The following is a 57671-nucleotide window of genomic DNA, read 5'->3' on the forward strand; positions in this document are numbered from 1 at the left end:
ATTGCAGAATATGAATTCATCATCGGTGCAGCAAAAAATCTCAATACAAGTGGAAAAATAGGTGATGAAGCCATTTTAAATTTAAGAAAAGCTTTAGGCACTTTGGCTTTAAAATACGCACTTAAAGATGCGATTATTGTGGCAACTGCGGCATTTAGAAAGGCGAGTAATGCTCAAAAAATTTTCGAGGATTTAAGAGAGGAATTTGGAGCTAGTTTTAAAATCATTGATGCAAAAACTGAAGCTAAACTTAGCGTATTAGGGATGAAAAGAGGACTTTTGAATTTGGGATTAAAACAGGAATTTGCTTATTGTGATTTAGGAGGAGCTTCTTGTGAGCTGTCTTTTAGGGATAGTTTTAAAAGTTTTGATTTTGGAATCATTACTTTTTATGAAAAAAATCAAAAAAATTTTAATCAAAAATCGCAACTTAAAACGATTGATGTAAAAAAACATTCTGCATTCATTCGAAAAATAAAAGATAAAAAGCTTAAAATTCATTTTTTAATCCAAGATAAAAGGCTTTGTGCCTTAGCTTTTAAGGCTTTTGAAGAACTTAGAGAGATTAAACAAGAGCTTTTGAGGCTAAAAACGCGAAGAATCGTCTTAAATTCAGGAGTTCCTACAAGTATATGTGCATTAAAACTAGGATTAAATTATGAAAATTATGATTTTACAAAGATTAATGGAAAAAAACTTTGTGCTAATGATTTTTTAAAATTTGGCATAAAACTTTGGAATATGAGTGAAAATGAGGCAAGAAAATTCGTAGGAAATTCACGCAAAAATTATATAGTAGCGGGTTGTTTTTTGCTCTATGCTTTATTTGAAAAGCAAGAACTTATCGTCATTGATGAGGGTTTAAGAGAGGGAGTTTGCCTTGCAAAACTTAAAAATATAGAATTTTAGATTTTTTGAAATTCAAAAAAATGAAATTTATCATCAAAGCCAAAAAACAATCTTTTTGCTTGTGAAAGAAAATTCTCATAGCTCTGTATATTTTTGTTTTTTGTGTGATTTAACACCTCTTCAAAATCAAATTTACTCAAAGCTTGACTTTGTTTTTCAAAGGCTAAAAGTTTGAAATTATAATCCTTAATGAGCTTTAATAAATGCGTAAAATTGACATTATAGGTCAAATCACTCTTGCCAAAAAATTTTTTCAAATCGAGTTTAAAAGGGTCAAAAACCTCGTGTTTTTGATAAATTCTTAAACTCAATTTATCAGGCTTTAAAACTCCATAATCAAATCCACTCAAAACAAAGCTCTTACAAGCTTTATCAAGCTGTTTAAAAAAAAGATTTAACTCTTGGCTTAATTCTCCTATTTTAAGTCCTAATTCTTCGCATTCTTTTTGAATTTTCTCATCACTTGGTGCAAAATAAAGTTTAAAATCATCATCGACAAAAGCCATAGTTTTTCCGTTGATTAACTCACAAGAAAAGCTGTCAAATAGCTCATTACAGAAGATATAAGCATTGCTAAATTCACAATCTTGCAAAGAATTTTTATGGATCAATTCACAATCTTGTAAGGTTTTTCTCTGCAAAGCCCTTAATTTTTCGTAAGGTTCGATAATAAAAAATTCAAGGTCTTTAAAAATTTCAGGTCTAAATTCCATCAAAGCACTTAAAAAATCCCTGCTCAAATAGCCTTCATTGGCTCCTATTTCAATAACTTGTAAGGGCGGGGTTAAAATCTTTTTATCAATCAAAGTTAAAAAATGTTTTGCCAACAAAGTTCCAAACAAATTCCCTACGCTTACAGCGGTAAAAAAATCTCCTTTTTTTCCGATTAAGGCAATGTTTTGATAATAATTTTCCACCCAAAGCCTAAAAAATTCACTCAATTTCATTGAAAAAGACGATTGAATTTAGCGATAAAATCCAAAGGATCAACTTGATTTTTTGCTGCAAAAATTCCAAAATGCAAATGAGGTCCGCTCACTCTGCCCGTAGCCCCGCTAAGCCCTATAACATCACCTTTTTTAACCTTTTGTCCAATTTTAACCTTAATGTGTGAAAGATGATAATATTGCGAGTAAATGCCATATCCATGATCAATGACAACTGAATTTCCAGCATAATAACGTTCCTTTGCAATCCTAACCACGCCTGAATTTGAAGCCCTAACAGGAGTTCCTACTGCAGCTCTAAAATCTGTCCCGCTGTGATAGCTTGCAACTTTTTCATTAAATACTCGAGCCTTGCCAAAAGCACTTGTGATAAAACTATCCATAGGAATTTTAAAAACTCCATCAAACAAAACTTCTCTTGTTACGCTAGAATACACAGCATTGGCTTCTTTAAGCTCTTGTTCTATCCTACTTTGAACGGATTTTGGTGGAAAGAGTTTTTTAGGCTCAACTTGCAATTTTTCGCTTTTATAATCTCCTTCTAAGCTATCAATCATGAAAATTTCACTTCTATCCTTATAAACTGCGGTGATTTGAGTGATTTTTGGAGGATTTTTGTAAGGAAGAGTAAAAAGGGCGACAATTTTATCTTTGTTCTTAGGATGCGTGAAAAAACTAAGCTTTTTATCCTTAGTTTTAACCTCAATAAGATCTTTTTTATCAAGCTCCAAAAAAAGACTTTGCCCCCTAATCAATCCTATTCTTTCATCTGCAAAAGCGAAGAATATAAGAAAAAATAAGATAAAAATTCTCATAGACTAAGCTCCTTAATATCTGCAATGTTTAAAAATTCCTCATAAATGCTAAAAATGAGAGCTTGGCGGTTTTTTCTAAGTTCTTCATCTTCTACATTAATCATCACTTTATCAAAAAATTCATCAATAAAAGGCTTTAAAGCAAATAAATTTTGTAATCTTTCTTTAAGGTTTTGAGTGTTTAAACTCTTTTTAAATTCTTCATAAAGCTTATTTTCAGCAGCATTTTTAAAAAGAGTTGGAGAGATTTTAAAATTTGGATTCACAGCGATATTCGCTAATCTTTTAAAAGTGCTCAAATTTTCATTAAAATTTTCTTTTTGACTCAGCTCTATCAAAGCTTTAATGGCTGTGTCAATATGGATTAAATCTGCATTTTTTGAACTCAAAACAGCCTTGATAAAAGAAGCATTCGCCTCATAAAAAGTATAAAGCCTTTCAAAGATAAAATCTTTTAAAATTTGCAAATCAAAATTTTTATATTGAGATTTTAGTTTTTGAAATAAAAGATCTAAATCAAAATTTTTGCCTAAATTTAAAACGATTTTTATCATTCCACTTGCCGCTCTTCTTAAAGCATAAGGATCCTTCGTGCCACTTGGAATTTTACCTAAGCTAAAAAGTGCTAAGAGTGTATCAAGCTTGTTTGCAAGTGCGACTATGCTAGAAAATTCCGTACTTGGCAGGGGCGAGGATTCAGAATTTGGCAAATACTGTTCTTTAATTGCAAGACAAATTTCATAACTCAATCCCATTTTTTGAGCATAATAAGAACCCATAATGCCTTGTAAATTTGTAAATTCATAAACCATTTGAGTGCTTAAATCCGCCTTTGCATAAGTGATAGCTTTGCAAAGTGCGTCTTTTTTTTCATTTTGATACAATTGGCATAAAATCATAGCAATGAATTTTTCCCTCTCGCTTTTATCTTTAAGTGTGCCAAGCCCTTCTAAATATGTGATTTTAGAAAGATTTTCAGGATTTAAACCTGTTTCTAAGTCATTTTTATAAAAAAACATCGCATCGCTAAGTCTGGCTCTTAAAACCCTTTCATTACCATAAATGATTTTAGAATAATCCTCACACACTGCATTGCTAACAACGATGAAATGATTGTCTAAGCCCTTTGAATTAAAAAGTGCAAAATAACGTTGATTCTCTCTCATTGAAGTGATGATAACCTCGCTTGGAATTTCAAGATAATCTTTCTTAAAACTGCCAAGTAAAGCATTAGGATATTCAGTGATAGCTATAACTTCGGCTAAAAGCTCTTCATCTTTGGCAATACTTAAATTTTCCTTAGCTTCGATTAATTTAAATTCATTTAAGATTTTTGTTTTTCTTGTTTCGGGATCAAGTATAACAAAATTTTCTTCTAAAAGTTTAAAATAATCCTTAATGCTTTTAAATTCCTTTAAATCATAACTTACGCTTCTGTGTACAAAAGTTTTTTTAGCACTTTTTACCCCATAAAGCTCAAATTCTACAAGTTCATCATCTAAAACACAGACGCAAGAGCGTATAGCACGAATGAATTCAAAAAAATTTGCTCCCCAACGCATACTTTTACCAAAATTAAGACTTTTTAAGAAATTTTCTATGATTAGACCTAAAATTTCACAACTTTTTTTACCTTCAAGTTCTTTTTGATGATATAAGACTTCTTGACCTTTGGTTTCTTTAAAGCTTAATTCTTCTTCACTAATCCCTGCTTTTCGCAAAAAACTCATACCTGCAGCAGTCAGTTTGCCGTCTTTATAGGCTATATTTTTAGGTGCTCCTATAAATTCGCTTAGAGTTTTGCTTTGCTCTTTAGGGAAGGTTTCACTCCAAAAAACAAGGCGTCTGGGGGTATAATAAAACTTGAATTCGCTCTGCAAACGATAATCTTTTAAAATGTTTTGCCATTTATTTTCTATATTTGGAAGTTCCTTTAATAAAGGCACTGCCGGAAGCTCTTCAACACCAATTTCTATCAATAATTCGCTCATTTTTACTCTTTGGATTAAATTTTTTGCTAATTTTAACGCATAATTGATAAAAAAGCTATAAATGTTTTTCTAATAATTTTTTAAGTTCCCTTGCTGTGCTAAATTCGTCGGCTTTTAAGTCTTTTTGATACCACCGAGCGTGATAATAAGGAATATTTGCGTTTTTAGCACATTCTTTGTCTTTTTGGCTGTCTCCTATAAAAACACTCAAATCATAGGGTGCTTCTTGTTTGAGTAAATTAAGCATCATCGGGTGAGGTTTTGGTTCAATTCCTAAACTTACGCCTAAAATTTTATCAAAATATTTTATAATATTATGCCGAGATAGAATTTTATTTAAAGAGCTTTGAGGAGCATTTGTCGCAATGGCAAGATAGCATTTTTTTTCCTTTAAAAATTCTAATAAATCTATAATCTCATCAAATAAAACAACACTCTCTTCATAATGCTTGATGAAGTATTTTTCAAAGCCTTCTTTAAAACTTGAATTGTGAAAATCATCAATATTATAAAGCTCTTTAGCCCAATCCATGCCTGGAGTGTTGATAATGTCTAAAATAACTTGTCTTGAAAGGGGATTGAGTTTAAGCTCTTTTCTTATCTCATTCACCGCTGCACTGATGGCATTGGCACTATCAATTAAGGTTCCATCCATATCAAAAAACACATTAATCATTCATATTCCCTTAAATAATTTTTATATTTTTCTTTTTTTTCACTTTGTTTTCTTTGTTTATCAAGAGCATTTGCAAGACTTATAAGTTCATCTTTTTCTTTAGAAAAATCAAGACAAGCTTTTACAAAATCTTCTAAAGCCTTTGTATAACTTGAATGCAAATTCAATTCACAATTTTTTTCAAAAATTTGAGAATTTTTAAGCATTCTTTCCCTAAATTGACTCGCATTAAAATCTTCTTTTTTAAGGATTGCGTTTGCACAATGAGCAAATTTTTCTAATTTTCTAAGATATTTAATACGCATTTTTTTCTGATAATCTTTTGACAAAACACACTCTTTAATTTTTGTTAATCACACATTCTAAAGCCTCTTGGACTAAATCTTTAGCTAAGACCTTTTCTGTACGCACGATGCGTATATGTTCATCGATACTTGAAAAAAAGACTTTTTCAAAGTTTCCATCAACACGAATGATTATATCAATGGGCTTTTTAAGACCCGCTAGGATTCCGCACAGCATTTCAAGCTTTGCTTCATTAGTGATTGTAATGATAGCCGCTGCACATTCTTCTATATTTGCAATCTTTAGAGTTTCTTCTTGAGCTGCACTTGCATAATGCACATTTTCACCTCTACTGATGCCAAGTTCAACCAAATTTAAATCACTTTCAAGTACCAAATAAGGCACTCCTATCATTTTAATCCTTTGCACAACCTCTTGTCCTAAGCGACCATAACCAAAGATAATATAGTGATTTTTAGGCTTTTTTTGTAAATTTTGCACGGGAATTTGCGTGTTTGAATTTAAACTTGTATCTTCAAAGATATTAGCAATTTTACGCATATTATTAAGAATAAAAGGCGTGATAATCATAGTGATAATAGCCACAACAATAAGAATTTGCGAGGTTTTTATATCAATCATATTGCGAGTTTGTAAAAGTGAAAAAATCGCTAAAGAAAATTCACCAATTTGAGCAATGCTAAGAGCTGTTTTTAGGGCGATTCTTTTATTATTATAAACAAGTAAAAGACCAAAAACTATACCTAATTTAAAAAGACAAACAATACAAATTAAAATTAAAACCAAAAGCCAATTTTCAAAAACAATTTGAAATTGAATTTGCATTCCCATAGTGATAAAAAAGAGTCCTAAAAGCAAATCTCTAAAAGGAGCCAAATCCGCTTCAATCTTATGCTTATATTCTGTTTCAGCAATGAGTACTCCAGCAATAAAAGCCCCTAAAGAATAAGAAAAGCCAAATTTATGAGCTAAAAAACTTGCTCCAATCACCATAAAAAGTATAGTAAGAATAAAAATTTCTTGCGAATTTGAGCGTATGACAAAGCGAAAAATTGTATCTACAAGATATTTTCCTATAAAATAAAGCAAAGCAATTAAAATAACTGCACTCACAAAAGTTGTAAGCAAGAGTTGAGAAATGTTTGCATCATTAGATGAAAAAAGATCCACAAGCAAAAGCAAAGGAATGACCGCAATATCTTGAAAAAGTAAAATTCCTAAAGCTTTTCTGCCGTATTGTTCATTAATATCTCCATTATCATTAAGAATTTTTAATACAACAGCCGTAGAAGAAAGAGCTAGAGCAAAACCCACTACAAAAGCACTTTTATCAACAAGTCCTAAAATCGCCATTACAAATAGAGTAAAAACAAGCCCACAGCTTAACATCTGCAAACTACCATTTAAAAACACTTCTTTTTTCATCGTCATAAGGTGTTTTAAAGAAAATTCAAGTCCTATGCTAAACATTAAAAAAACTATACCAAATTCAGCAATGTGTAAAAATCCATCATCAACATTAAAATGATAAATTTGCGACAAAATGATGCCTGTGAGTATGTAGCCTATGATTGTAGGCAGTTCAAATCTCTTTAAAAAGACATTTAAAATAACAGCACTTGAAACGGCGATTAAGAAAACTTGTAGAAAATTCACCATTTAATGCTTCTCATAAAAAATCAAATCAAAACTATTTTTATGCTTAACAACAGCCTTTGATTCTCCTTTGTTTTTATTTTTGCTTAGTTCTAAACGAAGTTCATCAATTAAAATTTCAAATTCTTGAAGTTGATTTTTAAGCTTTAAAATCACATCAACTCCTGCTAAATTCACGCCCATATCACGAGTGAGTCTTAATATAAGTTTAATGCGATCAATATCCCTTTGAGAATAAAGCCTGATTTTTCCATCGGTTCTGCTTGGTTCTATCAATCCTTCTCTTTCGTATTGTCTAAGGGTTTGAGGATGGATACTTAACACTTTGGCTACGACACTGATTAAATAAAGGGGTTCATCATAATTTTGTTGCATTTTTAATCCTTTGGTAATTTTTCTTCTAAATCTTTAAGCAAATTTGAATCCAAACTTTCAGTATGTGGTAAAATAATATTTAAAACTAAATATAAATCTCCATAAATATCGCTTTTGCGGTTTTGCACTCCGTATCCTTTAAGACGAATTTTTTGTCCATTTTTCGAATTAGGAGGAATTTTTACACTCACTTCTTTTCTAGGAGTTACAACGTTAATTTTACCACCAAAAAGGGCTGTTCTTAAAGAAATATCAAAAGTGCGAATCAAATCATCTTCATCTCTTTGATAAATTTCACTTTCTTCAAGCTTGACTTTAATGATTAAATCTCCTGTTTTTCCATAAGATTTTTTACCCTTACCGCGAATCCTTAGTTTTTCACCACTTTTAATGCCATGAGGAATTTTGATTTTAATCGATTCATTATTAAAATAAATCGTATGCTCTCCCCCTAAAATTCCGGTTTCAAAAGGAATGCTAATGTTTGCACTCAAATCCAAATCCTCTTCATCAAAACCTCCAAATCCCCCAAATCCTCGAGAACTAAATCCTTTACTGCTTGCATTTGCTCCAAAAAATTGACTGAAAATTTCATCCAAATTAATGCCTCCAGCTCCAGCACCTCGCGTAAAATCGTGAAAACTCTGTCCGCCAAAAATGCTATCGCCGTATTGATCATATTGAGCACGTTTTTTCTCATCGCTTAAAACTTCATAAGCTGCGTTAATTTCTTTGAATTTTTCTTCGGCATTTTTTTCTTTATTAATATCGGGGTGATATTTTCTTGCTAAGCGACGATAAGCTTTTTTAATCTCATCGGCACTTGCATTTTTAGATACACCTAAGGTTTCATATAGACTATTACTCATTATTTAATTTCCTTAAAAATTTTTATATAAATATTGTATCAAAAACTTTAGCCTGTGTCAATCAAGTTTAATAATTTTTTTACGCTCAAGTTTTCATTTACAAATTTGTAAATTTTTAGTTTTATACTATCATTTACATAAGAGCTTATGTAATTATTTATTGAAATTTAAAGGAGTAAATAATGAAAAAACATCTCATGCTTCTTAGTTTAGCGAGTGTTTTATTTGCGGCAAATATTAGTTTTAACGAGGCTGATTCTAAAATTGAACGCGTCAATCCAGCAGCAGGAAATAATATCATATTATCCTATCATGACTCAATTAAAGAAGCTAAAAAATCTGTTGTTAATATATCCACTTCAAAAACTATCACAAGAGCAAACATTCCAAGCCCTTTGGATGATTTTTTTAATGACCCTTATTTTAAGCAATTTTTTGATTTTGATGCTCCGCAAAGAAGAGGATTTAAAGATGATAAAGAGGTGATTAGTTCTTTGGGTTCTGGTGTCATCATTTCTAAAGATGGCTATATCGTAACAAATAACCATGTTGTCGATGATGCGGATAATATTTCTGTGAATTTACCTCAAAGTGATACAGAGTACAAAGCTAAGCTTATAGGAAAAGACCCTAAAACAGACTTAGCGGTGATTAAAATTGAAGCAAATAATCTTTCGGCAATAAGTTTTTCAAATTCAGATGATTTAATGGAAGGAGACGTGGTTTTTGCTTTAGGAAATCCTTTTGGAGTTGGTTTTAGTGTAACAAGTGGTATCATTTCAGCATTAAACAAAGATAATATAGGCTTAAATCAGTATGAAAATTTCATTCAAACCGATGCTTCAATCAATCCGGGAAATTCAGGTGGAGCACTCGTAGATACGCGTGGAGCCTTAGTAGGGATTAATTCAGCTATACTCTCACGCGGAGGAGGAAACAATGGCATAGGCTTTGCCATTCCTTCAAATATGGTCAAAGATGTCGCTAAGAAACTCATTGAAAAAGGCAAGATAGAAAGAGGATTTTTAGGGGTGACTATCGTAGCCTTAGCAGGAGATACGAAAAAGGCTTATAAAAATGGAGAAGGTGCTTTGATTACAGATGTTCAAAAAGGCTCATCAGCTGATGAAGCAGGGCTTAAAAGAGGGGATTTGGTGATAAAAGTCAATGATAAAATCATCAAAACTCCAAATGATCTTAAAAATTATATCGGCACACTCGAGCCTAATCAAAAAATCAATTTAAGCTATGAAAGGGATGGAGCCATCAAAGAAGTCAGCTTTATTCTAAAAAGTGATAAAGAAACCAAAGATACTAAAGAGGATATCATCGAGGGATTAAGTTTAAGGACCTTGGATGCGAATTTAAAAAATCGTCTGGGACTCTCAAATGATACAAATGGTGTTTTTATTGAAAATGTTAAAGATAAGAGTAAAGCACAAGAAGCGGGTTTTAAAAAAGGCGATATTATCATTGGTGTAGGGCAGAATGAAATTAAAAATTTAGAAGAATTAGACGAGGCACTCAAAAAAGTTAATAAAAAAGATTTTGTAAAAATTTGGGTTTATCGCGGTGGTTTTGTTACTTTGATTGTGTTAAAATGAAAAATGAGCTAGAATTTCTTTTCATTAGAAATTTTAGCTTAAAATTAGCTTTTATTAAAATAAAAGGATTAAAATGACAAACATTCTTATGATAGAAGATGATTTAGAACTAGCAGAGATTACAAAAGAATATTTAGAACAATTTGACATGGAAGTGGATATAGCACATGAGCCATATATAGGGCTTTCAAAACTTGCTTTAAAAGAATATCAACTCATAATCCTTGATCTTTCTTTGCCGGGTCTGGATGGACTTGAAGTTTGTGAAGAAATTCGTAAAAAATACGACACTCCTATCATCATCTCAAGTGCAAGACACGATATTAGCGATAAAGTTAATGCCTTAGAGCTTGGAGCTGATGATTATTTACCAAAACCTTATAATCCTAAAGAACTTCAAGCAAGGATTAAAAGCCATCTAAGACGCATTTCAAACACTAAAAATGCGATTGCAAAAAGCATTAAAGATTTAGTTTATGACCAATATAAACATATCATCACAATGAAAGGACAAGAACTAACACTCACAAATGCTGAATTTGATATTTTAAGCTATCTTATCAAAAAGGAAGGGGGGGTGGTCAGTCGCGAAGAACTTGTATATAATTGCTCTTCAATCAGCGAGGATTCTAGCAATAAAAGCATTGATGTTATCATTTCTCGTGTGCGTCAAAAAATGGGAGATGACCCAAAAACACCAAAATACATACATTCTATACGAGGTATAGGGTATAAGCTTACTCAATGAATAGGGCTTCGATTTTTTATACCATCACTTTTATTTTTATTTTTGCAGGAGTGAGTGTTATACTCGCTTTTTTATGGTTGATTGCTTATGATCAACAAAATTATTCTAAAGAACTTGATGCGAAATATTCTCTTATAGGTATTGCAAGACTTTCAAATTTAGCCCATCAAATCGATGATAAAGCCTTTCAAGAAAGAACAAAAAATTACAATAAACTCAATCAAATCACGCAACCAAAAGAAATTCGCAGGGTTTTATCCGGGGGTGAGGTTATAGCAAGGGCAGAAATTAACGATGGAGATATAAGAAATAAAAATATTCTTCAAGGTGTCATAGAGCTGATTTATTATAAAAATTATAATTATCTTAATGTGATTTATGAAGGCAAAATTCATCTTTATAAAGATGAAGATTTTCAATTTTATCGCTATTATATCTTTAAAACCATTGCAGCTGCGGTGATTTGTATTCTTATCTTGCTTTATATATTTATCTTAAGAAAGCTTAAACCTTTAAGAAATTTAAAAAAACAAATCGATAAATTTGCTCAAGGCAAACTCGATGATATTGAAAATGTCAGCACAGGCGTTGATGAAATTTCACAGGTTTCAGAAGCCTTTTACGAGGCTACAACGCAGATTAAAAAACTCAATCAATCGCGTCAATTCTTCTTACGCAATATCATGCACGAGCTTAAAACTCCCATTACAAAGGGACTTTTAACTCTTGAAATGATAGAAGATAATAAATATAAAGAACGTTTAAATGGAGTTTTTACGCGGCTTGAAATTCTTATCAATGAATTTGCAGCCATTGAACAAATCACTTCCGGAGCAGCCTTTATCAACCGCAAAAAATACAATATCTTAGATATTTTAGATGAAGCTAAAGAGATTGCAATGAGTGATGATAAAAATTTAAAGATACTCATCGCTGAAAGTTTTTTTGTGAATGTGGATTTTAAACTCTTTACCACGGCGATTAAAAATATGATAGATAATGGTTTAAAACATTCTAAAAACCATTTTTTACAAATTGATATCAGCGAAGACTTCATTTGTTTTAAAAATTTGGGTGATGAATTGAATAATTCTTTAGAATACTACACTCAAGCCTTCACTCAAGGTTCTAAACAAAAAGACAGCTTCGGTTTAGGGCTTTATATAGTGGATACCATCTTAAAAGCTCATGGCATGAAGCTTGATTATATGTATGATAATGGGATTAATTTATTTTATTTTAGGGAATTAAAAAATATTATCATCAAAGACTAATTTAAATGATTTTTATAAAACCAAGTCCAATAAAGACCTGCAAAAATAAAAGCCATTCCAAGTAAAGCCGTGATTAAATTTAAGCCCAAACCCCAATCAAAAAGCACACCCACCAAAATCGAAATCATAGCACTAAAACTAAGGAAAATCATATCCGTATAGGCTATAACGCGTCCATAGTATTTCTTATCGCTATTTTTTTGAATCATGGTATAAGTATAGGACCAAAGTGATGATGTGCAAAACCCTGCAGCCAAAAGCCCTAAAAAAGAAAGATAAAAATTAAATTGAGTTAAAGCCCAAAATAAAATTCCAAATCCTTGTCCAAAATACAAATATCCTGTGGTTTTTTCATTGATAAAAGGACTTAAAATCATAGGAGAAACCATCAAAGCAAGAGCACGTACGGCATTTAAAAAACCTATGACCAAACTCGCACTCAAAAGCTCTTTATAACTATGTTTTGCTAAAAGAGTCACTAAGGCTTCATAGGCAGTAAGTCCTAAAAAAGCATGGAGTAAGATTAAATGAAAAATGGTTTTATTTTTAAAGACATATAAAAATCCCTCTTTAATCATAGCTCCCATTTGCTGTGTGGCTTCATTTTTAAAATCATTGATTTTAAGATTTAATAAAAATAAAATTCCCATCCCAAGTAAAAAACAATCAAACAAAAAAGCCGTTTGAACATTTAAAAAATAGATGAAAATTCCAGCCAAAGACATACCAGAAGTGTAAGATACAGCCCAAATAATGCTGTGAATTTCATTTGCAAGTTTTAATAAATTTAGAGAATTTAGAGACTATTATAAACTTAGCAACTTTTATAAAAATAAGGGAGAATTTATTATGCCTGTTAGAAAAGCCATTGATACTTTAAGTTTATTCAATAATGAAGAATTTAAAATCATTTGCGAAAATACTTTAAGAATGGAGCTTAGTTCTTTAACTTTGCTTTGTGGTAAAAGTGAAATGGGTAAATCTTTTTTAGCCTTAAAAGTTTGTGCTAATGCTTTAAATGAGGGTTATAAACCTTTTTTTTGGAGTTTAGAGGATAGAAACAATTCTCTTTTAGACAGAATCAAAAACATTCATAGCTTTTATCCTTTTGCGATGAATGATTTTGAATTTTCTAATGATTTGCCTATTTTAAATAAAAAATTAAATCCACAAGAAAATCTTTCTAAAGAATTAGAATGTCTTGAAGATTGTGATTTAATTGTTTTGGACACTTTTAGTGCTTTCTTTTCCTATTTTGGCTTTAAAGACCAAAACAACCAAAACGATGTGCAAAATTTTTTCAATGTCTTAACACATATTACAATTAAAAACAATCAAGCTATTTTACTTATTCATCACCTCGATAAAAAAGGTGAAAGCATAATGGGGAGTTCCGTGATTATAAATGCTCCTAGACTGGTTTATAAACTTTCATTTGAAAAAGGAGAGGATAAAAATTCTACCACCTATCGATTACTTGAAGTTTTAAAAGATAATAATATTAATGCTGGGGAATTTCAAAAAACAATCAAAGTATTACAAAATTCTAATATTGATGAACCTTTAATTAAAAATATCAGAGCTAATAGTATTGATTCTAACACTTTAGAGATTATCAATAAAAAAGACATATCCGCTGTAAGTGTTAATGAATTAGCAGAAGGTTATGTAACAATGAATGAAAATAGAGGTGTTTTTTATTTAAGTTCACGAAAGCTTGTTGATACTAATTTTTACAAAGTATTTAAAGAAAATGATAATAAAATAGATTTTAAAATGACGGGTGCAAACGACTCTTCTTATGTTATCAGTTTAAAAAATTATTTACTGACACAAACACATAGAAATATTTTGGATGCTTTGTTTTTATATATCAAAAAAATGTAGAAACTAGTGTGATTAAAAAATACCAAGAAAATTTTTGGGATATGGAAGTAAGATTAGAACCTTATAAATTTTTAAAACAATATCTCAATAAGAATTCTAATAATTACTCTTGGTTAAAACAAAAATTTACAGAAATTTCTCGTTTTGCGTATGATTTAGCTTTCACACAAAATATAGAAGACAAAGACAAAAAAACAATTACGCAAATAGATAAAGGGATTTTAATGTTTGATTCTGTAGAACGTATTACAAAAGAAAATGGGATAATTGTATCTGTATTTGTGCTAACAGTTCGTAGAGAATATATTAAAAAACTTGAAACTGAATCCACTCTTTCTTATGATGATGATTTATCAAAAATTCTTATCAATTTAAATTCTTTGGTGGCACAAGATTTAGTAAGATTTTTAACGAGTTTTCCCGATAAAAAGATTTTAAGTTTTAAGGATTTTTGCGATATTAAGGCATATAGAAACTACAAAGATAAAATGGTGATTTCAAAACAAAAGAAAGAGCTTATTAAAGCAAAGGATAAGCTCATAGAGTTTGGAATCAATGTTTATGGTAAGAATGTGCCTTTTGAAGCATATGATGATGAGATTTTAGCAAATAAATACAAGAATGAAAATGATTTGATTTTTGTTTATGAGAGCAATAATAAAATCAAACGCTTTATTAAGAAAAATGACCCTATGAATAACCTTAATGTAAGAAACAATAAATTCATTAATCATCACAAAGAACAGAGTTTATTTGATGATTGATGTAATGAGTCATTAAAAAAATAATGGATGAAAAACAAAAGAATAGTCTTGCAACTATTCTCGCTAAAAATGTATTCATTTTTTTGTTCTATGTTTTAGATTATAATTAAATTATTTTTAAAACTAACTTAATCATAAATTCAAAACTTGATGAAATGTATTGATTATCAATAAAATATTGTTTGTTCTTTTTAGCTCTTTTTATAAAGTCAAATAATTTCTTTTTTAACTTTTTTAGCATTTTTGGCGGACATAAGTCTTTGATAAGAAACAATAAACATATGCAATCGTGTATAAGTGGATTTTCTAAATGTGTTAATTTCTTATCTTTTCTAACAACAGATAATGCTCTTATCTTAGTTTGTAAAAGTTTTGTTGGTTTAAAATAAAAATTTTTGTAAGATTTAAGATTATTTAAAATACAAAAATTATGAGCTGAAGCATTTCTCAATTTTCCTATTTGATTAACAAAATTATGTTCTTTTAGGTCAGAGCTTTTACAATAAAATTGATAAAATTTGGTAAATTCTGAAAAAGTCAATATCTCAATAAAATTCCACAAAGCAAAATAATTCTCCCATATCCCATTTTGATTTACATAATACTTTTCTATTAATTTTCTTTGATAGATATTGCAGCTTTCTTTCTTTTTTTCATAAAGCATAAGGGAAGAAGGACGTTTGTCATATTCTGATAAAAAATCTTTAACTATTTTATATCCATCTTGATCTTTACTATTGCTACAATGAGTATTAATCTGTGTTTTGAGTAAATGTTCGCAAATCAAACAAAACTCTAATATAATATTTCTTAATAGGGCATCTATAATACTCATTTCTCTTAAATATGCAAAATCTAATCGTATATACTTATCATTTCTATCTTTGTCATAATTTTTAGCAAAAGCCTTAATTTTAAAAAAATAATTACTTTCGCTTAAAAAACACTTTGCTTGTTCTTTATCCATAAGATTAAATCTTATGCCCAGATCTTCCCCCCCCCCCATATACTGTATTTGTTCATCTAAATTTAACTTACGTTTATTCATAGATAATCCTTATAATATTTATAAAATTATATCTAAATTTTTAGCACTAAATTGATAATTAAATCCATAATTTGATAATAATGTATTTTTATTTTTGATGTTTGATTAATAAAAATAAATCATTTAATATATTTTACATTGTTTAATGTATATTATATTAATAATAATTTAATATAATATTTATTATAATATAATTAAAATTTAACAAAATGGAACACAACAATGATAATCTCAGTTATAAACAAAAAGGGTGGAGTGGGTAAAACTTCGTTTTCTTTTTCAATCGCTAAAGATTTAGATTTATTTTTACAGAGTAACGACAGCTCTATTATTGAGCAAATTTATCCAAATAAGGCTAAAATTTCTGCTTCTCCACAATTACTCGATAATTGTGTTTTTGATTTTGGGGGATTTGTAGATAGAGGAATTTTAGATATAATAAAAGAGAGTGATTTTGTCATTGTGCCTTGCACAACCATTTATAATTCAATATTAAGAACCATAGAAACCATTTTAGAAATCAAAAAAGTCAATCTCAATATTATTGTATTAATCACTGATTGGACTTCAGAAAATGATAAGATTTATACTTTAGAAATGCTAGAATCTAATTTTACAGATTTAGATTTTTATTTTTTTAAACGTTCTAAAATTTTAGAAAATTCAATGAAAACAGGAGCAAGTTTTAAGGAATTAACAGAGGAAAGTGGTTTGACAAGAATGTCTTATGCTGTTTTTTACAAAGAGTATCAAAGATTGCTTAATACATTAAAAGGAAATTAAATGCAAACAAAAAAATTATCGATTGAAGAAGCTTTAAAAAGTGAAGTTATCAATCAAAAAACATTTGAAAAAGCCGAGCGTTCTAAACCCGGTCGTAAAAGAAAAAGTGAGGACGAAAAAGTTAAATACAATATAGCCCTTTATTTTAACAAACAAGATTTTGAGTTTTTAGGAAAAATGGCTGAAAAAGAAGATGAAACCATACAAAGATTTTGTAAAAAAATCATTGCCAGATTTTTAAAATCAGCTAAAACTTTAGCGTGATTTGAACATTTCTAAGGCTTTGTTCTTTTAATCCTTTCGCAGTGTCAATGACTATGGACTATAATGATAAATTTAACAAATGCAATGATAAAAAGAAATACAAAATAAAAAAGATAAACGAATAAAAATAGAAAAATAAACATAGGAAAAATATAGGCAGTGAGATTTATGGTAAAGGAGATGAATTTATAAGACCTGTTTTGGTTGTGAATAAAATATATATCAAAGATTATATTAATCTATTTATAGGAATTCCATTATCAAGTCGAATAAAAAATAAGCATGGATTTACTTATCATCATTTTGAAGATAATAGGGGCAAAAAACAAGTTGCATTATTGTCTCAAATAAGAACATTTGATACAAAAAGAATTATAAGCTATTGTAGTAAAATTAAAGAAGAAGATTTAAATATTATAAAAGATAAAATAATAAATAAAATAATATCCCCGCACGAGACGGGGTAACTCTGTTATATAGAGCCAACTCTCCTTTTAAGAGAATTATAAAACTTTAATTTAGAGTTTCATAATTCTCTTAAAATATTATACATTATAACATTAAATTAAATATTTGACTTAAAAAGATTTTGCTTTGAATTATATTTATTTTCCACCACCAAGCATTAACTTTAGAAGATTTTGACATTGCTCATCCATATTTTCTGGATGATTTAGTTTAGTTTCTATTGAATATTTTTTTTCGCAGGTTTGAAGTATTTTCTCAAGTTCTTTCTCAGGAAGTTTTTTTAATTCTTCTACAGTTTTAGGTTCATTTCCACAAGCTGAAATATAAAGACTCATTAAGGCTACTGAAGCTAAATTTGCTAAAATTTTTGTTTTCATTGGCATTAACCTTTTTGTTATAGAATTTTTTAAACTCACAATTATATCATAACAATTATTAAAATTGCTATAAAGAAAAAAATTGAACCTAAAATCATATTGTTCTCCTATATCAGTTACATCAAATTCTTGTATGCAAGAACTCAACCAAGAGAATTTCCTGTTTAGCTCTCTAGTCAGTGTCAATATCTTATCATCATCCATAGGCTCTTTTGAAGCATAACCTGAATATTGCCTGTGTTCAAAACCATTCTCAAGCATAAAAGTTTTTATTTTAATGTAAGGCTCTCTTGTATCCTTGAAATGCTTTTTGAGTTCATTTGTGGATAAATCAAAATTAATAGCCTTACGAGAGAGACTCACGCCCAAACCCCCATATTTCTTGCTTTATTTCTAGATATTAAATCCATGTTTCCCTCTTTCTCACTCAACCATTCCCATTCTTTGACATTGAGCGTGAACCAATCACGTTCTATTAAACCATCATAAAGAAACACTCCCAAACGAGCCAAATCTTCCTCATTGCCCTTACAATGATAAGTGTTTTTATCAATCTTAATTAAACCACATTTATTTGCCATTTCCTCAATGATTTCATACATTTTATTTAAATCATATTTATCTTCTTTTAGAATCTTTTCTTCATCTAAAATGAATCTTGTTCCTAGTAGTGGATAAGCCATTGTTTGCTCCTTTTGAATTTTTTAAAAATTTTATATTAAATAAGCTTTACAATGTATAAAATAAAATGATTGAATGGATTAAATATTATAAAACAAATTATTTATTATTTTAAATGATGAATATTATTTAATAATTTATCTTTCAAGCTCTTTATCTTGAGATAAACTTTTACTATCTTTGTCTTTGTGTAAGCTTTGTTTAACTTGTTTCATTAATTGCTTTTTTGGAATTTGTTTTGTCTTTCTTGCTCTTTAAGCTGTATTTTTTTAATAAAATTCATCATTTCTTCATCAATTTTGTTTTGTCTCAGACAAAAAATATAAAAATCCTTATCTTGTTTTGGTATGACAATAGGAGTGATGTTTTGTTCAAGGCAAGAATAGACCATAAGCAATCTTCCTGTTCTACCATTACCATCACTAAAGGGGTGAATCTTTTCAAAATCAATATGAGTTTTAAAAATCACCTTGATTTTTTCATCGTCATCTTTGCAGTGTTCTAATCTATAATAGAGATTATCACACAAATCTTTGATTAAAGTTGGAACTAAATAAGGCTTTGCTGTTTCAAAATGAGCTCCTATGATTGCATTTTCTAGCGTTTTAAATTTCCCTGCTCTCTCATCTAAATCTTTCATAATAAAAGAATGAAAAAATTTAATCAGCTCCGCATCAATCAGAGCTTTTTGTTGGAGTTTTTCTATTAAATGTGGAAGCAGAAGCTTATAGTTTCTAACCTCATAAAATTCTCTATCTTTTATCGCACGAGGAATATAATCATCTAAAATAATAGAGGCTGTTTCGTCCTGCGTTAAAGTATTCCCTTCAATTGCTGTGCTGTGATGTGCCATACGCACACACAAATCAAGCATATATTCTCTATTGTTTAGCATTTGAACCATATTATCTTGCAATGCTCATCTCTGGTTTATGTTGTGCGAGTTCTTTGTCTCTTTTTATGTCTTGGTTAAAATTTTTTTTAACAGCTTCATTAATCATTTGTTTCATTTCTTCTTTTTGTTCTTTAGAGAAAGTTTCTTTAAGACTTGTTATAGTTATTATTATATATTAATATTTATTAATGTATAATAAAATTAAATTTTAAGAGGCAATTCTGAGCGTTTAAATGCACATAACGACAAAGAATGTATCATTGAAGCTCTCATAAGAAATTTAAGCATTGCTTATGCTAATACTCATTTTATTGATAAAAACGAAATAAAAATTATACCTGCAAAGAATGAAAAAACAAACTAAAGTTAAACTAGGTTTATTAAGTGTAGTTACTGCTGGTGTTTTTTCTGCTTGTTCTTCAGAACCAAAAAGTGTGCAATATTATGAAGACTCAAAGAATACTAAAGAATTAGAAGCTAAAATCAAAGAATGCGATAAAAATGCACATTCTGCACAAACTGATGCAGAATGCTCAAATGCTTATAAGGCAAGTTATTCTAAGTCATTTGAAACACCGCTACCAAGTGCTAAAGAGTTTTTCAAGAATAATAAATGAATTCAGATCTTTTCCAAACCCAAATCTTAAAAATAAATACTATTATATTATATATTAGTAATTTTTAATATATAATAGTTATTTCTAGTAATTAATAATATACAATTAATTACACCAAAAATAAAAAAATAAATTTCTGTTTTATCATTGCTCCAAGCCATTAAACTTTAAATCGAATAATTTCTTTTTTTGGTGTTTATAGCAAATCGCACCTGTAAGGTGCTATGATTTGCGTTGATAGGGGTGCGGGGTGTACAGCGACAAACGCACTTGACCCAGCCCTATTGTGTTAAGAATAGTAAGAGACGCTTAGTCTCTTCAAGTCTCATACTAAATGCCGATGATAATATAAAAGTTAATTTTACTATTCAAAGCCTTGATTTAAGTGCGGATTTTTCCTTTGTAAAGCTTGGCTATGATAATAGAAATATTCAATACGATCACACTCTTAATCAAACTCTACAAATTGTAGCAGAAAAATTCAATAATGGAACAAGTTTAAATTTTACAGCCTATAATTACTCTAATCCTAATTTAAATTATACAAAATCATATAAAGGAGAATGGGCATGGTATAAGTTTATAAAAGATAATAAAAATAATTCTACATACAGCATTATATTTAACAATAATAAAAACTTATATTTTGACTTTGAAATTATTAACGGTGCTAGTGATTTAGATAATATAGTTTATATTCTAAATAATCTTAAAATAGTAGAAAATATCACAGGAGTAAATAAACAATGATAGAAAAAGAAGAAATAGGAATTGTTATTGAGAATTATGACGAATGTATTAGTGGTTCTAAAACATTTGTATTTAACACAAAGGGTGGAACTATAGGAAGTGGTGATGATTGCACTTTTCGTATTCAAGATAAACTAGAACAAATCAAAAATACCCATGCCATAGTATCTTATGAAGAAGGTTCTTTTACAATTGCAGCTTTTGAAGATTCTGACATTTATTATAACAAGTCCTTTTCTAGAATGCCAAGTGGCTATGGAATAATAATCAGCATAGGCGATATTTTTAAAATCGGTAATTTGGAATTTAGATTTGTGGATGCAAAAAGCATTGAAGAAAGTATCAAAGAAAATAAAAAATACTTAGAAGATATTGAAAAACGCAATCATTTTGATGAAATTGAAATTAAGCCTAGAGGAAAAACAAGTATAAATTTTGACAAAAACGAAGAGTTGAAAGAGATTTTAAAAAATAATAATTATAAGTTTATCGAAGAAGAAAAGGCAGATGACAGCTTTTTAAAAGAAATAATTCAAAAAAATCCAAATTCATTAGAATATGAAAATATTTTAAAAAGTTTGGTAAAAAATTTAAAAGATATTAAAACAAAACAACAAAGCTCTAAATTAAATAAAGGTTATTCTCCTATCAGTATTAAAGATTTTGAAAGTATTATTAATAATATACCCTTAATCAAATCCACAAGATTGATCAATATTTTAGCCCTTAGCTTAATCGCAAAAGAATTATATACTCCTATCTTTGAAGAAATGGAAGAAAATATGTTTATTAAATATCTTGAAGTTGCCATACAAAACAATATTAAAGAAGATAAGATTCTTTTTGAGAATCTTACCCTAAAAGCATTGGAAAAGTATATTAAAGATTTTGAGTGATTCTTCACTCTTTTATATTATGCTCTTTAGCATAGGCTTGTATCTTAGCTCTAAGCTCTTCAGGAAAGTTAGCTCTATAAATAGCTGGGATTCTTGGATCAAGTTTAGCATCTAAGTCTCCTTTTTTATAAATCCATTCTAGTCTTTCAGGTGTGAAATAATAAGGGGCATTAGGATAACCTTGAGGAGGAGTTAGGGCTGCGAGTTTGGCTTGTAAATAAAGCTCTTCTAAATAAATTTCTACATCTGCTTCACTCCAGTGATTGGGTACATCATAAGTATAACCCCTTGTATAGGTAGGTATAAGACTAGACATTCTTTTGTCAAATTCTCTTCTACTTTCAGGAGTAGAATCCACATCTCTTGGATCTTTTATTTTGCCTTTATCGATTTCATTTAAGAATGTTCTCATTACACCATTATCGACATCACTAATAAAATCATATTCATTTGAATCTATAATCCATTCTGTAGAGATTAACTCATCTAAGAAAGGAAGCATTCCGTATTTATCATAAGGAGGATTTTTAGCAAAGTCTTTGATGAGTTGTTGTTTTAAAGGATTTTTATGTATTCCATATAAAGGATGATACAATCTTTCTAAACATTTTTTATCTCCTAATTGCACTCCAAGCCAAAGAGCTTGAAAGCCTCTTGATTTTAAACCAGAATCACTAAGCCCTATGGCTGCATCATAAAAAGCCTTTTTATTACCCAAGATACCTAAGCAAAGTTGATATTCTCCTGCAATTAGATCAGAATATATAGTATTTGCCTTAGCACCAAAAGCTCCATAAGCTCCATGTTCAAAAGCATTTTTATAAAGCTCTTCACTGCTATCTTCAAGCTGAACAAAATAAAATCTATCATCAAATACTGTATCTTCTATCTTACGCGAATAAACATACAAACCCCAATAAGCATCCCCTAAGTCATACTTTTCTATAAGTTCTTCATAAATCCTTATACTTCTATAATTAGCCTTTAAAAATTCATTAATCAATTTATCCAATAAAGCTTCATTATTTTCATCTTGATCTAATTTACCTATAATAGCTCTAAAATAATCTTTTGAATATCCAAGTTCTGCTAAAGCAAGTCCTGCTTTATAATCTTTACCCTCTTCATAAGCATAGCTTAAATTCTTAATGGCTTTTTGAAAAAGATCATATCCTTTATAATCTAATCTCTTAGCTTCTTTATAATCTTTCATACCTTGCTCATAAGCATTTATAAATCTTTTTTCTTTAGGTCTTTTAGGTCTTGTTAAAGTGCTATCTTTTAAATCTACAGGAGTGCATACTAAGCCACTTCTTTTTACTAAATAATTATACCTTCCTTCTCCATCTAAAGAATGAAAATAAGCTTTTTCTGCTTTAGTCCAAGGAGCAATAGCTCCTTTTATAGGATCTTTTAAATAAATCTTTTGCCAATCTTTAAATTCAAGCAAAGTAGATCTTTGCCCTGTATTGAGGTTAGGATCTAGGTATTGGGGTTGATAATTGATATAGGGGGAATTTCTTAATATACGATCAGCTTCAAAGAGGGCTTTAGAATATTCTTGGGTGTATTTGCCTACTTTGGCTCCTCTATCATCTAATAAAATTTTATTCGTTTCTTTTTCTACATCTAATATAATTCCATTAGGCATATAAATTTCATAAGTTTCACTCATTTTTATCCTTTCATCCTATATATAAACCATCTTCCATGATTATAATCGTGGCTAGTCTGCCTATGAATTTATTAGAATAATCTTGGGCTTTACTAGCATCATCGCTTTCTTCACTATCATTTTCATCTTTTGTTTTATCATTTGTTTTTTCGTCCCCTATCCCCTTATACATCACTTCTAAATTATGTTGTCCTATAGCTTCTAAATTTTCCATCAATCTTCTTGCCTTTTGTCTATCTTCTATGAGATGAGCTCTTTCATCTTTTATAGTATTATAAATCCCATTTGCATATTCACATAAAATTTGTATAGTATCATTATAGGCTAAGATAGGGTGTTGTTTAATCATGGGATTTTGTGTTTTATACTCTTCTTTTCTTTGAAAATGTTCTAGCTTATATATATTACAATTTTTAAGTTCTATATTGTTTTTTTCAAAAAATTCCCTATCATTTAAGATATATTTGCCCTCATTGATTTTATCTTCCATAAAAGCACTTCTTTTCTCATCTAAAATGATATAAGATAAAAGTCTTTTTAAGGCAAATTCTCTAGCCTCATTTGAAGTCGTAGCACAAGCAATACTAGGATAATAATTAAGCCCACCTGTGCACAATAAAGAACCAAAAATAAATCGCGATAAATCAAAACTCATAAATCTAGAATTTATCAATAAAGGATAGGTCATATATTCCTCTTTTTTTACAGCTAAAGGAAAATCATAATTATAAGTAAATTTTTCATACATTAGTTTTTCATATAAAATTTTCAATCTTTCGTAATTTGTAGGCAAAAGTGTATCAATAAAAGATCCTGCTAAATTTCTTAATACATCCCCACTTAAATTTTGACTCATTTTAATAGAAAAATCAAGGGCTAATTGTTTTCTTACTTTTGATATCAAATGAATTTGCTTAGCTTTATCCAATCTTGAAAAACTTTTTGACTTTTTTAACTTGCTTGCATATTCTGATTGATTAAAATAATAATAATTTGTTCCTATTTGATACAAAAAAAGCTTATTGAATGACTTTTTGCTCTTTGGATTAATTTTTATAAAACGCCCTTTAGGACTAAGCGCATAAAATATTCCTAGTTCTTTAAAAAAATGCACTTTAAAACTAGAAAATAATTTATTACCATAATGCTTTTTATCAAAGTTTGAATCTATAAAAAATAAAATCATTTTTTTAAAAAAATCAGGCTGACTCATAAAAAATTCTGTAAAAGGAAAAAGTTGCTTAATGATATTAAAAAAAGTAATATCTATAGATAATTTTGCAAGTTCATTATCAAGCATAATATCTTGAATGCTTTTATCTAAATCTTTTTTTGAAGGAAGAGTTTGGTCTGTTTGTATATTTTCTTCAAATTCAATTTCCTCATCAAAGCCTTCATTTAAGGTATTTAAAAAATTTACATAAGTTTGATCTTCTTCAAAATCATTTTCAAACATAGCTTTAGCTAATTCATCTAAATAAATGACTTCATCTTCTTTTTTGTTGTTATTTAATTCTTTGGATAAAAAGATGTAAATTTTTTTATCATCAAGCATAATATAAGATTCAACTAAAATGACTTTTAATTTATTCATATGATCAAGATTAAACGCTTGATAATAATACAATCCTCTATCAGTATATATTTCATACTCATGTTTTTCAAATTCTTTTTGAAAAACATAAAAAGCACAAGTTATTAAAAACAAATGCAAAACAGAATATTCATATAAATTTTGAACAGAATAAGGGCTTAAACTTTTGTTTATATTATCCAAATAATCATTGAAAAGCCTGACATATTCTTCTGCTTTTTCTTTTTCTTTTTTGCTAATTTCTTCTAGTTCTTTAGGTGATTTAAAAAAGCTATCAATATAAGCAAAATCTTGCTTATATTCTTCGTATTTCAATAGCTCATTTATACACTCTAATGAATAAAATTTTAACCAAGGATATGTTTGATTATAAAAATTAAAATATTCCTTATATTGTTGATAAATCTGTCCATCAAGTTTTACAAAAGGACAAAGTTGCAATACAAAATCATCTTCATTTTTAACATCTCTTTCTATAAAATAAGAGCCATAATCTCTTTTGCTAGGAAATTTTTCTTTTAATCCAAGTTTTTCATTTTTTGTAAGGGCTTTAGGACGATTTTTTATCTTTACTCCTAATTTTTTTTGATACAAGTCCTCACAAAGCCCTGCATTATTAAGTTGTGGTGGATTGGTAATAAATAAATAATTTTTACCCATTTTGCTTGTATTGATTTGATCAGCATTTTTTTTATCTAATATCATTTCTACTAGCATGGAAGAATTTAAATCAGGGTATTCTGCATAAAAAAAATGATGAAGTTCAAAAATATTTAAATTTATCGCTTTTTTTAATGTTGTATCAGAATTATTTAAACTAGAATTCACTAAAAGCGTATCATCTGATTTTTCATTTTCAAATTTTTGATTATTTTCTAAAAAATTATCAAAAATGCCTTGAAATTCTTCGTCTAAAATAATTTTATAAAAGCTATTTCTATAAAGACTGATAGAAGGTGCGTCAATATAAGATGAAAAATCTAATAATATTTTATCATCTATAATTAATACATCGGATAAAATCTCTTCATTGCATAAAGCAATAATAGGATAAAGTTTGCTAGTGATAAGCTCTAAAAGTGGATAAGCAAAATCATAATAATATTTTTTTTCCTTATACTCTTCATACTCAGAGTAAGAATTATAAGCTTCAAATAATGTATTTACAACAAAAACATAAGGATTTTTTTTGATTAAAGAAATGGGCTTTTTAAGGTTGGTTATAGAATCTAATATATTGATAAAAAATTTCGCTACAGCTCTAATAATTTGTTTATATTCATCATCATTAGATTGAGTAATATTTTTTAAAAGTGTATTAAAAAGCGTATCTAAAGCCACTTGTATCTTTGGTTTAATCTCTTGCTCAAAATAATTAGATTCTTTAATATTTTTTAATAAAGTATTTAATTCTTTTTGAATTTCTTTTAAAAAATTTTCAATATTTTTTTCATTGTTTTCATCAATAATTTTATTGAGTGTTTTATTTTCATTTTGATTGATTGCATTATTTAAAAGTTTTAAATTATTATAGATAATTTTTTTAATGCTGGATAAATTTTTATCAGAAGTAAAATTTTGTTCTTTTGTGATTTCATCTTTATTAGCTTGATTTAAATGTATAATTTTAAAAGCTTTTGTATTGTCGCTTTTAAAATCATCCTCAATAGTATGCAATGTTTGATACAAAGAATTCTTAGCTTCTTTATATCCATCAAAATCACCACATATAAAAATAATTTTATTGGCATTTTTGGTAAGATTTTTTAATGCGATTTCTAAGTTATGATTTGATGTAATTAAAGTAAAATTTTTTATTTTCATATTTTAATCCCATTGACCACCACAAATTTACAAACATAAAGCTCTTGCTTTCTATCTTCATCTTCTAAGATCTCATCGAGTCCTTTTGCGATTTGAAGTTTTAAATTTTTCATCTTAGCAGGGGCTAAAAAACTAAAATGATATGCGTTTAATTTTTTATTATCTTCTAAAGCATTTTTTATGATTTTATCATACTCATGTAATTGTGTAAAATACCCCGCTCCTAAATCTTTATTTTCAAATTCCTTATAAGCACTTTTATGAATTTTAGCAATGTTTTTGGGGATAATGAAATAAAGCTTGATTAAATTAGTATCCAAGCTAAGGTTTAATGCCTTAAATTCATAATCTTTACTAAAGTCTTGCTTGAATTGATTAAGAATATTAATGTCCTCTATATCTTTTAAATCTTTTAAATCTATATTTAATTCATTTAAAGCCTTATCTTGTTCTTTTCTTTCATTATTGATTAAAAGATTATAGATAGGTAAATTATCTTTTTGAAATCTATCGCTTTTATAATGAAGTCTTATTATAGGTTCTTTTAACTCTGTTTGGTTTTTGCTTTGTTTTACCAAGCCCTCCTTAGGATCAAAACTATGATCGAATTTAAACTGAGTAGGAGTAAAGCTTACTTTTAAAGGAAAGCCTTTGTCTGTGATACAAGCTGAGATTAGTTCTTGTAATATAGCATATTCATTATTGACTTTCTTTTGAGATAAGGCTCCTTTTACATTCGCAACTTTACTACAAGGAACACTTACACCTGCTATAGTATTAGGACAAGCACTTATACTAGAATTAAGCAAATCACTTTCTAGCATAATAGGGATGTTATTGTCTTTAAAAGATTTTCCTTTATTTGATTGAAGTATGACTTTACCTCCATGGATGCATTCTAGGTTTTGATTTTCTAAAAGGGCATGAAGTTTAGCTATACTTTGTTTTTTATCTACTTGTGTGGTTTTTTGTTCTTTTATAGTGTTTGAAATTAAATCTTTATATTCTAAGCTTTGCTTACTTAAGCATTCTAATTTGATATTTAAAGAATTTTCTATGATAGAATAATTAAGTAAGCAAAGTTCATCATTTTTATAAAAAATACTAAGTCTTCCTAAACCACTGCTTTCATCTTTAGGAGAAAAATAATAACTGGGTCTGTCTTGTTTTATAATATTATCTTTATCTAATTCTCCAAAATAAAAAGGATTATTAGGAAGTTCGGTTGAGCCTGTAAGGAGGGTGGAGTTTAGGAAGATATTTGTATCTAAACTTTTAAAATCTATATGATATTTTTCTTCTATAACTTTTATATCTAAAACACTTCTATCTTTTGTAAAAATATCACAATGATTATCATAAATATGGATTAAATTTGACATAGAGATAAAAGAAGTGGTATTAGTATTATCTTGCAAATCTTGTAAATTTACTTTATCTAAAAATATGATTTTTATATTATTTGTTTTTAATACTATGGTATTGGTATTTTTATCATAAAATTGTTCTATGTTAAATACTTCGTTTAAAGCTAAATTAACATCATTTTCCTCAGTATTAAAGCTTTGATTATTTGGATTGTCTTGCAAGGAATTTTCTTTATCTAAATAAGCTTGGATATTTTTTATTTTTTCATTTCTTTCTTCTTTTAAAGTATTGATAGATTTATAAAGCTTTTTTCTAGCATCAAGATAGGTATCATTGAGGTTTTCTTTATCTAGGATGAAGATTTTTGTGAAATCATTGCTATAGCCTAGATTGTTTATAGCGGTAGCTTGGGTGAAATAAGTGTTTTTATCTTCTCTTAATACTATTGAATTTATACATACATAAAGGCAATAAAAATAACCTAATTTATTATCTAAATCATTTAAAATTAAATCTTGGATTTCATTTAAAACTATATATTTATAATAAGCCTTATTTTCTTTTAAAAATTCTATCACAGAATACAAATTAAAATATGCTATATCTTTTTGATTAATTTGTTGTATTATTGCATTTACTATAATTTTCTCTTGTGTTTTTTTATGAGAATAGAGTCTGTTTTGATAAAAGATTATTCTTGAAAAATGCTCTTTAAATTTCTGGTTAAAAACTTGTCGCTCTCTTTCGTATTTTACTTTATAAAATTTATACCCTTTCAACTCATCATCATATTTAGCTTTTTTTATTTTATATTCCTCCAAAGCTTGTAATTGCGTAGATGAGAAACCTTGAATATTTGCTGCAAATAAAGGCTTTTGGGGTTCTTTTGGCAAATAATGAACTTGCAAATATTCCAAAGAATTTGAAAAATCACTAGATGGTTTAGGAATGCTAAAATATGACAAAATATAATCATCATAACGAGTTCTTGCAGTAGCTAAAACATTATTATGATATTTGATAAAAGTCCGCAGCTCTTCTTTATCCTTGTTTATATTATATTCTAAAAGGTTATCAATTTCTTTATTTTTCATAAGATTTAAAATATAATTTAATTCTATAATAGTAGGCTCTAAAAAATGAGAATCCCAAAATTGATCCCCTAAATTAATAATATAATGCTTCCCATCTATATCTACTCCTAAATCTTGTATCACCCCTTTTGCATTGGAAGCATCAGAATCAGTATCTGTTTCAATATGATAAGTATTATCACTTGTAGCTAAAATATTTTTGGTATTAAGATTAGTAAGGAGCTGATTAACACAATTTATAAATACTTCATCAACTTCAAAAATATCATAAAAATAACTCGTTGATTTACCATAAATAATATTTGTTTTTATAAAGATATAATGTTCTTTTAAGTTTTTTTTATTATGAAAATATGATTTTATATTTTGAAATAAATTAGAATCATACCCTATTAAGCTTATTTCTATACTTTTTTGATATTTATAAGATCTTATTTGATAAAACAATGCTTGCTCTTTATTATCAGAATTGATAATTTTTTCATCTATATTATAAATTTGATTTAAATTTAAAGCTTTTAATTCTTTTGCACCAGGCGAATTAAAAGTATAGATTTCTTTAACATTAGCACTAGAATTAACACTCGCTAAAGAAAGAGTAAGTAGCTGTGCCAAAGCTCCACCTAAAGAATGACCTACAATTATTAATCCTCTATCTTCTTTAATATTTGGAAATTCTTTAACGCACTCAGAATAAAATTTAATCATATCAAGATATTGATTATAGGGAACTTTACCTAAAGCTAAATCAACATCAGCATCTAAAATATCAACACCAAAATTACTTTTAGGCTCTGTTCCTCGTATGACTATAATCTTTTGATTATTATCCTTAGTATCTTCAAACAAAGTAGCACTAAAGCCACTTGTAGTGTTGGGCTGATGTTTTAAAAGTTTAAATCTATTTACAAAATCAATGGTTCTTTTACTAAGCACATCATTTAATCCCACTCTACTAATATCATTATCTAATGTTATTTCTTTACTGTCAAAACAAGTATTTACAAGAGAAATGCAGTATTTAGATTCTATTCTAATTATTTTACTTTGTTCAAAACGAGCTTGTATAGCACAAGCATAGGCTGTGTTTGTGTTTTTAGGTTTTGCAATATCTTCCCCTTTGCTATTTTTCATAACAATATCTTGCTTTAATTTATCACCAAAAGTAAGTTTGTCTGCTTTATAAATATTATTCTTTTCATCTTGTTCTGCATTTTCCCAAATATATTGCAACATTGCATAACTAGCATCTGCGACATTAGCATAGTCTAAAAATTTAGTGATTAAGTCCAATTTAGCTTCTTGTGTTTTAATGTTTTTACTCATTTACTACTCCAAAGTTTCAACTTGCCAATCATCTTTCTTAAATTTTTTGTCAATATCCTTGCAACTTAATATTTCCATATATCCAAAATAGAACCCAGCACCCTCATCACCTTCTAAAAATATACCATAATTATCATACAAATATGTATCAATACGATAATATACTATTTGGTTTTTATTTTTTCTTTCAAATCCAGTTTCCGCTATCCTATCTGTTATTTGCTTACTTGTGGGGGTCACTCTTATACCCGTTTTATTTTTTATAGATTCATCCTCAATCAACACCTTTCCCGCATTAAGATAACACAAGCTCTCAAATTCATAATATTGCGGATCCATATATTTATAAGAACATCCTCCTGCTAAGAATAATAAAAGATATACTGGCAAAAGAAATAAAGCAAGATTTTTAAATATTGTTTTAAAATTTATAGTTTTTGTTTTATTTTTTATTTTAAAAAAGACTTTAAAGATAAAATATAAACTAATAGAAAATATAAAAACAAAAAAGAAAAATATAAGAATAAATATTAAAAGATTAACAAAGAATTCTAGCATTTATTAAACCCTCTCAATTTTTTTAAACATACTTTCATTTAAACCTGTAGAATAACTAGCCCAGCATATTCTAGCATATTTATAAAATTTTATATATTTAGCTTGTTTTTCATACATTAGTAGCCTCTTTTTTCTTGTAATTCTTTATATTTTTGAATATCAAAGCATATCATTTTTCTTTTGTATTTAGCAAACATACCTATGTCAAGCCAAGAGTAGGTATTGTCTATTTTATATTCTTGTATTGTATTTTTGCTGTCCTTATAGTACCATAAAATAATAATTTTTTTTATTCTAAAATCGACATATTGCTCTGTTATATTGAATAAAATATTCTTGTTTATTTTTTTATAATTATCCCAAAGACTTATAATATTTTTTGCATCATAAATAACCTCTTTAGAATCAGCCTTCTCACACAAACTCTCAAATTCTTTAAAACTACTTTGCCATTCAAGAGGTACAAAAGAGTATCCAAACCAAAGAAGCATAAATAATGGATAAGGCAAAAATAAATAAAACTTTTTAATTTTTTTATCAATATTAAAAATTTTAAAGATAAGATAAAAGACAAGCTTTAAAAATAAATATACCCATATAGTAGAAAGTATAAATAAACTAATCCATCCAAAGAAAGGAAAAGGGAAAAAGGTTAAAAGAGTTAAATAAGTAATATTATAAAAAGTTAAAATGACAAGAAAAAGATAAAATAAAGCTTGTTTTATATTTTTAAAGAATTGTTTTTTAAAATCATTTGATTTTTCTTTATTATTAAAATAATGATAGAGCTTGTTTTTCATATATTATTATCCTATATTACTTTGATTATTATCTTTAGTATATTCAAACAAAGTAGCACTAAAGCCACTTGTATCTTTGGTTTAATCTCTTGCTCAAAATAATTAGATTCTTTAATATTTTTTAATAAAGTATTTAATTCTTTTTGAATTTCTTTTAAAAAATTTTCAATATTTTTTTCATTGTTTTCATCAATAATTTTATTGAGTGTTTTATTTTTATTTTGATTGATTGCATTATTTAAAAGTTTTAAATTATTATAGATAATTTTTTTAATGCTGGATAAATTTTTATCAGAAGTAAAATTTTGTTCTTTTGTGATTTCATCTTTATTAGCTTGATTTAAATGTATAATTTTAAAAGCTTTTGTATTGTCGCTTTTAAAATCATCCTCAATAGTATGCAATGTTTGATACAAAGAATTCTTAGCTTCTTTATATCCATCAAAATCACCACATATAAAAATAATTTTATTGGCATTTTTGGTAAGATTTTTTAATGCGATTTCTAAGTTATGATTTGATGTAATTAAAGTAAAATTTTTTATTTTCATATTTTAATCCCATTGACCACCACAAATTTACAAACATAAAGCTCTTGCTTTCTATCTTCATCTTCTAAGATTTCATCCAGTCCTTTTGCGATTTGAAGTTTTAAATTTTTCATTTTAGCAGGGGCTAAAAAACTAAAATGATATGCGTTTAATTTTTTATTATCTTCTAAAGCATTTTTTATGATTTTATCATATTCATGTAATTGTGTAAAATATCCCGCTCCTAAATCTTTATTTTCAAATTCCTTATAAGCACTTTTATGAATTTTAGCGATGTTTTTGGGGATAATGAAATAAAGCTTGATTAAATTAGTATCCAAGCTAAGGTTTAATGTCTTAAATTCATAATCTTTACTAAAGCCTTGCTTGAATTGATTAAGAATATTAATGTCCTCTATATCTTTTAAATCTATATTTAATTCATTTAAAGCCTTATCTTGTTCTTTTCTTTCATTATTGATTAAAAGATTATAGATAGGTAAATTATCTTTTTGAAATCTATCGCTTTTATAATGAAGTCTTATTATAGGTTCTTTTAACTCTGTTTGGTTTTTGCTTTGTTTTACCAAGCCCTCCTTAGGATCAAAACTATGATCGAATTTAAACTTAGTAGGAGTAAAGCTTACTTTTAAAGGAAAGCCTTTGTCTGTGATACAAGCTGAGATTAGTTCTTGTAATATAGCATATTCATTATTGACTTTCTTTTGAGATAAGGCTCCTTTTACATTAGCAACTTTAGTACAAGGAACACTTACACCTGCTATAGTATTAGGACAAGCACTTATACTAGAATTAAGCAAATCACTTTCTAGCATAATAGGGATGTTATTGTCTTTAAAAGATTTTCCTTTATTTGATTGAAGTATGACTTTACCTCCATGGATACATTCTAGGTTTTGATTTTCTAAAAGGGCATGAAGTTTAGCTATACTTTGTTTTTTATCTACTTGTATGGTTTTTTGTTCTTTTATAGTGTTTGAAATTAAATCTTTATATTCTAAGCTTTGCTTACTTAAGCATTCTAATTTGATATTTAAAGAATTTTCTATGATAGAATAATTAAGCAAGCAAAGCTCATCATTTTTATAAAAAATACTAAGTCTTCCTAAACCACTGCTTTCATCTTTAGGAGAAAAATAATAACTGGGTTTGTCTTGTTTTATAATATTATCTTTATCTAATTCTCCAAAATAAAAAGGATTATTAGGAAGTTCAGTTGAGCCTGTAAGGAGGGTGGAGTTTAGGAAGATATAAGCTTGGTAATTTTGAAGTTCTTCAAAAGTAAAATCTGTCGTTGCTTCTAATTTATAAAGCTCTTCATAAATACTTTGACAATCAATTATACTTTTATTTTCACAAAATAAATAAATACTTTTTTTATCTTTATGAATAGAATATAAAAAGTCTCTACTTATCATAATTTTCCTAAATAATACCTATTTTGGCTTTTCCGCTAAAATACAAAGCTTGTGATATTTTACAAACTCCACCTAAATACTGCTCATTCCAAATTTGATCTTTTATTTTATAACTTTTTGAATTATATCCGTATATTTTTGTTATATTATTAATATTTTCAAGACATTTCATATCTTTATAAACTACAATAAAAATTCTAAATTCCCCAATGGCAATTTTATAGGCTAGATTTTCTTGATTATTAACAAAGGAACAATCTTTTCTGTATTTATTAAAATCATTTTTATCAAGAATTAAAATGTATTTTTCTTTTTCTTGCACCTTTAAAATAAAATCTATGATTTTTGTTTGATTAATAACAGGAGCGTTATAGCTTGTATAATAACTATTCCCAACTACTTCTAAAATATCATTTGTTTCTTGCATTATAGTTGCTATTAATGAAAGAAAGTATTCAAAATAATTGATTTTTTCTGGGGAAGTTCTAAAAGGACCAAGAGGTCCATTTTTAAGAGTAAAATTTTTATTATTAATCGCATTATTTTTTAACACAAAAGTTTCTGTATATATTTGAATATTTTTCATAAAATGATTAAGATACTCTATACACTCGCTAAGGCTTTTATCTTTGACTTTATTATGGTTAGCATCTAATTCTAAAAGATAAGAATAAAAATAAAGAGTTTGAGTAAGAGGGATAATGGAGTGAGAGTTTTTCCCTGTATAGATAGGCAGTCTATTGCGTGAGCCATATTGGGCAGAAGCAATGATTTTTACTCCACCATTATCATAAATATGGGTGATTTTTTCTGAAACATCTATAATATATTTTTCTAAAACATCTCGCATAATTTTTATGGTATTGGGATTTATAACTACACTAGGAACATTCCAACCATGAATACTAGGTGCATTAAAGGTATAAACTTCACTTGGAGAGAACTTAAGTTTATCTTTGTATAGACTATCGCAATAGATTAAAGCCCATTGAGCTAAATAACCTCCCAATGAATGTCCTACAAAGATAATTTTATCTGAATCTACATTATTTAAAAGAGGTGCTATATCTAATAAAAATTGTTTTAGGGCATTGATTTGAAAATCGCCTTTGCCAAAAGTAAGTCCTATGTCGGCTACTAAATCTTTCGATGTTTCTTTTGATGTTTCTAGTAGAGTTTTTATATTTAATTCCGTCCCCCTAAACCCTATTATAAATTTATCTTTTTCTTTATCATAAAACAAAGTAGCAGAAAAACCACTTGTAGTATTAGGTTGATGAAATTTGATTGTATAGCGTTTTGCAAAATTTTGTGCTTGGATTTCACTAAATTCTCCGTTGAGTTTATCAAAATTTGTTTTTTCATCAAAGAAATTTAACATTTTTGATTGCCAAGCATCATCTTGTCTTAAATCAATCAATACTTCTTTATCTTTATATTTTTGACTTACAACATGTTCTAAATTTACTTTTATTTCTCTATAGCTTCTAAGAGAATTCTTATCTTGAATTTTTTCTTGATTAGAATCTAACTCAAATATATTTCTAGTATCTAAAAAATCAAAATAAAAATAACTAGCTTGGGCAAGTTCAGCGTAGTCTTTGAGATTGTTAATTTGTTGTTTCAAATTAAGCCCTTTTTATCCAATAAATTATGCTAAATGTTACAGTATGTATAATGATAGCTAGAATAAGATAGATGATATTTACATTATCGTGTATTAACATAATAATAAATAGCAACAAATAGCAACAGACAATAACAAATAGCAACAAATAGCAACAAATAGCAACAAATATATTTTTGCTTTTTGTTTTCCCAAAAATTAAATAGTAAAAATAAGGTAATAACGGAAAAAGGCATAATAACAAATATAAACGCAATAAGGCAAGAATTACATCATCATTATAGTCTCCAATAGCAACACCCAAAATACAAGCAAAACCCCAAAATACCATCCAAACAATGTATAAAAATTTTAGTGCTCTCACTTTGTCCCCCTAAACCCTATTATAAATTTATCTTTTTCTTTATCATAAAATAAAGTAGCACTAAAACCACTAAAAGTATTAGGCTGGTGAAATTTGATTGTATAGCGTTTTGAAAAATTTTGTGCTTGAATTTCACTAAATTCTCCATTGAGTTTAGGGTATATAAATAAAGAATTATCTATAATCAAATATCCATTATATTTAGCATATAATGCTTTAAAATATTCTAATTTTTCTAATTCACTTTTATCTTTAAAAAATCTAGTTGTAGATATTTTAAATTCTAAAGCTTTTTGTTCTTTAATATAGTCAAAATTAAAATAACTAGCTTGGGCTAGTTCGGCATAATCTCTTAGTTCATTGATTTTTTCTTTCAAAATTATCCTTTATTTAAATAATGATAAAAAAATATATAATGTAACATAAAAACTATTATTATAATATATGATAATAAAACATGTAATAAAATATAAAAGCTATAGGATAATATAATAATATCCATAATGCATTTATAATATATTTTCTTTCTTTTTTTATCACAAAATATACGATATTAAAAATGAGTAATGGGGGTAAACAAATTATAGCTATAAATTGTAAAGCAAGTATGAAAAAATCTGTAAAACCCATATTATCAAATCCATGTGCTGTAGGCAAAAAAATTACATGTCCAATTATCCAAAATACCATCCAAACAATGTATAAAAATTTTAGTGCTCTCACTTTGTCCCCCTAAACCCTATTATAAATTTATCTTTTTGTTTATCGTAAAACAAAGTAGCACTAAAGCCACTTGTAGTGTTAGGTTGATGAAATTTGATTGTATAGCGTTTTGCAAAATTTTGTGCTTGGATTTCTCCAAATTCACCATTTAATTCACCTTTGCCAATAAAACTATATTCTTGTCCGACTTTTTCTTTTTTGCCGACTATTTTACCATTATAGCTTAAGCTTACAAGCTCATTTAAGGTAATGATAGTTTCATTTTCTTGTAGTATATAACTTTCTAAATCAAAATAAAAATAACTAGCTTGGGCTAGTTTGGCATAATCTTTTAGTTCATTGATTTTTTCTTTCAAAATTATCCTTTATTTAAATAATGATAAAAAAATATATAATGTAACATAAAAACTATTATGATAATAAAATATGATAATAATGCATGTAATAAAATATAAAAGCTACAGGATAATATAACAATAATAGAAAAAACCTTATCAAATATTTTTTAATTCTTGTTATTCCAAAAAGCCATAGATTGGCTATCATTGGTGGAAAGACTATCCAACCTAGCATTACAAAAAATTCATACACTCTATCTGGATTATGTCCAACAATAGGAGATATAAACCAACCTACAACACATAATATAATCCAACAAATATAAAGTATTTTTAATATTTTCATTGTATCCCCCAAATGATATAAATTTTCTTTAATAAACCCATTTATCTTCCTTTTTAATATTTTTAATAAAATCATTATACCTTTTTAAAAATTAAAATTAAAATAACTAGCTTGGGCTAGTTCAGCGTAGTCTTTGAGATTGTTAATTTGTTGTTTCAAATTAAGCCCTTTTTATCCAATAAATTATGCTAAATGTTACAGTATGTATAATGATAGCTAGAATAAAATAGATGATATTTATATCATCGGCTATTAACATAATAATAAATAGCAACAAATAGCAACAAATAGCAACAAGTATATTTTTGCTTTTTGTTTTCCCAAAAATTAAATAGTAAAAATAAGGTAATAATGGAAAAAGGCATAAAAACAAATATAAATACAATGCGGTAAGAATTACATTATCATTATAGCCATGATGTCCAAAAGCAACACCAAAAATAGTAAAAAAACCCCAAAATACCATCCAAACAATATATAAAAATTTTAGTGTTCTCACTCTGTCCCCCTAAACCCTATTATAAATTTATCTTTTTCTTTATCGTAAAACAAAGTAGCACTAAAGCCACTTGTAGCATTGGGTTGATGTTTTAAAAGTTTAAATCTATTTACAAAATCAATGGTTCTTTTACTAAGCGTATCATTTAATCCCACTTTACTAATATCATTATCCAATGTTATTTCTTTGTGAAAAAAGTAAGTATCCGTAAAAGGAATGCAGTATTTAGATTCTATTCTAATTATTTTACTTTGTTCAAAACGAGCTTGTATAGCACAAGCATAGGCTGTGTTTGTGTTTTTAGGTTTTATATATAATAATTTACCCTCATTATTTTTTATTTCTATATCTTGAATTAACTTATCACCAAAAGTAAGCTTATCTGCTTTATTGACTTTATCATTTTCATCTTGCTCTATATTTTCCCAAACATATTGCAACATTGCATAACTAGCATCTGCGACATTGGCATAGTCTAAAAATTTAGTGATTAAGTCCAATTTAGCATTTGCAGTTTGTATATTTTTATTCAATTTATCTTCCTATCTTAAGCTCATTATACTTTTAAATTTTTTATCAATATCCTTGCAACTTAATATTTCCATATATCCAAAATAGAACCCAGCACCCTCATCACCTTCTAAAAATATACCATAATTATCATACAAATATGTATCGTTTTGATAAAATACCAACTGATTGTTATAAAATTTTTGAAATGATATTTCTTTTATACTTTTATTTATTTGTTTATGTATAATATGGTCACCATAAATAAAATTTTTAGGTTCATTTCCAATCAACACCTTTCCCGCATTAAGATAACACAAGCTCTCAAACTCATAATACTGCGGATCCATATATTTATAAGAACATCCTCCTGCTAAGAATAATAAAAGATATACTGGCAAAAGAAATAAAGCAAGATTTTTAAATATTGTTTTAAAATTTATAGTTTTTGTTTTATTTTTTATTTTAAAAAAGACTTTAAAGATAAAATATAAAATAATAGAAAATATAAAAATAAAAAAGAAAAATACAAGAATAAATATTAAAAGATTAACAAAGAATTCTAACATTTATTAAACCTTACTGAATTTTTTAAACATACTTTCATTTAAACCTGTAGAATAACTAGCCCAGCATATTCTAGCATATTTATTAATATATAATATTTTACAAATAATTACAAGAAATAATTATTTGTATTTTAAAAAGCGTGGGTGAGGTCTAAACCTTTCATATTTCACAAATCTTTTATTGTTTGAAATTCCAATAACTCGTCAATATAAATCGTTACATAATACTTCATTTATAAATCTCCTTAATGATAAGTTGCCAGTCCATAAAAAAAGAGATATGTGCAAGTATAACCCATGGCAAATAATAAAACGCTAAACATAAGCTTTCTTTTGAAAATAGATATTAAGAAAAATACTCCTATACCACAACAAACGACAATAAACAAGCTTAAACTAGAAAAATAAAATGCTAAAAATATAAATACCGCAGACAAAACCAAAGGAATGGCATTGTAAATATATAATAAATTAAAAGGAATGCAAAAGTATATGATAAAAATAAATAGTCGCCATTGAAACAATTTAAATATTGCCAAAAATAAATTGTCACCATTTTTAACAATCCCTGTAAAATAGACAATAAGAAAAGTCACCAAAGCAAGAACCAAACTACACACAAACCAAGCAATTTGTCCGCTTGATATATTGTCTATTCCTTTACTTTCTAGTTTTGCTTTGAGTTTAGAATAAATAGGAATTTGCAAAATCACTCCTAATATAATAAGTTATTCTATTATAAGATAATTTATTTAAAATTTTGATTGTTTCAGTAAGAAAAAATTTCTTAAAACTATCATTAAATTCATTAACTTCTTTGGCTTCATTTATTTTATCCACTTGTTCTAAAAATTCTAAAAGAGGGGAAGATTGGATATTGCCATTAAGAGATAGAGTTATGTCTTGAGCTATGTCTGAGCCAATAAAATTATCAGTTTCCGTCCCCCTAAACCCTACTATAAATTTATATTTTTCTTTATCATTAAAGAGTTTCTTAAGAAAGGCATTGAAATTGCTCATGGAAATTTCGCCACAGAATACAAGCTTTTTGAATACAGAGGAATAACCATATCCTTAGAAAAAACTCAAATAGACACTCTTAATTTTTACATTAATACACCAAAAGGTGATTTCATTGAGCCTGAAAATCTTGTATTTAAGAACAAGAACAGCTTTATTGATTTTAGCAATATTATAACACTTGGAGGTTTGGTTACAAGAATCAATAATTTTTACAATGGTATTGAAGAAAGAATTTCTACAACAGATAGAAAAATTTCTAAACTTTGCTCTGAAATTATTGCATTAGAAAAAATTACAGGTGAAAATGCAAAACCCTATAAAAGATATGATTATCTTTTGGCATTAAGAGAGGATGAAAAGACTATAATGTTAGAAATTGAAAAAATGAGTAAAAGCCGTTCTTATAAAAGTAATTTTATTCTAAAATCACAGCTTATCTTAAAATCAATGGATAAAAACGAACATTTAGAATGTAAAAAAGAAATAAATGATATTAATATTCACTAACAGACGAGACACAAACTTAAGAGTTTTAAATTATTAAATAATATTCATCATTTAAAATAATAAATAATTTGTTTTATAATATTTAATCCATTCAATCATTTTATTTTATACATTGTAAAGCTTATTTAATATAAAATTTTTAAAAAATTCAAAAGGAGCAAACAATGGCTTATCCACTACTAGGAACAAGATTCATTTTAGATGAAGAAAAGATTCTAAAAGAAGATAAATATGATTTAAATAAAATGTATGAAATCATTGAGGAAATGGCAAATAAATGTGGTTTAATTAAGATTGATAAAAACACTTATCATTGTAAGGGCAATGAGGAAGATTTGGCTCGTTTGGGAGTGTTTCTTTATGATGGTTTAATAGAACGTGATTGGTTCACGCTCAATGTCAAAGAATGGGAATGGTTGAGTGAGAAAGAGGGAAACATGGATTTAATATCTAGAAATAAAGCAAGAAATATGGGGGTTTGGGCGTGAGTCTCTCTCGTAAGGCTATTAATTTTGATTTATCCACAAATGAACTCAAAAAGCATTTCAAGGATACAAGAGAGCCTTACATTAAAATAAAAACTTTTATGCTTGAGAATGGTTTTGAACACAGGCAATATTCAGGTTATGCTTCAAAAGAGCCTATGGATGATGATAAGATATTGACACTGACTAGAGAGCTAAACAGGAAATTCTCTTGGTTGAGTTCTTGCATACAAGAATTTGATGTAACTGATATAGGAGAACAATATAGTCTCAATCATATCTTTAAAGACTTTATCTCTATAAACAAAGACTTAGAAGTAAAATCTCCAACCAAAGAACACTCTCAAAAAGAACTTGCAAAAAAACAATTAATGAAACAAGTTAAACAAAGCTTACAAAGAGATAATAAGGAACCATCTAAAGATAAAGATTTGGAGCGATAAATGCCTCGTCAAAGACAATATCTTAATGTGCCTTATGAAGAAAGACAAGAAGCAAAGAATTTAGGTGCAATCTGGGATGCAAAAGAAAAGAAATTCTTTGCACCTTTTTATTTAGAACAGGATTTATTCAAAAAATGGAGTATAGAAAATCAAAAGAAACAAAATGTTTATCAAAAAATAGATACAAATGAAGCCCTTGCACAATTTAAAACTGCCTTAGAGACTCAAGGCTTTCTTATCGACACCCCTATAATGAATGGTAAGATTCAAAGATGTAAAATTATCGGTGATAGAGGCAATGAAAAAAGTGGAGCTTATGTAGGATTTTTAGATGAATATCCTGCAGGATTCATTCAAAATCACAAAACAGGCTTCAAAGAGAATTGGAAATTCACACTTGAAAGAAATGAAAAAACTTTTAAAAATAATCATTCTTTAAACATTAAACATTCTTTTCAAACCAAACAAGAACAAAAAGAATTAGAAAGATTAAACATTCAAAAGAAAACAGCTTTAAAACTTGAAAAAGAATGGATAGAGAGCAAAGATGCAACAAAAGAACACAAATATCTCATCTCAAAAGGTTTAAATACTGCTTATGATTTAAAAGTTGATCGATTCAATAATCTTTTAATCCCTCTTAGAGATGAAAACAATAAACTTTGGTCTTTACAAAGAATCAGTGAAAATGGCAATAAAATCATAGGAGTGATAAAAACTCAAGAAGAAAAAGAACAAGGCATAGAATATTCTGCAAGAAAGAAAGGTTGTTTTTACACACAAATTCCTTTAGAAAAACAAGATGAATTTTTAATCTGTGAAGGATTTGCTACTGCAATGACAATTCAACTTGCTACACAAAAACCAACCATAGTTGCAATTGATGCTGGAAACTTAATCAATGTAGCTCAAGCTCTTAATCAAAAGTTTCCAAAAACAAAAATCACCATTTTTGCTGATAACGATTTAAAACAAGAATTACAAAACAAAAGAAATGTTGGATTAGAATCTGCAAAAGCTGTTAAAGATTTGATTAAAGAAGTTTCAATCATAATTCCAAACATTGATATTGAAGAAGCTAAAAGAGGAATGTCTGATTTTAATGACCTCTATCAAGCATATGGAATTCAAAGAATCAAAGAACAAATTTTCAATGATTTAAAAAAGACACAAGAACACAAAAATAATAAAGCTGATTTAGAAATATAATCAATAATTAATTTTTTAATCAATTTTTCTTTTTGGTGTTTTATGTAAAAAGCTGTTTTTATGATTTTGCTTTAGCAAAAGAATAAAAACTTTAGCTTTCAAATATAAATACTTAATTTTTAGAATAAAAATTCAGTATTTCCTAATAGAGAGAAAATTTTAAGATTTTTAATTATAAATATAAATTTAATCAAACTAGAAAGAGCATCTTTATAGTTTTGTTTATCGTCTAAAGAAGAAAATTGTGTTTGAATCAAATGACTGAAATTTTCTATATCATTAATATTTATTTTTTCTTTTTGTTTTTCACAAAAATATAAAAGACTCTCTGCAAAATCTTTGAAATTTTTATATTCTGTGTTTTTTGAAAACTCATAAATATTTTTAAAAGTCCTGCTTCTTGCCAAATGTAGCGATGAAAAAGCCCTTTTAAAAATGGGGCTCATCCTTTCATCATCTCAAAATATCAAATCGACGATAAGGGCTTATGGTATGGACTTTTTAGAGACATTAAACCTTTGCAGGATTATGTGAATTTTGCTGAAAATCGCATGGCAAATATGATGGGCTCTTTAAAGGCATTTTTTGAAGAAGACGCGGTTTTAAATGCTGAAGAGTTTATCAATGAAGCAAGTTTGGATAATGCGATTGTCAAAGTGCGAAGCGGAGCGTTAAAAGAGAATAAATTTCAATTCATACAACATCACAACGACATCGCGACACTTTCACAAAAGGCAAATGAAAAAAGACAACTGGCTAAAATGTTAAGCGGACTGAATGAAGAAGCCTTAGGACTTGCAAACAATCGCCTCTCTGCCGCCGCTGTTTCACAACGCAAAGAAACGGGCTTGATGGGCTTGCAAGAGTATTTAAACGCGTGTGAACATATGGATAGGCTCATTTTTGAAAAAGTGATTTTTTTTATCACGCATTATTTTACCAAAGAGCAGGTGTTTAAAATCACAGATGAAAAGACGGGAGAGCGTTATTTTAGCATTAATTCAAGCGAGGATAATAAAATCAAAGTCGGAAAATTTGATCTCATTTACAAATCACAGCTTAAAACCACAGGACGCGAAGAAAGATTTGCTTACTGGAGCGAAATGTTTAAGACCATTTCAAGCGTGAGACCGGATTTAATCAGTGATATTTTGCCTTTAATGCTTAAAGACACAGACAGCCCAGTCGCTGCGGACATTGAAAACATCTTAAAAGAAAAAGAAGCGATGATGCAAGAACAAGCAAACGAACCGAATGAAATGCAAAATTTACTCAATGAATTGCAAATTGCGAAACTTCAAGCAGAAATCGCTGAACTTCAAGCAAAAGCGAAAAAATATGCTTCTCAAGGGGATTTAGCCGATTCTGTTACTTTAGCACAAAGTTTAGAACTGCAAGAACAAGCTTTAAACCCCGAACAAACAAGTCATAATAAATCGATGCAAAAAGGCGGCATTGATTTAAGATAAAGGCTTTTAAATAAACTTTTAAGACTTGACAAGACAAGATTTTAAAGGGCTTTACTAAGACGCGATTTTAGCTTGACAAGACAAGATTTTTAAGCTTGTTTTTGAAATAATATCTATTATCAATATAAAAAATCTTGTTAAAATCCTTTTTTGATAAAATGCTTATTTAAGAAGTGTTTTAATGTCTGCACTTTTTAAATCTTTAATGTGCGGATTGTTTTTTTAAAAAAACAATCCTAAATTAACCAAAAAGCCCTAAAAAAGTGAGCTTTATTTAAGCATAATTGCGTTATAATTTCATAAGTTTAAGCGGTTAATTTCTCTTGGTGGGAAAGGAGCTGATAATGGGAAATAAAATTTTAACAATTTTAATTTTATTACTCTTATTGCTGAGAGAGCTTAATAAGCTTCTCTCTTAACTTTTTCAACTGAATTATAGAATAGCCTTACTTAGCCTATGCTTAAACTAAAGTTTTTCGCTAAGAGAGTAAGGCTCTTGGCTTTAAAACCCTAAAAATCAATAAAAAATAAATTTTTAATTTAAATTAATGTAATTTATAATAATATTATTATATATAATATTTATGAATAATTGAAAATGCAAAATCAAGGGAAGAATGCGATGAAAAATAATGATGTTTCAAATAGAGCAGATAGGGATAAAATCCTCGCCATTGCTGTATATTTTCTATATCTTAATAAACTGAGTGCAACAAAAACTCAAGAAGGTATCAATGAAAACGATCGAGAAAATCCCGATGAAATTACAAAACTTAAGCTTATAAAACTTGTCTATTATGCTAATGCTCTAAGCTTAGTCTATCTTGAAAAACCTCTTTTTAAAGAAGCGATTGAGGCTTGGAAACATGGTCCCGTGATTGTTTCTTTATATGATGAATTAAAACAATACAAAAAAGAAAATTTAATGAACATAAGCTCCTTAAATGATTATGAGCGATATTCTCAATGTCTTACAGATGAGGAAAAAGAAATTGTCAAAATGGCTTTTAGAGAATATGGAGGATATACAGCCTTTAAACTAAGAGATAAAACACACAAAGAAAAGCCTTATTTGCAAAATTATGAGGAAAATAAAAATAATATTATCCCTAATGATGAAATAAGAGAATATTTTAAACAAGTTCAAGAACAAAAAACACAAGATTTGTATGAAAAGAGTGAAGAGTTTAGATGTCTGTTCAAGTCGTAACTCCTCTTATTTGGGAGTTGAATGCTTATTATAAGAATGAGGAAAAACTTTATCAAAACAGGCATTATCTTGATAGGGCTTTTTCTGCATTTGTGCCAGAAAATTTTAGTGAAAATAAAGAAGCTTTAAAGAAATGCTCTTGTAGAAATGATAAAAAATATTGATGAGAGATTCTTTGAGATTTTTGATGATGAAAAGATTAATGTTCAAGCTTATATCTTAAAAATCTTACTCACTCAAAACCCTTAAAATCGATAAACCTTCATAATCAAACAAGAACAAGCTTTAAACGCGTTTTTTATGAAAAAAAGCTTAGCTTAAATGTTTTTTTGCGTTTAAAAGTCCCTAATTAAGTTTATATTTAATAAAAAATGGTTAAAATATCACAAAAGCAGAACGATAGAAGCGTGAGCCTATCCACAACCTAAAGGGTGTTTTCTTTGTTTTAAAAGAATTTACATGTTAGAAATGGAGTGTTGGATCTTTTTGTTTTTCAATCTTTTTTTCTTGTCTTTTTTAAGGGCTCTTTTTTGTAAATAAAAAACATCTATCGTATCCGCAAGAATGCAAAGCATAAAAATAATCCAAATAGTTATATTCAATATAAACATATAGTCCAAAGAGTCCTCCTTTGCTGTGTTTTTTGTGATTTTATCAAATATTTTGTTTTTATCATAGGGTTAAAAAGAAACAAAAAATAAAAATGATAAAATTTTTTGAAAATTTTTAAGATAATTTAATAAAATTTTTAATATGATTGACTGAAACAAGTGAGGCTTAAAAATTGTCTTTCAAGGCATTTAAAGACTTTGTATAAAAAAGAGGGCGTTATGATTGTGATTTCTCCAAAAGAACAAATAAGCTTAATTGCTGATGATATACGCACAAAATATAGCACGTCTTTTCCTGTTAATGTGATTGAAATTGCAAATAATCTCGGTTTAAAAGTATATACTTATAATGAAAAAAATCCTAACATTTCGGGGATGCTTAACGCAAATAAAAAAGAAATTTTCATTAATGAAAACGATTTACCTTTAAGACAAAAATTTTCTATTGCACATGAGATTGGGCATTGGGTTTTGGATTATAAAAGCATTGCACCGCAAAAGGACATTTTTGAAATTAGCTATCGCAATGTTATTTCTAAGCAAGAACTCAAAGAAGTTAGAGCAAATCACTTCGCGGCTTGTTTGATAATGCCTGAAGAAGAAACTAAAAAAGCGTGGGCTTTAAATAATTATGATATAGATGATACTGCTAAATACTTGTCAGTTAGTCGTTCGGCTTTAACCTTTAGACTTGATAATTTAGGGCTTTTAAATGAGTGAAGACGATAAAGCTTTTATTTCTAAAACATATCCGACAGAAACTGAACAAAAGCCTAAAGAATATAAAGAGAAAACAAAAGAACATGAAGAGCTAGAATACAAAGAAAATAAAAATAATTATTGGGCTAAATCACGTTATCATGATTTATTGAAATTATTTATTTCTAGACGTTGGGTATTCTTTCTTTTTTCAGCATTCTTTTTATTATTATATTTAATAGGACATATGAATAACGATATTTATCAATCAATAGTAAAAAATATGAATGAAAATTATAAGCTTTATATAGATGTTTTTATGGATGTTTGCAAAAATTTATTAACATTTTCTTTTTATCTCTTTTTATTTTTATTGTTGTTTCCTTTAACTTTTAAACTAAGAGAACATTTTAAAGAAATATTAAATGCTTTATTAACATTTTTAAACCGCAAAGAAAGCAAATAAAAGGATACACAATAAAATCTTTTTCTTGTTAATCATCTTTTGTTGTTTTAATCATATATTTAGTGATTTCTTGCTCTTAAAATTTTCGCAAATTTTATCTGTTAAGTTTTAATTTATAGAAAATTATTATAATTATACTTGGCTATTGATAGAAACTTATCTAAGTGATGGCCGTGCTCATAACATAGTCGTAATCACGCATCTTTATTTTTGAGATGTTAAGCGTTCAATAGCCTCTTTCGTAAGCTCTCCGCTGTAATGATACATAGTTTTTAATGCAAGTTCATTATGTTTTCTTTTAATCTGCTCTATGACAATATAATTATTTTCATCCTGTGCTTTGATACTTATAAGCACGTCCTGATTGCTTCTGCTTTTTGATAGTTTTTTGATTTCTGCACTATCTGCTAAATCTTGATAATGGATAATTTCATTTAAACTTATCGGCTTTTGTCCTGTTTTCTTGACTAAAATGCTATTTTCTCCATGACGTCTTAAAATATGTTTTAAATCTTGAAAATCAATTGTCCTTCGAACGTCTTTTGGATATTTAAAATTAAGCTCTTTTGCTATTTCTTCATTAAGTTTATTGATAGCAATTTTTTTATTTTTTATAATGATATAAGTTAAAACTTCCGGGCTTAAATTCTCTTTGCCTAAAATAAACATTTTGCTCCCGGCTTGTGTGCTTTTGTCTATATTTTCAAAAATATTATATAAATCTTTATTATTTATCTTTGCTTGAGTCTTAAGTTCTCTTGCATATTTAAAACCCTTTAATACTGCTAAACTTCCTAAACCTCCGCCTAAAAATCCTAAAAGAAATTTTTGTGGATTAAAACTCACATTGCCCTCTTCATCGTGTTCTAATCCTGCTAAACTTCCTCCTGCTAATCCGCTGCCGATGTGTGCGTTTGATTGATAGATATTAGGGCTTTGCTCTCTAAAATATTTAAAGCCCTCTTTGGTTGTGTCTTTTGGGGTTGCTGTTTTGAATTCTCCCTCTGCGGTTTCTATGCTTCCTTTGTTTGTGATTTCTTTGATTTGGTTTGAATCAAAAACACTAAATTGCACATCATTAAACTTTATGCCATCATAGCCCTTGCTTTGTAAAATGCTTTTAAATGGGCTTGATATGTGTGTATAGCTTCTTTGTGAGTATTCTTGTATATCTGTATTTTTAAATGAATAAATCGCACAATCTAACTCGTTTCTTATATAATTGTATTGTAAATTTTGATAAAAATCTACGGGTTTTATGGGACATTTTATATAAGATCTTCCTAAAATCTCTTTAAGTTTTTTGCTTTTTAAATCATTAAAATTGTCCTTATAAGCTTTGCCCTCTTTGTCGATAATAACTATTTCACTGCCTTTTATGTCTAGTTCGCTTAATGTCAAGTCGTGGTTTTCAAGGTCTGTTTTAATGGTGTTAAAATAATCTTTTAACTCTTGAAAACTTTTATAATGCTCTGTGCCTATTTTATTACCCTCATCGTCCTTTATAATTTTAAAATCCTTCGCTATTTTATAATAATCTTGTTCGCTTTGAATTTTGACTTCATCCATTAAAAAAGGCTTTTTAATCTTTAAAAAACATTTTTTTAGCCCTTTTATTCCTACGTTGCCATTTTTTCTGTATAAATCAGCCTCATCTTTAGAGATTGAAAAGAAACTGCCATAACCATTTTCAAAATCTTTAAAAATCTCTACATTTTCGCTTTTGCTTCCGTGATAAAAGATTATCGGTAGTCCCTCGTTGTCTTTTGTTAAAGGGCTTGAATCTTTATGCCATTGCATCAAATCCTTAGCTTTTTGTGCATTGAAATTAAATTTTTCCTCTGCTCTTAAAAGTGGATTTTTAAACTTCATTTTTTCATTAAGATTCCTATCAGAGTAAAATGTTATAATTTCATAGTCAAGAGGTTTCGGTAATTGCGGCGGGTTAGAGTCGCCCTCCCTCTTGATGTTATTGATTACAACTCTAAATCTTACATCGTCTTTTTTCCACTCATAAACGCGTGAGCCGTTTGGTTCATTATAAGGCTCATGTTCTTTTAAAAACTCCCTTATATCCTTACCTAAACTCATTAATTCTTTATCTGTAACATAGCCTTGTTTTGTTGAATCTGTTAAGTGTTTAATCTCAATATGCTTTCCTCCCTTGTTCTTATCTCCCTTTGCATATCTTATAGCGCTGTCTATATTTTCTAAGTCCTGCTGTATAAGTGTGGCGTTTTTTCCATTGTAAGTTACATTATAAATGCCCTTTGCTTCCCTTTTTTCAAGTTCATTTAAAAGGTGGTTTGCTTGGGCTAATCTGCCTTTTTCGGTTTGTATGATGTGGTTTTTGAGATTGAACGTTTCTAAAAAGGGATATTTTTGCACGGCTTGATCGTAACCTTTTGCTAGAGTGTCGGCTAGTTCTTTTTTAAGCGCTTCTTTAAATTGCGGATTGTCTTTTAAGACTTTAAAGCCCTTTGAGAGGGTTAAACTTCCTAAACCTCCGCCTAAAAATCCTAAAAGAAATTTTTGCGGATTAAAACTCATATTGCCCTCTTCATCGCGTTCTACTCCTGCTATACTTCCTCCTGCTAATCCGCTGCCGATGTGTGCGTTTGATTGATAGATATTAGGGCTTGTTTTTGCTGGGCTTTCTAAAAGTTCTTTAGTTTCCGGCTTTGTGTTGAAAGTTTCATCATCCTTTAAGCCTTTATTTGTTAAAGTGTCCTCGTGATGAGTTGTAAAAGAAGAGTTCTCTTTACTTGGCTTTATGCTACTCATAGAGTCGATCGCCTTATGAGTCTCATCATCAATCTTTTTATAACTGCTTATAATCCAATAAGGTATTTTTTTACCTTTCCAATTATCCCTTAAGCCTATAATTTCATCATTAAGCTTAATGTTTGGTCTGCCTTTTTCATCATGATAAAAGAAACCTTTTTTAATGATATGATCTAAATTCTCCAAAACTTCGGGATGATATTTTGCAATCTTGGCTAAACCAAAACCATCGCTTTTTCCTGTTCCTGCTTCTCCCCAAACTAAGCTAATATCGCCCAAATCCTCCCTATAAAATGCTCCTTTAACCTGCCCTTGTTTTTCTTTTAACAAATGATTAATGGCTTCTTTGCCTTTATGATAAAAGGCACTAAAATTCACACCGAAAGGTTCATTTTCTAAAGGCTCTTTAGAGTCTTTTAAGGGCTTTTGTGTTAGATTTGCACTATCAGTTTTAACAATACTAGTAGGGGTTTTAAGCGGGGCATCTACCGATTGAGTTTTAACTGCCATCTCTGCATTATCCGCTTTAATGCTTAAGGGGGTGGGTTTTTCAAGGCTTTCTAATTCTAACGTGTAAATTTTATTTTTGCCTTGCTTCTTTTCAAAAAGCGTTATTTTGGCAGTTGCTTCTTTATCATTTATCTTTAAATCGCTTTTAAATCTATGCACAGCTAAAATGTTCATTCTGTGCTTGTTGTCCGCGTGTGTCTCTGTGAGTGTTGCATTTTCAAATAAATTTTTAATTTCTGCACTCGCTTTAAAATGCTCGTCTGTGCTAAATCCATTTTTTAAGCTTTTTTCCACTGCTTTATTGCTAGATATTTTATTCATCTCGCGTTGCGTTATCACTCCATGCATATTGGTTTCTTTGTTTATAATCTCTTTATTTAAAAGCGGTTGTAAATGAGCTTTTAAATCCTCTCTTAAAGCCTTAATGCCTTTTGGTGAGTCTGTGTTGAGATATAACATTTCATTTTGCGTTTCTTGTGGGCTTTCTTGCACGTCTTGTTTAAGCCCCTCTTGAGTCTTAGCGTTTAAAGACTTCTCGCTTGTGTTTTTAGCATTTTTTAAGTCTTTATTTGATATGATAGCGTTGTTTTGGTAGCCCAAACCTTGATTTAAGTCTTGTTTGCTACCCGGCCGAATGAAAGTTTGGATAATGTCGGCATTATACTCTATAGTATCATAGTCACTTAACTCTTTTTTTATCGTATTAAGTTTATTTGTTTTAAATCCTGTTAAAAGTAAATTATCGTTTTCTTTCGTAACTAAGAGATAAAAAAAGTCTTTGCCATCGCTGAATTTTTTAAGTCTTTTTTCTTTTATGATTCCATTTTCTGTTTTTTTAATGAGTATGTCCGGATTCTTAAAAGTCGGTTCAATGAGATTAAGCAAAGCAAGACGTTGCTCATTGTCTGGCTTTGAAAGCAAATGCTCTAAGAAATTATTTTTATTATTAAAAGCTTCTAAAGAAGATAAAAACTCATCAATGCTTATTGCTTTGGGCATCTTTTCGGGTTTGATAGCATTTAAAAGTTCGTTTAAATCGATATTATCAAGCTCATTTTTAGAGTCTTTTAAGCCTTGTTTGGTTAAATCATCCTTAGCGTTCTGCGTTAGGTTGTTAGCTCTGCTTAGCGATTGAGCTTCTGTTAAAGGCTCTTTTTCTTTGCTTGTTTGTTCTGCATTCTTTGCTTGTGTGGCTTCTGGTGCGTTAGCCTCTGTCTTATTTATCTGTTTTTGTTCTGCATTCTTGGCTTGGGATTCTTCTTCTTTAGCTATAAGTTTAAGATGCTCATAAAACTCATCTTCGCTTTTTTCTAAAGCTTGAGTGAATTGCTCTAAAGCTTTTCTTGTTCCGTTTGAAAAATCCCCTGTTTTTGTTTTGCTCTGCAAAATTTTCTTAAAATCACTCAAACCATCGGCATGATTTAATGCCCTTTCGATTTGAAATTTTAACGCCCTTTTGCTGATGCTTTGATCCATTGTCCCCCCGCGTAAAAAGAAAGGCAAAGATAAGTTTCTTAAAATGCTGTCCATTAAAAAATTAGTGATTTTTACCTGTGCAGAACCTTGAATGCTTGTTGCCATTGTGCTTGAGCTGCTCGTTGCCTTTGGTTCAAAGATTGAACTTGCGATTTTCACATCATTATAAAAAAGCTTGTTAAAGTCCTTTGTGTATTTGATAAAGTCTTTTGCTTCTTGGCTTTTAAATTGATAGTTATTAAGATTTTCTAACGCGTTTAAAAAGCCTTGAGAATCAAAAACATTCAAGCCATTTTTAAATTGCTTTTCATTGTCCTTATAAAGTGTATTTAATACACTGATTTCTATATCTTTAATCTCGCTTTGCCTTAAGCCCTGCGTTAAAACATCTAAATTATTAAGCTCTTTTTGCCTTATCTTCATTTTGCTATATTTTTTTATATTATTTATTTATAAATAAATTTTGTTTTTTTGAGTTTTTATGATAAAAATGCATTGATAAAACTAATAAAATATGCTATTATCTTAATCAAAAATATAAAAAATTAAGTTTTATTTTGCAGATAAATGAAAATTTATTTCATAAATTTTTGATTGATTTGAATGAAATTTTAGAGTTTAAAATAAAGGAAAATAATGATATTTATCGATGCATGTTTTAAAAAATCCACACCTTACACTCCGGTTTGGATGATGCGTCAAGCAGGACGATACCTTAAAGAATATATGCAAGTACGTGAACTTGCAGGTGATTTTCTTTCACTTTGCAAGGATTATAAAAAAGCGAGTGAAGTGAGTTTGCAACCTGTGGAAATTTTAGCTGTGGATGCAGCGATTATTTTTTCAGATATTTTAGTTGTTCCGCTTGAAATGGGCATGGATTTGAAGTTTGAAAAAGGCGAAGGTCCTGTTTTTGCAAATCCTATTTGCACAAAAGAAGATTTAGAAAAACTTGAAATTCAAAAGGCTGTGAAAAAACTTTCTTATGTTTATGATGCCTTAAAGCTCACTCGCGACAAACTTGCTAAGGATAAAGCTTTGATAGGATTTTGCGGCAGTCCTTGGACGATTGCAACTTATATGATAGAGGGCAGGGGTTCAAAAAATTATGCTCAAGCTAAAAAAATGCTCTATCAAAATCCTGAATTTTTACACGCCCTTTTAAGAAAATTAAGCGAGGTTTTAAAATTTTATTTAGAAGAGCAGATTAAGGCTGGAGCAAATGCGGTGCAGATTTTTGACAGCTGGGCAAATGCTTTAGAAAAAGAAGCTTTTTTTAAATTTTCTTTTCAATATATGCTTGAAATTTCAGATTTTATAAAGGCTAAATATCCGCATATCCCTGTGATTATCTTTCCTAAGGGTATTAGTGGGTATTTAGATGAAATTGAAGGAAATTTTGATGTTTTTGGTGTGGATTGGAGCACCCCCTTGCAATTAGCTAAGGATAAATTAAGCCCTCAATTTACTTTACAAGGCAATATGGAGCCTTGCAGACTCTATGATAAAAATGCTATCAAACAAGGTGTGGAGGAGATTTTAAAGATTATGAAAGCAAGGTCTCATATTTTCAATCTCGGACACGGAATCTTACCCGATATTCCTGTTGAAAATGCAAAATATTTCATCAATTTAGTCCAAAGGCTTTCACAAAAATGAAAATCGTTTTTGGTCCCGTAAGCTCGAGACGTTTTGGGCTTTCTTTGGGTGTGGATTTAAGTCCTGCTTTAAAACAATGTAATTTTGATTGCGTTTATTGTGAGTTAAGTCCTGCTAAAAGCATACAAGCACAAAATTCTGTTGTGAGTGTTGAAGAGATTTTACATGAGATAAATGTGAATTTAAACAAGGGGCTTGAATTTGATGTGCTGACCCTTACGGCAAATGGAGAACCTTCACTTTATCCACATTTAAAAGAATTAATCACTTCTTTAAAAAAACTGCTCAACAATAAAAAAATTCTCATACTAAGCAACGGCACAGCAGTTTTGCATAGGGATAAATTTGAAGCTTTGCTTGAACTTGATATTGTAAAATTCAGCCTTGATAGTGTAATTTCTAAGACTTTTTATAGAATTGATAGGGCTTTAAAGAGTATTGATTTAAATTTAATGATAGAAAAAATGGCAGAATTTAGTAGAATTTTTAAGGGTGAGCTTGTTATGGAAATTTTAGTTGTTGCGGGATTAAATGACAATGAAAAGGAATTTAAAGCCTTAGATGAGGCTTTGGAAAAGATTTCTCCCTTAAGAGTGGATTTAAGCACTATTGATAGACCTCCATCTTATCCCGTTAAGGCTGTGAGTGAGCAAAAACTCAATGAACTTGCCACTTTTATAAAAAGTGTGCCTGTTTTAATAGCCCAAAGGAATTTCAGTGAAAAAAAAATAAGATTGAGCAAAGAAGAGCTTTTAAAAATGCTTCATTTGCGTCCTCAAAGTCAGATGGATATTGAGTTGAAATTTGATGATGAGACTCTTAAAAATTTCAACGAGCTTTTAGCTCAAGGATGTATTAAAATTCTTAAATTAGCAGGAGTAAAATTTTATAAAGTGGATAAAAATTATTAAAAAAGGCTTGACAAAGGACTATAATTTTAATATAATCACACTTTATTTTATTTTTCCGGATTAGCTCAGCGGTAGAGTAGGCGGCTGTTAACCGCTTGGTCGTAGGTTCGAATCCTACATCCGGAGCCATTTAAATTCTCAATCCTACGATATTTGAAAAATTAAAAAATACATTATTATAAAGCCCAGTCCATTAAAATTATTTATTATGAGGCAAATGCAGATGAGTCTCAATAAAATTTTGCTACAATTGCATAAAATTTTATACAAGGTTAGGATAATGAAAGCACTTGCTCTTTTTAGTGGTGGGCTTGATAGTATGCTCGCAATGAAACTTATAAGTTCTCAAGGTATAGAAGTTAAAGCTCTGCATATTAACATAGGTTTTGGCGGGAGTGTCGATAAAAGTGCCTTAATGAAAAAACGTGCAGCTATGGTGGGAGCAAGTTTTGAGATGATTGATGTCCGCAATGCCTATTTACAAAAAGTACTTTTTAATCCTCAATACGGCTATGGAAAGCACTTCAATCCTTGCATTGATTGCCATGCTTTTATGTTTAAAACCGCACTTTCCATGCTTGAGAGTGAAAAAGCGAGTTTTATCATCACAGGTGAAGTTTTAGGACAACGTCCTATGAGCCAAAGAAATGATGCTATGGCAAAGGTTAAAAAACTTGCTTTAGATGAAGAAAATTTAATCTTGCGTCCTATGTGTGCTAAAAATTTACCTCCAACAAAACCTGAAATTGAAGGCTGGGTGGATAGAGACAAGCTTGAGGGTATTAGCGGACGTAGTCGTAAAAGACAGCTTGAACTTGCCGCTGAATTTGGCTTAGAGGATTTTGAAAGTCCGGGTGGAGGCTGTTTGCTCACTCTTGAGAGCTTTGCAAAAAAGATAAGGGATTTCATAAAATTTGATGAAAATATGGAGGTTAATGACGCTCAACTTCTTAAGTACGGCAGACATTTAAGACTTCCAAAAGGTGCTAAGATGATTATAGGACGCAATGAACTTGAAAATGAATTTTTGCGTCAGCTTAAAACCGATAAGTATGAAGAAATCAAACTTTTTGATTTGATAGGAGCGTATTCTTTGGTGGATAGCAAGATTGAAAAAGAAGATTTAGACCTTGCTTTAAAAATCGCTCTTACTTATACAAAAAACGAGCAAGGTAAGAGCTATAAACTCGGTTTTAAAGATAAAGATTATCAAAGTGTAGCTTTTGAAGATAAGACTAAAATCAGTGAATTTTTCGTGAATTAAAATAAAGCTTTTCAATTTAAATTCGCAATCACTAATCAAAATTTTTAAGATAAAAAGCGAAATAAAAACAACCTTTAAGTGAGTTTTTACTATGATTATTTTTATGAAAGATTTAAGAGATGAAAGTGTTTATCAAAAGGCAGTTTTACAAGGTGTGATTTTAATTTGTCTTTGTTTGATTAATCTTTATTTTGCTTTGATTTTTTTGATTTTAATGTTTTCTATTCAGCTTGATTATAAAAAAAGATTTAAAAAAACGCTTTTAAGACTTGAAAATTTTAAATTCAATGAAAAATTTAAAAAAATGGCAATTTTTATCAATCACAAAACAAATCGCTTTGATTATAAAAATGATTTTTTAAGCTTAGGACCTTGTTTTATTCAGGCTTTAGAGCTTTATAAGCAAATGTTAGAAAAGGATTTTAAGCAGGAAGGCTTTTTTATTCATTTAAAAGAATTTTCTTATTTAAATGAGGATTTTAAAGAAAAAAATATTTTTTTAATTCAAAAATATCAATATAAAATGCAGAATTTAAAAAACGCATTTTTTAAAGATAAAAAAGATTTTATTGAGGCAAGAGCATTAATTGATTGCGATTTTTTTAAAAAGCTTTTTAAAATGGATTTTGATTTTGAATATTTTGAAAATATCAGTCAATTAAGAGCTTTTTTATCAAAGCAAGAATTTTTAAATTTAGTCTTTTTTTGTCAAATTTTAGGGACGCAAACAAATCATATTAATTTAATTTATAAAGATAAAAAAGGGCTTTTATGCATCAATACAGCCCAAGCAAATTTTAAAAGTCCTTTTGAAAATATTACAGAGCAAACAAGTGATAAAAAAGCCTTTGAAATCATTGCTAAAAATTATTTAAATGACCCAGACGATGCCGTGCAAGGTTTTATTTTGTATTATCCTTTTGTTTTAAAAGAGGATTTATACAAGGCTTATAAAATTATTTATAATTTAAAATAAAAGTGAGATTAAGACCCAAAAAAGTAGAGATTTTTAAAAATTAAGCAAATGAAATCTTTAAAGTAAGCAAAAAAGCAAAGTTTTTAACACAGATAAAATACGCAAAGCTTTTAAAAACAAAACTCATTTTTTGCAAATTTTTAAAACGGATTTTTTTAAAGACTCAATTTTAATCTTCGCTCAACATTTTTCTTTATAATTTGTCTATCATAAAATGGGGTGTCATGGTAAAATTTATTAAATATTACGCTTTAGAAATTTATACGATAATTTCAATGTTCATTCTTGTTGTAGCAGGAATTATCGGTGATTTATCCCTTATTCAAAAATTTGTTTTAGTGTATATTTTCTTATTTGTTTTACACGAATGGGAAGAAATGAAATATCCCGGAAGCCTTACAAAATTAATTGCAAATATGCTTGGAGTTGATATTAATATTGAGCAAGAAAGAGCAAGCAGAATTCCAACAAGCATTTTGCTCTTAACATTTACAATAACACCTTTTATTTTTCACAATTATCCGATAACCATTTTACCACTTGCCTTTTTAGGACTTTTTGAAGGTCTTGTTCATATTTTTTTCATAAAACTTTTTAAATGTCCTAAATTCTATTCTCCCGGAATGGTTACAGCGGAAATTCAAGCCATAGTTACAATCATATTATTTGCATATTTGATTGAAAATAATATTTTATCGGGTTTTGATTATTTAATAGGTGCATTAGTAATGTTTGCTTGTTTTATAGTAATGCAAAAAACTTTAACAACAATGATAGGTTATAAATATAGTGATGTTTATAAAAATCTCAAAAAACAACTTGTTAAAAGATAATATAAAATTTGTTGTTATTTGAGAATTTAGAGTTAATTTATCTTGCTTTCAATATCAGTGGCTTTAAAACGGGGCGAAGTCCGTCATTACAAGAGCAAATTGCAACATATGGAGTTTTTATCCATTCATTAAAAAAAGTTGTTTTATCTGCCCTATGAGAAAGTGCAAATACATATTGATAAATTGCTTTTTAAGCTTCATCGCAAAAACCATCAGCTTTGCATAGTTCGCTAAATAAGTTTATCCTTCTTTGTGAAAAGGGCAGATGGATAAGCCTTCAACCCCGTATTTATGAGCCAATTCTTTCTGAAATGTAGTTTTTAAAATCGTAATTTTAACTTTTTTTATAAAT

Annotated in this window: 50 protein-coding genes, 1 tRNA gene and 5 pseudogenes (1 of these 56 cut by a window edge); 26 read left to right on the forward strand and 30 right to left on the reverse strand. The window is 28.4% G+C overall.

Annotated features, from left to right (window positions below):
* Positions 1-909: the 3' portion of a Ppx/GppA phosphatase family protein gene (locus CCUN_RS02055; RefSeq protein WP_027305601.1), read on the forward strand. It extends 66 nt beyond the left edge of the window; 909 of the gene's 975 nt are visible here — the last part of the coding sequence; its start codon lies off the left edge, out of view; it ends in the stop codon at positions 907-909.
* Here CCUN_RS02055 and CCUN_RS02060 read toward each other — a convergent pair.
* The 8 genes from CCUN_RS02060 to CCUN_RS02095 are packed head-to-tail and all read right to left on the reverse strand — an operon-like array spanning position 906 to position 8544.
* On the reverse strand, positions 906-1856 hold the full coding sequence (locus CCUN_RS02060) for an SAM-dependent methyltransferase (protein ID WP_027305602.1): 951 nt from the start codon (positions 1854-1856) through the stop codon (positions 906-908). The genes CCUN_RS02055 and CCUN_RS02060 overlap by 4 nt on opposite strands.
* Complete coding sequence (pgp3, locus tag CCUN_RS02065; protein WP_027305603.1) at positions 1853-2671, reverse strand: peptidoglycan metallopeptidase Pgp3; 819 nt, start codon at positions 2669-2671, stop codon at positions 1853-1855. The genes CCUN_RS02060 and pgp3 overlap by 4 nt, the downstream gene beginning before the upstream one ends.
* Entirely contained in the window at positions 2668-4662 is a 1995-nt protein-coding gene (gene glyS / locus CCUN_RS02070) for a glycine--tRNA ligase subunit beta (protein WP_027305604.1), read from the reverse strand. Before glyS ends, pgp3 begins: the two co-directional genes overlap by 4 nt.
* 55 nt (positions 4663-4717) lie before the next feature.
* A complete protein-coding gene (locus CCUN_RS02075; RefSeq protein ID WP_027305605.1) occupies positions 4718-5338 on the reverse strand; it encodes an HAD family hydrolase in 621 nt (206 codons plus the stop codon).
* A complete protein-coding gene (locus CCUN_RS02080) occupies positions 5335-5643 on the reverse strand; it encodes a hypothetical protein (RefSeq protein WP_415270577.1) in 309 nt (102 codons plus the stop codon). The genes CCUN_RS02075 and CCUN_RS02080 overlap by 4 nt, the downstream gene beginning before the upstream one ends.
* Positions 5644-5677: 34 nt before the next feature.
* Positions 5678-7303 carry a cation:proton antiporter gene (locus CCUN_RS02085; protein WP_027305607.1) on the reverse strand — a complete coding sequence of 542 codons (1626 nt, stop codon included), beginning with the start codon at positions 7301-7303 and terminating at the stop codon, positions 5678-5680.
* Complete coding sequence (locus tag CCUN_RS02090) at positions 7304-7675, reverse strand: heat shock protein transcriptional repressor HspR (RefSeq protein WP_027305608.1); 372 nt, start codon at positions 7673-7675, stop codon at positions 7304-7306. It lies immediately after the preceding gene.
* 2 nt (positions 7676-7677) lie between these two features.
* Positions 7678-8544, reverse strand: a complete 867-nt coding sequence (locus CCUN_RS02095) for a DnaJ family protein (protein WP_027305609.1) — start codon at positions 8542-8544, stop codon at positions 7678-7680.
* A gap of 182 nt (positions 8545-8726) precedes the next feature.
* On the opposite strand from CCUN_RS02095, the gene htrA reads away from it, so the two are divergent.
* The 3 genes from htrA to CCUN_RS02110 all read left to right on the forward strand — a co-directional run bounded on the left by htrA (position 8727) and on the right by CCUN_RS02110 (position 12170).
* Positions 8727-10148, forward strand: coding sequence for a serine protease HtrA (gene htrA / locus CCUN_RS02100; RefSeq protein WP_027305610.1), 1422 nt, complete (start codon positions 8727-8729; stop codon positions 10146-10148).
* A gap of 73 nt (positions 10149-10221) precedes the next feature.
* Positions 10222-10896: a response regulator transcription factor gene (locus CCUN_RS02105; RefSeq protein WP_027305611.1), complete on the forward strand. Its 675-nt coding sequence runs from the start codon at positions 10222-10224 to the stop codon at positions 10894-10896.
* A complete protein-coding gene (locus CCUN_RS02110) occupies positions 10893-12170 on the forward strand; it encodes an ArsS family sensor histidine kinase (RefSeq protein WP_027305612.1) in 1278 nt (425 codons plus the stop codon). Before CCUN_RS02105 ends, CCUN_RS02110 begins: the two co-directional genes overlap by 4 nt.
* Here the strand turns inward: CCUN_RS02110 and CCUN_RS02115 are convergent.
* A pseudogene (locus CCUN_RS02115) lies at positions 12167-12952 on the reverse strand (MFS transporter); the annotation flags it as partial. The gene CCUN_RS02110 and the pseudogene CCUN_RS02115 sit on opposite strands and share 4 nt — an antisense overlap.
* A 67-nt stretch (positions 12953-13019) precedes the next feature.
* Between CCUN_RS02115 and CCUN_RS02120 the strand changes: the two are divergent.
* A pseudogene (locus CCUN_RS02120) lies at positions 13020-14821 on the forward strand (AAA family ATPase).
* Positions 14822-14927: 106 nt separating this feature from the next.
* Here the strand turns inward: CCUN_RS02120 and CCUN_RS02125 are convergent.
* Complete coding sequence (locus CCUN_RS02125; protein ID WP_164502905.1) at positions 14928-15788, reverse strand: Abi family protein; 861 nt, start codon at positions 15786-15788, stop codon at positions 14928-14930.
* A gap of 303 nt (positions 15789-16091) precedes the next feature.
* On the opposite strand from CCUN_RS02125, the gene CCUN_RS02130 reads away from it, so the two are divergent.
* From CCUN_RS02130 to CCUN_RS09970, 3 genes are all read left to right on the forward strand, one after another.
* Positions 16092-16652, forward strand: a complete 561-nt coding sequence (locus CCUN_RS02130; protein WP_027305616.1) for a P-loop NTPase family protein — start codon at positions 16092-16094, stop codon at positions 16650-16652.
* Positions 16653-16916: a ribbon-helix-helix domain-containing protein gene (locus CCUN_RS02135; protein WP_027305617.1), complete on the forward strand. Its 264-nt coding sequence runs from the start codon at positions 16653-16655 to the stop codon at positions 16914-16916.
* Between the two features lie 188 nt (positions 16917-17104).
* Positions 17105-17383 carry a type II toxin-antitoxin system PemK/MazF family toxin gene (locus tag CCUN_RS09970; RefSeq protein ID WP_269474151.1) on the forward strand — a complete coding sequence of 93 codons (279 nt, stop codon included), beginning with the start codon at positions 17105-17107 and terminating at the stop codon, positions 17381-17383.
* A 465-nt stretch (positions 17384-17848) separates the two neighbouring features.
* On the opposite strand, the pseudogene vapD (CCUN_RS02145) reads toward CCUN_RS09970, so the two are convergent.
* From vapD (CCUN_RS02145) to CCUN_RS02155, 3 genes and pseudogenes are all read right to left on the reverse strand, one after another.
* A pseudogene (gene vapD / locus CCUN_RS02145) lies at positions 17849-18124 on the reverse strand (VapD family protein); the annotation flags it as partial.
* Positions 18121-18444 (reverse strand): hypothetical protein, encoded by a 324-nt coding sequence (locus CCUN_RS02150; protein ID WP_085296610.1) that lies wholly within the window; start codon positions 18442-18444, stop codon positions 18121-18123. The pseudogene vapD (CCUN_RS02145) and the gene CCUN_RS02150, both read right to left, overlap by 4 nt.
* A gap of 212 nt (positions 18445-18656) precedes the next feature.
* Positions 18657-19358 carry a Fic family protein gene (locus CCUN_RS02155; RefSeq protein WP_232087669.1) on the reverse strand — a complete coding sequence of 234 codons (702 nt, stop codon included), beginning with the start codon at positions 19356-19358 and terminating at the stop codon, positions 18657-18659.
* A 326-nt stretch (positions 19359-19684) separates the two neighbouring features.
* On the opposite strand from CCUN_RS02155, the gene CCUN_RS02160 reads away from it, so the two are divergent.
* From CCUN_RS02160 to CCUN_RS02170, 3 genes and pseudogenes are all read left to right on the forward strand, one after another.
* A complete protein-coding gene (locus CCUN_RS02160) occupies positions 19685-19954 on the forward strand; it encodes an EexN family lipoprotein (RefSeq protein ID WP_027306082.1) in 270 nt (89 codons plus the stop codon).
* A gap of 318 nt (positions 19955-20272) precedes the next feature.
* Positions 20273-20704: pseudogene (locus tag CCUN_RS02165) on the forward strand (type VI secretion IcmF C-terminal domain-containing protein); the annotation flags it as partial.
* Positions 20701-21600 carry an FHA domain-containing protein gene (locus CCUN_RS02170; RefSeq protein ID WP_085296611.1) on the forward strand — a complete coding sequence of 300 codons (900 nt, stop codon included), beginning with the start codon at positions 20701-20703 and terminating at the stop codon, positions 21598-21600. The pseudogene CCUN_RS02165 and the gene CCUN_RS02170, both read left to right, overlap by 4 nt.
* A gap of 4 nt (positions 21601-21604) precedes the next feature.
* Here CCUN_RS02170 and CCUN_RS02175 read toward each other — a convergent pair whose 3' ends face one another.
* The 14 genes and pseudogenes from CCUN_RS02175 to CCUN_RS09985 form a co-directional block, all read right to left on the reverse strand.
* Complete coding sequence (locus CCUN_RS02175; RefSeq protein ID WP_085296612.1) at positions 21605-23275, reverse strand: hypothetical protein; 1671 nt, start codon at positions 23273-23275, stop codon at positions 21605-21607.
* 10 nt (positions 23276-23285) lie between these two features.
* Positions 23286-26693: a hypothetical protein gene (locus CCUN_RS02180; RefSeq protein ID WP_085296613.1), complete on the reverse strand. Its 3408-nt coding sequence runs from the start codon at positions 26691-26693 to the stop codon at positions 23286-23288.
* Positions 26690-30481, reverse strand: coding sequence for a lipase family protein (locus CCUN_RS09975; protein WP_232087670.1), 3792 nt, complete (start codon positions 30479-30481; stop codon positions 26690-26692). Before CCUN_RS09975 ends, CCUN_RS02180 begins: the two co-directional genes overlap by 4 nt.
* A gap of 3 nt (positions 30482-30484) precedes the next feature.
* Positions 30485-31039, reverse strand: a complete 555-nt coding sequence (locus tag CCUN_RS02200; protein WP_035175919.1) for a hypothetical protein — start codon at positions 31037-31039, stop codon at positions 30485-30487.
* Between the two features lie 116 nt (positions 31040-31155).
* Positions 31156-31530, reverse strand: a complete 375-nt coding sequence (locus CCUN_RS09980; protein ID WP_232087671.1) for a hypothetical protein — start codon at positions 31528-31530, stop codon at positions 31156-31158.
* A 335-nt stretch (positions 31531-31865) separates the two neighbouring features.
* Positions 31866-32390, reverse strand: a pseudogene (locus tag CCUN_RS02210) (hypothetical protein); the annotation flags it as partial.
* Positions 32387-33808 carry a hypothetical protein gene (locus CCUN_RS02215; protein WP_085296615.1) on the reverse strand — a complete coding sequence of 474 codons (1422 nt, stop codon included), beginning with the start codon at positions 33806-33808 and terminating at the stop codon, positions 32387-32389. The gene CCUN_RS02215 and the pseudogene CCUN_RS02210, both read right to left, overlap by 4 nt.
* A gap of 7 nt (positions 33809-33815) precedes the next feature.
* On the reverse strand, positions 33816-35435 hold the full coding sequence (locus CCUN_RS02220; protein ID WP_085296616.1) for a lipase family protein: 1620 nt from the start codon (positions 35433-35435) through the stop codon (positions 33816-33818).
* A gap of 360 nt (positions 35436-35795) precedes the next feature.
* Positions 35796-36176, reverse strand: coding sequence for a hypothetical protein (locus CCUN_RS02230; protein ID WP_085296618.1), 381 nt, complete (start codon positions 36174-36176; stop codon positions 35796-35798).
* Between the two features lie 342 nt (positions 36177-36518).
* Complete coding sequence (locus CCUN_RS02240; protein WP_085296620.1) at positions 36519-36878, reverse strand: hypothetical protein; 360 nt, start codon at positions 36876-36878, stop codon at positions 36519-36521.
* Positions 36879-37701: 823 nt separating this feature from the next.
* Positions 37702-38238, reverse strand: a complete 537-nt coding sequence (locus CCUN_RS02255) for a methyltransferase (RefSeq protein WP_125921756.1) — start codon at positions 38236-38238, stop codon at positions 37702-37704.
* Positions 38239-38247: 9 nt separating this feature from the next.
* The gene (locus CCUN_RS02260) at positions 38248-38784 is read right to left on the reverse strand and encodes a hypothetical protein (RefSeq protein WP_085296622.1); all 537 of its coding nucleotides are present in this window, start codon (positions 38782-38784) and stop codon (positions 38248-38250) included.
* A gap of 245 nt (positions 38785-39029) precedes the next feature.
* On the reverse strand, positions 39030-39491 hold the full coding sequence (locus tag CCUN_RS09900; RefSeq protein ID WP_085296623.1) for a hypothetical protein: 462 nt from the start codon (positions 39489-39491) through the stop codon (positions 39030-39032).
* Positions 39469-39804, reverse strand: a complete 336-nt coding sequence (locus CCUN_RS09985) for a hypothetical protein (RefSeq protein ID WP_232087672.1) — start codon at positions 39802-39804, stop codon at positions 39469-39471. The genes CCUN_RS09900 and CCUN_RS09985 overlap by 23 nt, the downstream gene beginning before the upstream one ends.
* A 189-nt stretch (positions 39805-39993) precedes the next feature.
* Between CCUN_RS09985 and CCUN_RS02275 the strand changes: the two genes are divergently transcribed.
* From CCUN_RS02275 to CCUN_RS02290, 4 genes are all read left to right on the forward strand, one after another.
* On the forward strand, positions 39994-40314 hold the full coding sequence (locus CCUN_RS02275) for a hypothetical protein (protein ID WP_085296624.1): 321 nt from the start codon (positions 39994-39996) through the stop codon (positions 40312-40314).
* Between the two features lie 164 nt (positions 40315-40478).
* Entirely contained in the window at positions 40479-40802 is a 324-nt protein-coding gene (locus CCUN_RS02280; protein ID WP_085296610.1) for a hypothetical protein, read from the forward strand.
* Positions 40799-41242 carry a VapD family protein gene (vapD, locus tag CCUN_RS02285; RefSeq protein ID WP_085296625.1) on the forward strand — a complete coding sequence of 148 codons (444 nt, stop codon included), beginning with the start codon at positions 40799-40801 and terminating at the stop codon, positions 41240-41242. Before CCUN_RS02280 ends, vapD (CCUN_RS02285) begins: the two co-directional genes overlap by 4 nt.
* A complete protein-coding gene (locus tag CCUN_RS02290) occupies positions 41243-42451 on the forward strand; it encodes a DUF5710 domain-containing protein (protein ID WP_027306088.1) in 1209 nt (402 codons plus the stop codon).
* Positions 42452-42570: 119 nt separating this feature from the next.
* On the opposite strand, the gene CCUN_RS02295 is transcribed toward CCUN_RS02290, so the two are convergent.
* The gene (locus tag CCUN_RS02295) at positions 42571-42897 is read right to left on the reverse strand and encodes a hypothetical protein (RefSeq protein ID WP_027306087.1); all 327 of its coding nucleotides are present in this window, start codon (positions 42895-42897) and stop codon (positions 42571-42573) included.
* A gap of 24 nt (positions 42898-42921) precedes the next feature.
* On the opposite strand from CCUN_RS02295, the gene CCUN_RS02300 reads away from it, so the two are divergent.
* From CCUN_RS02300 to CCUN_RS02320, 5 genes are all read left to right on the forward strand, one after another.
* Positions 42922-43920, forward strand: a complete 999-nt coding sequence (locus tag CCUN_RS02300) for a portal protein (protein WP_462898040.1) — start codon at positions 42922-42924, stop codon at positions 43918-43920.
* Positions 43921-44542: 622 nt separating this feature from the next.
* Positions 44543-45130 (forward strand): Panacea domain-containing protein, encoded by a 588-nt coding sequence (locus tag CCUN_RS02305; RefSeq protein WP_164502906.1) that lies wholly within the window; start codon positions 44543-44545, stop codon positions 45128-45130.
* Positions 45112-45294: a hypothetical protein gene (locus tag CCUN_RS02310; RefSeq protein WP_085296628.1), complete on the forward strand. Its 183-nt coding sequence runs from the start codon at positions 45112-45114 to the stop codon at positions 45292-45294. The genes CCUN_RS02305 and CCUN_RS02310 overlap by 19 nt, the downstream gene beginning before the upstream one ends.
* Positions 45295-45900: 606 nt before the next feature.
* Positions 45901-46461, forward strand: coding sequence for an ImmA/IrrE family metallo-endopeptidase (locus tag CCUN_RS02315; protein ID WP_169732376.1), 561 nt, complete (start codon positions 45901-45903; stop codon positions 46459-46461).
* Positions 46454-46906 (forward strand): hypothetical protein, encoded by a 453-nt coding sequence (locus CCUN_RS02320; RefSeq protein ID WP_027306085.1) that lies wholly within the window; start codon positions 46454-46456, stop codon positions 46904-46906. The genes CCUN_RS02315 and CCUN_RS02320 overlap by 8 nt, the downstream gene beginning before the upstream one ends.
* Positions 46907-47110: 204 nt before the next feature.
* Here the strand turns inward: CCUN_RS02320 and CCUN_RS09715 are convergent, their stop codons facing one another.
* The gene (locus CCUN_RS09715) at positions 47111-52099 is read right to left on the reverse strand and encodes an LPD3 domain-containing protein (RefSeq protein WP_164502907.1); all 4989 of its coding nucleotides are present in this window, start codon (positions 52097-52099) and stop codon (positions 47111-47113) included.
* Positions 52100-52312: 213 nt separating this feature from the next.
* Between CCUN_RS09715 and hemE the strand changes: the two genes are divergently transcribed.
* The 6 genes from hemE (at position 52313) to CCUN_RS02355 (ending at position 57319) form a co-directional block, all read left to right on the forward strand.
* Positions 52313-53335, forward strand: a complete 1023-nt coding sequence (gene hemE, locus CCUN_RS02330; RefSeq protein ID WP_027306070.1) for a uroporphyrinogen decarboxylase — start codon at positions 52313-52315, stop codon at positions 53333-53335.
* A complete protein-coding gene (locus tag CCUN_RS02335) occupies positions 53332-54246 on the forward strand; it encodes a radical SAM protein (protein WP_027306071.1) in 915 nt (304 codons plus the stop codon). Before hemE ends, CCUN_RS02335 begins: the two co-directional genes overlap by 4 nt.
* A 54-nt stretch (positions 54247-54300) precedes the next feature.
* A tRNA-Asn gene (locus tag CCUN_RS02340) sits at positions 54301-54375 on the forward strand.
* Between the two features lie 151 nt (positions 54376-54526).
* The gene (locus CCUN_RS02345; RefSeq protein ID WP_027306072.1) at positions 54527-55510 is read left to right on the forward strand and encodes an MnmA/TRMU family protein; all 984 of its coding nucleotides are present in this window, start codon (positions 54527-54529) and stop codon (positions 55508-55510) included.
* 103 nt (positions 55511-55613) lie between these two features.
* A complete protein-coding gene (locus CCUN_RS02350; protein WP_125921760.1) occupies positions 55614-56486 on the forward strand; it encodes a hypothetical protein in 873 nt (290 codons plus the stop codon).
* A gap of 224 nt (positions 56487-56710) precedes the next feature.
* Complete coding sequence (locus CCUN_RS02355; protein ID WP_085296629.1) at positions 56711-57319, forward strand: HXXEE domain-containing protein; 609 nt, start codon at positions 56711-56713, stop codon at positions 57317-57319.
* Between the two features lie 37 nt (positions 57320-57356).
* Here the strand turns inward: CCUN_RS02355 and CCUN_RS09990 are convergent, their stop codons facing one another.
* Positions 57357-57503: a hypothetical protein gene (locus CCUN_RS09990; RefSeq protein WP_232087702.1), complete on the reverse strand. Its 147-nt coding sequence runs from the start codon at positions 57501-57503 to the stop codon at positions 57357-57359.
* Between the last annotated feature and the right edge of the window lie 168 nt (positions 57504-57671).

Source organism: Campylobacter cuniculorum DSM 23162 = LMG 24588 (genome assembly GCF_002104335.1).
GTDB lineage: Bacteria > Campylobacterota > Campylobacteria > Campylobacterales > Campylobacteraceae > Campylobacter_D > Campylobacter_D cuniculorum.

Bases quoted from the DNA above. Each gene is read 5' to 3' on its own strand.
- CCUN_RS02295 (WP_027306087.1), bottom strand. From the start codon at position 42,897: ATGAGCCCCATTTTTAAAAGGGCTTTTTCATCGCTACATTTGGCAAGA.
- CCUN_RS02135 (WP_027305617.1), top strand. From the start codon at position 16,653: ATGCAAACAAAAAAATTATCGATTGAAGAAGCTTTAAAAAGTGAAGTT.
- CCUN_RS02060 (WP_027305602.1), bottom strand. From the start codon at position 1,856: ATGAAATTGAGTGAATTTTTTAGGCTTTGGGTGGAAAATTATTATCAA.
- CCUN_RS02355 (WP_085296629.1), top strand. From the start codon at position 56,711: ATGGTAAAATTTATTAAATATTACGCTTTAGAAATTTATACGATAATT.
- htrA (WP_027305610.1), top strand. From the start codon at position 8,727: ATGAAAAAACATCTCATGCTTCTTAGTTTAGCGAGTGTTTTATTTGCG.
- pgp3 (WP_027305603.1), bottom strand. From the start codon at position 2,671: ATGAGAATTTTTATCTTATTTTTTCTTATATTCTTCGCTTTTGCAGAT.
- CCUN_RS02200 (WP_035175919.1), bottom strand. From the start codon at position 31,039: ATGCTAGAATTCTTTGTTAATCTTTTAATATTTATTCTTATATTTTTC.
- CCUN_RS02175 (WP_085296612.1), bottom strand. From the start codon at position 23,275: ATGAGTGAAACTTATGAAATTTATATGCCTAATGGAATTATATTAGAT.
- hemE (WP_027306070.1), top strand. From the start codon at position 52,313: ATGATATTTATCGATGCATGTTTTAAAAAATCCACACCTTACACTCCG.
- CCUN_RS02130 (WP_027305616.1), top strand. From the start codon at position 16,092: ATGATAATCTCAGTTATAAACAAAAAGGGTGGAGTGGGTAAAACTTCG.
- CCUN_RS09985 (WP_232087672.1), bottom strand. From the start codon at position 39,804: ATGAGCAATTTCAATGCCTTTCTTAAGAAACTCTTTAATGATAAAGAA.
- CCUN_RS02085 (WP_027305607.1), bottom strand. From the start codon at position 7,303: ATGGTGAATTTTCTACAAGTTTTCTTAATCGCCGTTTCAAGTGCTGTT.
- CCUN_RS02310 (WP_085296628.1), top strand. From the start codon at position 45,112: ATGTCTGTTCAAGTCGTAACTCCTCTTATTTGGGAGTTGAATGCTTAT.
- CCUN_RS09980 (WP_232087671.1), bottom strand. From the start codon at position 31,530: ATGCTTCTTTGGTTTGGATACTCTTTTGTACCTCTTGAATGGCAAAGT.
- CCUN_RS02090 (WP_027305608.1), bottom strand. From the start codon at position 7,675: ATGCAACAAAATTATGATGAACCCCTTTATTTAATCAGTGTCGTAGCC.
- CCUN_RS02345 (WP_027306072.1), top strand. From the start codon at position 54,527: ATGAAAGCACTTGCTCTTTTTAGTGGTGGGCTTGATAGTATGCTCGCA.
- CCUN_RS02335 (WP_027306071.1), top strand. From the start codon at position 53,332: ATGAAAATCGTTTTTGGTCCCGTAAGCTCGAGACGTTTTGGGCTTTCT.
- CCUN_RS02305 (WP_164502906.1), top strand. From the start codon at position 44,543: ATGAAAAATAATGATGTTTCAAATAGAGCAGATAGGGATAAAATCCTC.
- CCUN_RS09975 (WP_232087670.1), bottom strand. From the start codon at position 30,481: ATGAGTAAAAACATTAAAACACAAGAAGCTAAATTGGACTTAATCACT.
- CCUN_RS02180 (WP_085296613.1), bottom strand. From the start codon at position 26,693: ATGAAAATAAAAAATTTTACTTTAATTACATCAAATCATAACTTAGAA.
- CCUN_RS02215 (WP_085296615.1), bottom strand. From the start codon at position 33,808: ATGATAAGTAGAGACTTTTTATATTCTATTCATAAAGATAAAAAAAGT.
- CCUN_RS02080 (WP_415270577.1), bottom strand. From the start codon at position 5,643: ATGCGTATTAAATATCTTAGAAAATTAGAAAAATTTGCTCATTGTGCA.
- glyS (WP_027305604.1), bottom strand. From the start codon at position 4,662: ATGAGCGAATTATTGATAGAAATTGGTGTTGAAGAGCTTCCGGCAGTG.
- CCUN_RS02320 (WP_027306085.1), top strand. From the start codon at position 46,454: ATGAGTGAAGACGATAAAGCTTTTATTTCTAAAACATATCCGACAGAA.
- CCUN_RS02095 (WP_027305609.1), bottom strand. From the start codon at position 8,544: ATGAGTAATAGTCTATATGAAACCTTAGGTGTATCTAAAAATGCAAGT.
- CCUN_RS02150 (WP_085296610.1), bottom strand. From the start codon at position 18,444: ATGGCTTATCCACTACTAGGAACAAGATTCATTTTAGATGAAGAAAAG.
- CCUN_RS02105 (WP_027305611.1), top strand. From the start codon at position 10,222: ATGACAAACATTCTTATGATAGAAGATGATTTAGAACTAGCAGAGATT.
- CCUN_RS02170 (WP_085296611.1), top strand. From the start codon at position 20,701: ATGATAGAAAAAGAAGAAATAGGAATTGTTATTGAGAATTATGACGAA.
- CCUN_RS09715 (WP_164502907.1), bottom strand. From the start codon at position 52,099: ATGAAGATAAGGCAAAAAGAGCTTAATAATTTAGATGTTTTAACGCAG.
- CCUN_RS02160 (WP_027306082.1), top strand. From the start codon at position 19,685: ATGAAAAAACAAACTAAAGTTAAACTAGGTTTATTAAGTGTAGTTACT.
- CCUN_RS02125 (WP_164502905.1), bottom strand. From the start codon at position 15,788: ATGGATAAAGAACAAGCAAAGTGTTTTTTAAGCGAAAGTAATTATTTT.
- CCUN_RS02290 (WP_027306088.1), top strand. From the start codon at position 41,243: ATGCCTCGTCAAAGACAATATCTTAATGTGCCTTATGAAGAAAGACAA.
- CCUN_RS02075 (WP_027305605.1), bottom strand. From the start codon at position 5,338: ATGATTAATGTGTTTTTTGATATGGATGGAACCTTAATTGATAGTGCC.
- CCUN_RS02110 (WP_027305612.1), top strand. From the start codon at position 10,893: ATGAATAGGGCTTCGATTTTTTATACCATCACTTTTATTTTTATTTTT.
- CCUN_RS02260 (WP_085296622.1), bottom strand. From the start codon at position 38,784: ATGTTAGAATTCTTTGTTAATCTTTTAATATTTATTCTTGTATTTTTC.
- CCUN_RS02280 (WP_085296610.1), top strand. From the start codon at position 40,479: ATGGCTTATCCACTACTAGGAACAAGATTCATTTTAGATGAAGAAAAG.
- CCUN_RS02350 (WP_125921760.1), top strand. From the start codon at position 55,614: ATGAAAGATTTAAGAGATGAAAGTGTTTATCAAAAGGCAGTTTTACAA.